This window comes from Mesorhizobium sp. M0601, from assembly GCF_040320845.1.
In the GTDB taxonomy this organism is placed as follows: Bacteria; Pseudomonadota; Alphaproteobacteria; order Rhizobiales; family Rhizobiaceae; genus Mesorhizobium.
In genome coordinates this window covers 56,448-112,124 of the sequence record NZ_JAMYQK010000015.1, presented here as the reverse complement: position 1 = coordinate 112,124, position 55,677 = coordinate 56,448, and the positions used below count along the sequence as shown (strand labels likewise).

Genomic DNA, 55,677 nt, shown 5'->3' with positions numbered 1-55,677 from the left:
GTTCCATGAAATGCTTCCTGTCGTTCTGGGAGCGCCACCACACGCTCCGCGGGAGAGGCACACTCGAACAATTCTGCCTAGAACTCGGACGGCCAGGACTTCGTCAACGCAAAGACCCCGGACCGGACCCCACCGCCCGGCGCATGACCCTGCTCCGAATCATGCAACAAATTCAGTCTATTGATCGGGAGTCGCGTGACCAGCCAAATTTTTCGCACTGCGTCATTCGCATGTGGAAAGGCGCTGTCACAAAGATTCACGCAGTACCGGTAAGCGATTCACGACAAAGCGCTTTTTGCGATCCGGCTTTGTGGAAAAGTTTAACGATTTATTTCTTTTTATTTTTTTGCACGCGGCTTTGACGCAGCCGCAGGCGCTGGTTGACCGGTCAATTCGGCAAGCCTGGCCTCGAGCGCCTCGATGCGAGCGGCGAGGCGGGTGTTTTCTTCCCTGGCCTTCGCCGCCATGTCGCGAGCGGCCTCGAATTCCTCGCGGTGCACCACGTCCATGGAGTTGAGTATGCGCTCGGCCTGGCCCCTGAAGGCGGTCTCCACCTCGCGCCGCACGCCTTGCGCGGCACCGGCTGCATCGGTCATCAGCTTGGCGAATTCATCGAGAATGCGGTTCGGTCCGGTCGCCATGGCAAATCCTCGCTTGGTCGAATTGACGTAGTGGCGCGCGATTCGGAATGCAAGCATATGCTTGCCTTGACCCCGCCAAAAGCCTGCCGCATGGTCCGCGCCCGAACCTGATTGGGAACCCGGAGACCCTGTTGAGCGAATATTTGCTGCCGCTGGCCGCCCTGCCCTTTCCCAACATCGACCCGGTCATCGTCCGGATCGGACCGCTGGCGGTGCATTGGTACGGCGTCGGCTACATCGTCGGCATTCTGTTCGCCTGGTGGTATGCCAAGCGCCTCGTCACCAACCCAAAACTGTGGCCCGACGGCACCCTGCCGATGAAGCCCGTCGACCTCGACGACTTCATCGTCTGGGCAGCCATCGGTGTGGTGCTCGGCGGACGCACCGGCTACGTGCTGTTCTACGACCTGCCGCGCTACATCGCCAATCCGCTCGATATCGTCGCCGTCTGGCAGGGCGGCATGTCGTTTCATGGCGGTCTGATCGGCGTCATTGTCGCAATGACGCTGTTTTCCCGGTCTCGCGGCATCCGCACATGGTCGCTGTTCGACGTGGTTGCCGCCGGCGTGCCGGTGGGGCTTGGCCTCGTTCGCCTGGCAAACTTCATCAATTCCGAACTATGGGGCCGGCCGACCGACGTTCCATGGGCATTCGAATTCCCCAATGGCGGTCCATTTGCACGCCATCCGAGCCAGATCTACGAGGCGCTGCTCGAAGGGCTGGTGTTGTTCCTTATCCTGCGCTTCCTCACCCATTCGCGGCTCAAGCTGAAGACGCCGCGCTTCGTCGGCGGCGCCTTCATCGCCGGCTATGGCGCCTCGCGCATCTTCGTCGAATTCTTTCGCGAGCCCGACCAGCAGCTTGGCTACCTCCTTGGCACGAGCTGGCTGACCATGGGAATGGTGCTGTCACTGCCGATGGTGCTGGCCGGCATCTGGGCGATGGCTACAGCCAAGCCGGTGACAAAACCGCAGCCGGCATGACGCGGCTGAAGACCCGCATCGCCGAGCTGATCGGTGCGGTGGGACCGATCCCCATCAGCGAATACATGGCGCTCTGCCTGTTCGATCCGCTGGACGGCTACTATACGACACGCGAGCCGTTCGGCGCCGCCGGCGACTTCGTCACCGCGCCGGAGATCAGCCAGATGTTTGGCGAACTGGTCGCCATCTGGCTCTACCAGGCGTGGCTGGCGATCGACCGGCCGACGCCGGTCGCCATCGCCGAAATAGGCCCCGGCCGCGGCACGCTGATGAGAGATATGCTGCGCACGCTTTCGCGGCTCGATCCGACGCTTACCGCCAGCGCATCGTTCGCCTTGATCGAGACCAGTCCGCGGTTGACCGAGGTCCAGAAACGAACGCTTGCCGGGACGTCGGCCACCGTCGCCTGGCATGAGGCCGTGGACACACTACCGCAGGCGCCGCTTCTGATTGTTGGTAATGAGCTGTTTGACGCGGTGCCCATCCGCCAGTTCGTCCGCGCCGGAGCCGGCTGGCGCGAGCGGATGATCGGTCTCGACGATGCGAACCGGCTGCGCTTTTTCGTCGGCGCCGGCTCGCTCGACCCGATGCTGCTGCCGGAGGGTGCCGAGAATGCGCCGGAAGGTGCGATCGTCGAGGTGGCGCCAGCCCGCGCCGCCCTGATGGCGGCCATCGCCGGGCGACTTGCCGGATTTGGCGGCGCCGGCCTGTTTCTCGACTACGGTCACCTCCAGCCCGGGATCGGCGACACCTTGCAGGCCTTGCGCAAGCACCGTCATGAGGACGTGCTGGCCAATCCGGGGCGGGCCGATCTCACAGCCCATGTCGATTTCGCTGCCCTCGCGGCAACCGTTCGGGCACACAGCCTCGATGCCCACCTCTCAACGCAAGGTGAATTCCTGCTCAAGATGGGGCTTCTCGAACGAGCTGGCCGGCTCGGCGCCAATGCCGATGAGGCAGCTCGCGAAAAGATCGCGGCCGACGTCGAGCGCCTCGCCGGCCCGCTGGCCATGGGCGAACTCTTCAAGGTGCTTGCCGTCCTCCCCGCCGGCATTGCCGTTCCGCCGTTTCCAAGCATGGATTGACTTTTCGCTGCCGCCTCTCCCACTCTCCCATCTCCGACTAGCGGCCGACATCAACTGCGCCAGCCTTAAACTGACCAGCCTTCAACTGCGCCCTTCAACTCGCTTGACGAAATCGCCCATACGGACAACAAAGCCGCCATGCTGAATCAGACCAAACCGGATCCCGTTCGGTCGCCCTTGCTGGAAACGGCGCAAGGCATCCGCCACGGCTACTTCACGCGCGTCGGCGGCATTTCCAGCGGCATCTACCGGGGCCTCAACATCGGCACCGGCTCGAACGACGACCAGACGCTGGTGCGCGAGAATCGCCGCCGGGTCGCCGAATGGATGGGCGTGCCTGCAAACCATCTGCTGACCGCTCACCAAGTTCATTCGCCGGACGTCGTCATTGCCAGGGAGCCTTTTGCCGGCGAGCGGCCCAAGGCCGACGCCATTGTCACCGACCGGCCGGGCATTGCCGTCGGTGCCTCGACCGCCGACTGCGGACCGGTCCTCTTCGCCGACGCCGAGGCGCGCATTATCGGCGCCGCCCATGCCGGCTGGAAAGGCGCTTTCACCGGAGTGCTGGAAAACACCATCGCGGCAATGGAAAGCCTCGGCGCCCGGCGCGACCGCATCGTCGCAGTGCTCGGTCCTTCGATCGGCCCACGGAATTACGAAGTCGGACCGGAATTCGTCGCCCGTTTCGTCGACGCCGATGCCGGCAGTGCCCGCTATTTCGCGCCCTCCGCAAATGCCGGACACGCGATGTTCGATCTCAACCGCTACACGGTCGACCGGCTGACCAGGGCTGGCGTCAATGCCGAAGGACTTGGCCGCTGCACCTATGCCGAGGAAGAGCTTTTCTACTCCTATCGGCGCAGCACGCATCGCAACGAGCCCGACTACGGGCGGCAGGTTTCGGCAATCGTTTTGGAGGCTGACTGATGGCGCTGCATTTCGAACGCTCGGAATTCGACGCGCGGCGCGATCGACTGATGATCGAGATCGCCGAAAAGAAGCTCGACGCCGTCCTGCTGTTTGCCCAGGAAAGCATGTATTGGCTAACCGGCTACGACACCTTCGGCTTCTGCTTTTTCCAGTGCCTGGTGGTCAAGGCCGACGGCTCGATGGTGCTGCTGACGCGTTCGGCCGACTTGCGCCAGGCGCGCCACACCTCGATCATCGACAACATCGTTTTGTGGACGGACCGCAACGGCGCCAATCCGGCGGTAGATCTGCGCAATCTGCTCAACGAGCTTGACCTGCTCGGCGCCCGGATCGGCGTCGAATACGACACCCACGGCCTGACCGCCTATAATGGCCGGCGCCTCGACGAGCAGTTGCAGACCTTCGGGCAGATCGCGGATGCCTCCGGCATTGTCAGCCGGCTACGGCTATTCAAGAGCCCGGCAGAAATCGCCAAGGCGGAAAAAGCCGCAAATCTGGCCGACGACGCGCTGGACGCAGCACTGCCGCTGATCAAGCAGGGTGGCGATGAGGCGCTGATCCTCGCCGCCATGCAAGGTGCGATCTTTGCCGGCGGCGGCGATTATCCGGCCAACGAGTTCATCATCGGCTCCGGAGTCGACGCCCTGCTTTGCCGCTACAAGGCCGGTCGCCGCAAGCTCACCAAGAACGACCAGCTGACGCTCGAATGGGCCGGTGTCTTCCACCACTACCATGCGGCAATGATGCGCACGGTGTTGACCGGCAAGGTATCGAAACGCCACCAGGAATTGTTCGATGCCGCCCGCGCCGCGCTACTTGCAGTCGAGAAGGCGATGACGCCCGGCAATACGTTCGGCGACGTGTTCGACGCCCATGCCCGCACCCTCGAAGCCCACAACTTGACCAAGCACCGGCTCAATGCCTGCGGCTATTCGCTCGGCGCCCGCTTCACCCCGTCCTGGATGGATATGCCGATGTTCTATCAGGGTAATCCCGAACCGATTGCGCCGAACATGACGCTGTTCGCCCATATGATCATCATGGACTCCGAAACCGAAACCGCGATGACGCTTGGCCGCACCTATCTGACCACCGAATCCCAGCCGAAGCCGCTGTCCCGCCATGATCTCGACTTGATCGTGCAGTGAATCCATAATGGAGAGAGTGTGAGGGGCGTTCGTCGCCAAGGAGTTTTCAGGCTAATGAGACGATCGCATGTGACGACCGTGTCATTGCTCGTGGCGCTGGCACTGGCGGCCTGCACCAATGCGAAGGACGTTCTCGAACCCTCGGCCATTGCCCCGCAATCGACGCAATCCCTCTCCGGAGCCGGAGGTGCCGCGACGCCCCCCGCAACTCCGGCTCAGCCTGCCGGCACCGCGCAAACTGCAGATACGGCGCAGCCTTCCGCTGCAGCAGCCGTGCCGCCCGCCAAAAGCGCGGCTGCCATTGCGCGGACCCGGCTGCAGGTGGCGCCGATCGTCGGCGCCTCGGTAGAAGCCGCGACACCGCTGACCGCCGAGCTTCAGACACGCGCCAGGCAGCGCGGCATCACCTTGGCCGGCAGCACCGACCAGACCCCAACACATGTGCTCAAGGGCTATTTCTCGACCATGACGGAAGGCAAGGACACTACCGTCATCTATGTCTGGGACATCTATGACCCGGCCGGCAACCGGCTGCATCGCATCAACGGCCAGCAGAAGGCGCCGTCTGTTGGCGGCGGCGAAGGCTGGACGGCGGTCGCGCCTGCGACCATGCAGGCAATTGCCGACCAGACAATCGACCAGTTCGCCACCTGGCTTGGCGGCGGCGCCGGCTGACCTGGAGCATAATTCCGAAAGTGAAATCCGGTTTTCGGAAAAGATCATACTCAGACTGAAAGATAGAGCTATGCCGATTCCGTCGGCGTCGAAGTGGACCTATCGCCGCATCGTCAAGCCGTAAGCGTTTATTGAGATTAGCCGGCGGATTCCCATTCACGACGCTTGCAATACCGGCGCGGGCCGCTAAAAGCCCGACTAAGAGGCTGGAGTGCTATCGGAGTCTCTCAATCCTTCGCCAGGAACGGTGCATGAAGCTCTTCGCGGGCAATTCCAACAGGGTGCTGGCCGAATCAGTCGCCCGCTACCTCAACATTCCGCTGGGCAAGGCCAGCGTCAGGCGCTTCGCCGACCAGGAAATCTTCGTCGAGATCCAGGAGAATGTGCGCGGCGAGGACGTCTTCATCCTGCAGTCCACCTCGTTCCCGACCAACGATCATTTGATGGAACTGCTCATCATGATCGACGCCTTCATGCGCTCTTCGGCCAAGCGCATCACTGCGGTTATTCCTTATTTCGGCTATGCCAGGCAGGATCGCCGTGCCTCGGGCCGCACACCGATCTCGGCCAAGCTGGTCGCCAACATGATCACCAGGGCGGGCGTCAACCGGGTGCTGACCCTGGATCTCCATGCCGGCCAGATTCAAGGCTTCTTCGACATCCCGACCGACAATCTGTTTTCCGTGCCGGTCATGGCCCGCGACGTAAAGGCGAAATACAAGCAGCTTGCCAATGTCATGGTGGTGTCGCCGGATGTCGGCGGCGTGGTCCGCGCCCGCGCGCTCGCCAAGCGCATCGACGCCCAGCTTGCCATCGTCGACAAGCGCCGCGAGCGCCCCGGCGAATCGGAAGTCATGAACGTCATCGGTGACGTGCGCGGCAAGGATTGCCTGTTGATCGACGACATCATCGATTCGGGCGGCACGCTGTGCAATGCGGCCGATGCGCTGCTTGCCGATGGCGCCACCAGTGTGACCGCCTATACTACCCATGGCGTTTTGTCCGGCGGCGCCATCGCCCGCATCGGCGCCTCGAAACTGCAGGAACTGGTCATCACCGATTCCATCCAGCCGACCCAGGCAGTGCTGGACGCCGCCAATATCCGCGTCATCTCCATCGCCGAACTGATGGGCGAGGCGATCTCGCGCACGGCGACCGAGGAATCGGTGTCGAGCCTGTTCGATTAATGCGTGTCGCGCAAAACTGTGCAGCGGTTTTGCGATAACGACATGCATACAACAAGAACCCAAAGCGCGTCGCATGAGGCCGGTCGAACGCGACGCCCTTCAGGGCTGCGCCTCAGGCCGAGCCGGACCACTTGTTCGTCGCACACCTTCGCCAGCATCACGGGCGCCCCGCATGTAACCGCGTGGCGAGGCTCCCAGCATGCGCTTGAACATGGTGATGAACGCCGGCACGCTGTCATAGCCGAGATCGAGCGCCACCCTCGTGATCGGCTCGCCGTCGGCCAGCCGTGGCAGCGCCGCGAACAGACAGGCCTGCTGACGCCAGGTCGACAGCGACAATCCGGTCTGGCGGTGGAACGCGCGGGTGAAAGAGCGGCGGCTCATGCCGACGATAGCAGCCCACTCGTCGATCGTCGCATGCGGTGACGGTGCCGACACGAAGCGCCGGCACAGCGTCGCCAACCTTGCATCGGACGGGAACGGAAGGCCGAGCGGCCGTTCCGGCAGGTTCGGGATTTCGTGCAGCAGGAGCTTCATGATCAGTCCACCCCGCCCCTTCAGCTCGGCGCCTTGCGGCAGCTTTTCCGATTCCACGATCAGGCTGTGCATCAGGTCGGTGATGCCGACGACACGCAACCCGTCCGGCAGGCCGGGAATGGCCTCCGGCATCACATAGACGGACCGCATGCTGACGTCGCCCAGCATCTCGACGGAATGTTCGGTGCCGGCGGGGATCCACATCGCGTGGTCCGGAGGCACCATCCAGCGCCCATGCCGCGTCTTCACCAGCACGACACCGACCAGCGCGTGCAGCAACTGGCTGCGGCTATGATGGTGCGGTGGCACATGGTAGCCGTCCGGATATTCGGTCGGCAGCGCCACTGCCGGCCCTACGGCCTGCTCCAGCCATTGCCAGCGACGCTCATGCAACAGCCCGAGATCGGTGTCGCCCGCTCTGAACATTTCCCTGCCATGCGGCATCAGCTATGGCCCACTTGCGAAACTATTGGACCAAACCACGAAAGAAGTCGCGTGACAAGCAACGTATAAGGCTGCGCCCTATAAGACCGCCTGCGGGAGCGCCCGCCAAAAAGACCACGGAGCCTGCCTTGACCGATACCACAGCAACCGCCGACGCCAAGCCGGCAGCGGCCAGCCACATTTCAGCTCAGGCGACGGCCTTCACCGTCATCCTGGCGGTGAGCTTCTGCCATTGCATCAACGATATCATGCAGTCGCTGCTGTCGGCGATCTATCCGCTGCTGAAGGACAATTACGGTCTCGATTTCTGGCAGATCGGCCTTTTGACTTTTACCTTCCAGGTGACGGCATCCTTGCTGCAGCCGGTGATCGGCATGATTACCGACAAGCGGCCGATGCCTTATTCGCTGCCCTACGGCATGGCTTCTTCGCTGATCGGGCTGGTCGTGCTGGCCTATGCCGGACATTACTCGCTGCTCCTCATCGGCGCCTCGCTGATCGGCATCGGCTCAGCGATCTTCCACCCGGAATCCTCACGCATCGCCCGCTTCGCCTCCGGTGGCCGGTTCGGTCTTGCGCAGTCGCTGTTCCAGGTCGGCGGCAATTTCGGCCAGGCGATGGGGCCGCTGCTGGCAGCATTCATCGTCGTGCCCTTCGGCCAGACCAGCATCGCCTGGTTTGCCGGCGGCTCGCTGATCGGCATCATCGTGCTGTGGCAGGTTGGCGGCTGGTACAGCCGCCTGCGCGCCGCACAGGGCACCCGCAAGGCGGCAGGCTTCGTTTCGCCTTTCCCGCGCCGCAAGGTCCTGGGCGCGCTGGCGGTGCTGACCTTGCTGGTATTGACCAAGAACGCCTACATCGCCAGCCTGTCCAGCTACTACACCTTCTATGCCATCCATAAATTCGGCGTTTCGGTGCAGATGTCGCAAGTCATGCTGTTCCTGTTCCTCGGCGCCTCGGCCCTTGGCATCCTGCTCGGCGGCCCGTTCGGCGACCGCTACGGGCAGAAGGCGATGATCTGGTTCTCGATCGTCGGCGTGCTGCCCTTCACGCTGGCCCTGCCCTATGCCAATTTCGAGTGGACGATGGTTCTCACCGTGCTGATCGGCCTGATCCTGTCCTCGGCCTTCTCGAACATCGTCGTCTTTGCCCAGGAACTGGTGCCCGGCCGCGTCGGCATGATCGCCGGCATCTTTTTCGGCTTCGCCTTCGGCATGGGCGGCATCGCGGCCGCCGTGCTTGGCGTCGTCGCCGACATGAAAGGCATCGATTTCGTCTTCCAGGTCTGCTCGTATTTGCCGCTACTCGGGCTGCTGACGGTTTTTCTTCCCAACATGAAGGAGGCGAGGAAGCTCAAGGCGGGGACCACGATCGGGTGAAGTTTGGGTTGGACTTCGGCTTCCCCGCCCACCGGGCAGCGCGAAATTCGGTTCTCGACATAGACTTCGAGCCGGTCAGGGCCGCCGCGTAGCGACATCGCGGCCATTGGCTGACACGCTCCGTCATCTGAACTTGAAAGCACGCGTCGCCCGCATCAGCCGGAATGCCTGCTCGGCAGCGTTCGCCAGCAGCGTGTCGGCGTCACGGATCGCGTCTTCGAGGGAACACGGTCGGCACAGAATGCTGAAGAAGGCATCGATGCCGATGTCGTGGGTCGCCTCTGCACCTGCTCCGATCGTTCCGGCCAAGGCGATGACAGGCAGATTGTGACGTTTCGCGCGCCGGGCAATCTCGGCTGGTATCTTTCCAAAGCTCGTCTGACCATCCAGGCCACCCTCGGCTGTCATGACGATGTCGGCGTTTGACAGCCGATGATCGAGATCCATATACCGCAGGATCAGGTCGAAGCGCGGATGCAGCCGGGCCCCAGCAAAGGCGTGAAGTCCGGCGCCGAGTCCCCCGGAAGCTCCTCCGCCGACAAGCGACGTCACGTCGACGCCGAGGTCGCGGCGAACGACGTGAGCGACATTTTCCATGCCTTGCTCGAGCAAAACCACCTGGTCAGGTGTTGCACCCTTTTGCGGGCCGAACACCCGGGCGACGCCTCTCTCGCCGAGCAGCATGTTGTAGGGATTTACCGCGACGTCGATACGAACATTCGAAAGGCGATGATCACGACTGGAAAGATCGACACGAGCTAGCGATGAGAGGGCCGAGCCGCTCCCCGAAATGGGACGGCCGCCGCCGTCGAGCAGACGCACGCCTAATGCTTGGGCCATGCCGGTTCCTGCATCGTTGACACCCGAGTCACCGCAGCCGATCAGAATTCTTTCCGCGCCAAGATCGAGCGCAAAACGAATCAACTCACCAACCCCATAACTTGTAGTGCGGGTCGGGTCACGCATGTCCGTGGGGACGAGCCGGAGCCCGGCAGCCGCCGCGATTTCCAGAACTGCTGTCCGTTTCTTTCTTCGCCCGAGAAAACCGACATTGGCCGCCACGGGTTGTCCCACCGGTCCCGTCACTGTGACGGAATGCAGCTCGCCATCAGACAATTCAACAAGGGTCCGCGTAAAATCCTCGCCGCCATCCACCATTGGAAGGCCCAGGATCTTTGCTGTCGGAACGGCATTGCGAACGCCGCGCGCCAATGCAGCGATGACATCACGAACGCCGAGGCTCTCCTTAAAGCCGGAGGGTGCGACCAATACTCGAAGCCGTCTTCGTTTCGTCAATCCTTTCTTTTTCGACATTCTACGGCTCTCCAACAAGTTGCAGATGGAGCGTGTTGAGCAGGGCTCCGGTGGCTGGCCACACGGCGACCGCGAACACGACGATGAGGATGAACTGCATCGGCAGCAGGATTGAGCTGAGCAAGGCGAGGTCTTTCGGGCCGTAGCCTTCCTCGTCGACCCCCGCGAAAAGCGCCACCGGTTTCGCGCAGATCGCGAGGGTTTGGCAAAAGCCGGTCGCCGAGACGAGGACAAACATTGCCAGGAGAGGGTCGAGCCGCGCTGTCGATGCGAGCATCAGCGCCGGGGGCAGCAGCACCGAGACACGCGCCGTGCGACTGTGGATCACGAGATGACTGAAAAGCCCAAGCAAGGCTAATAAGGAGATAAGCGCCAACGGGCCCAAGCCGGTGCCGCGCAGCGGATCGACAGTCGTCTCGATCAACCACCGATTGAGGTCTGATGCCGTCAGGCCGTCTGCCAAGCAGATCGTCGCCGCCAGAAACAAGAGCAGCTTCCACTCCGCACTCTTGATTGCATCGCCAAACGCCACGGAGCCTACTCTAGGAAGTGTGGCCAAGAGAGCGCCGCCAAGAGCGACAACGGTGGCATCAAGTCCGTGGACAGGTTCGGTCAGCCACGCGATGACAACCCCGCCGGCGATCCAGAGTATCGGCTGCCGTGCCAATCCGGCACCGCCACTAGTCACCGTCGTTGGCTGCAAAAGGGTCATCCGCCGTTCGACCGGCGACAGGAAAAGCCGGAGCAGGCATTCGACCGAAAGGAAGGTGCTTACGGCCGCAAACGGCAGGCCGAAAGCGATCCATTCCAGATAGCTTACTTTCACACCCGAGAGGCGGCCGACCATTTCGATCGCCAGCAGATGGGCACCGGCGCCGACGGGCGATGCAATGGCCGAGAGCAGGATAACAGTGGGGAACAGCAGCGCGAAGGCCCTTCGCAACCGGGCGCTTCCACAGCGTCCCGCGATCGCCTGAAAGGCGGGGATCATCAAAGCTGCGCGACCTGAGGTCGACGGAATGACGAAGGCTGTGGCGATCATGACGGCCGTCAAGGAATAGGCGATTGCGCGAACCGATCGCATGCGCCCCGTCACGAGGCCGAGAACGCGATCTGCGACCCCACTCGCCTTGAAGGTGGCCGCCAACATGAAGGAGGCAAGCAATAGCCAGATCAACTCATCGCCGAGCGCATGAAACAGCGCGCCTGGATCACGGTTGACCAGCAGCGCCATTGCCAGCCCGGCGGCGATCGCAACGAAGGTGTCGTCGAACGGCGTCAGGGTCCACCCGATGATCGCGACAAGCAGGATCTCGAGCGCTCGCCGGGCGTCGGACGGGAGCGCGGAGAGGCCGAATTCAATGATGGCCACACACAGGGATACACAGGTTCCGATCAGTGCGGCTCGCCATATCGGCCAGAGCACCGGCGGTGTCCTTTCCCGAAGGGTGGCGTCACTGTCGGTCCGAAAATCTACTTGTGCCAACCGAAACCTCGTCTAGTTCGCCGCCAACGTGGCGATGAGGGCGTCGCACACCCTCCGCTCGAACTTAGGAGGTTCCGATTAGACGCTTGGGAGGGCTCCGGTTAGAATTTGGTGAGAGGCATTATCCGATCGCCGGCAGGATTACCGCATGACCGTTCGAGGCCGCATCTTCCTATTTCAAATCGTCATTCTCGCCCTTGTCGGACTGATTTCAGGACTGGCATTCGCAACACTCCAGCTGACAGAGGAATTCGTCCGCCGAATCGACAGCGTCCACGGGCGGTTCGAGGCGCTCGCCGAACTCAATGGGCAAGCCAACAATTACACCGAGCAACTCGCTGAAGTCTTGCTGCTTGGGCCCGAGCAAATGCCGGATTTCGAAGCGGCGCGAGAAGCAGTGAAATCCGGATTCTACAAGCTGGAGGGCGCCACTCGCGAGGAACTCGGTGCTCTCGGATATTGGAGCGATAGACGCCAGGAGGAGGCTGAACTCAGATTCGTCGGTCGCGTCAAGGCGCTGTTTGAGGCGATCGATCGGGCCGCCCAGCGACTGTTCAGCCAGCGAACAAAGGGGGATCCAAAGGGCATCGTAGACGCCTTCCGCAACGATGTGGAGCACCGATTAGAGAACGATCTTGAAGAAATGATTGAAGCCGCTTTGCACGATGAGCGCAGGGAGGTTGGAGAGGAACTCGCCGGCGTCCGTGGCGCACAATGGCGGCTGCTGCTGCTGACCGGCGGCTTCGCTGCGTTGCTCATGCTGGGCAGTCTGGGGTTCGGCCTGGTCCTGCGACGATCAATCGCCACACCTGTGCGTGAACTGAACGAAAGCGCCAAAGCCATCGCTGCAGGCAAGCTCGACCATCGCGTTTCCGCGACCGGACGCGACGAGTTCGCTTCCCTCTCGCGAAGTTTCAACAGCATGGCCGAGGCTCTCGAGATCGAACGTGCTGCTCTGATTTCGGTACAGGACCGCTTGGAGGCGGAGGTTCAGTTGCGCACCCGTGAACTGCGGAAAGCCAATGAGCAACTGAGAGCGATCGATAGCCGACGCACACAATTTTTTGCGGAGGCAAGCCACGAACTCCGCACGCCGTTGACGATTCTCCGCGGAGAGGCCGACGTTGCCCTCCGCGGCCAACCGCGTGTTCGATCTTACCGCGAAGCTCTGAGCCGAATCCGCAATTGCGCTGAAGATATGGCTCGCAACCTGGGGGACCTTCTGGCATTCGCCCGCTCCGAAGCTGAAAATTTCAGGTTCTCCTTGCGCAACATCGACACCGGTGAGGTTGTGAAGGCGGCCGTTCAGGAGGCTTCCGTACTCGCAGGTCCCAAGCAGATATCCGTTGACCTGTCGCTCAACCCAGACCATTGCCTCATTCGGGGTGACGCCCAGCGCCTAAAGCAAGCGCTGCTGATCGGCTTCGACAACGCCATAAAGTACTCAAAGCCGTATCAGACAATAGCAGTCGAGATGGCTGAGCGTCATGGAATGCTTGAGATCGCCATCCGCGACAACGGTTCAGGGATCGATGCCAACGATCTCCCGTTCGTGTTTGACCGATATTATCGCGGGCGTGTCGGCGGGAGGTCCGCAGCCGACGGCCTTGGTGTTGGCCTCGCGATCGCCAAGGAGATTATAGACGGGCACAATGGCACAATCGGCCTTGAAGGAATTGAGCCTTCGGGAACCCTCCTCAGAATCAGACTGCCGCTGGTACATCGCACCCATGATTCGAATCCTGATCGTTGAAGACGACCGGCGTGTCTCCGACTTTCTCCGCCGGGGGTTGGAGGCCGAAGGCTTCCACGTGAGTGTCGCGGAGGACGGTCGCGAGGGACTAGCCATTATTCGTACGGATCCATTCGATCTCGTGATCCTGGACCGTCTGCTTCCCTACCTGGACGGCCTTGAGCTGTGCCGGATCGTGCGATTGGAGCAGTGGCCGGTTCTCATCCTGATGCTGACCGCGAAGGAGACAATTCAGGATCGCGTAGATGGGCTCAAGGGCGGTGCCGACGATTACCTGACGAAACCGTTTGCGTTTGATGAACTGGTGGCCAGGATTGACGCGCTGCGCCGACGCCGTCAGGGTGCAGTGGATCGACAATTGCTTCGAGTGAGCCGCCTCAATCTCGACACGAGCGCTCGTCGTTTTGCGGACGGCGACCGGGAAATCAGCCTTACCCGACGTGAATTCGACCTTCTGCATTTTCTCATGCTCAACGCGGGGAAAGTGGTTAGCCGCGAGCGCATCCTCAACAATGTCTGGTCATACAGCTTCGAACCCGGGACGAAGATCGTGGAGGTATACATTCGCTATCTGCGTGCGAAGCTCGGGCCGGATGCATCGGCCAGCATTCAGACAGTTCGTGGGATCGGCTACATGCTGGTCGAGCGGAAGCCATAGAAGGTAGAGCGAAACTCTTTATCGCACCGTTCTCGCCACTCGCTGGAAACCTCCTCTTTCCGCAACGCCGCTTCCACCGCTTGTTTCCGAATAGGTGTTCATCGGCTCCCTTCCATGCTGCCGGCGCGCGCCGTCCACCCGCCGTGGGCATTGCCCCGCCGCGGTTCCCCTTTCCACCCGCCGCGGTTCCCCTTTCCATTTGTGTTCGGGCTTGGGCGGCGACACCGATTTTGGCGGCCGTTAACCGCTTTCGTAATTCACGGCCTCTACCCCCAGGCCTGCAGCCACCCAGTCGGGGAAGCCGCCTTCGAACCGGCGCGGGGCCCAGCCTCGTGCCCTGAGGATTGCCAAGGCGTCGGGCGAAAGAACGCACTGGACTCCACGACAATAGGCGACAACGGGTGAAACAAGAGATGCCAAAATGTTGGAGTTCGTTGTTCGTGCGGCCGTCGTTGGAATCGGCGCGACAGCCCTGATGGACCTCTGGGGATGGTTTCTGAAGCGAATGTTCGCGATTCCACCGCTTGATTACGCCTGGGTCGGCCGCTGGATCGGGCACTTTCCACATGGACGTTTGCACATGCGAATATCGCACAAGCTGCCCGCGTTCGCGGCGAAACCGCCATTGGATACCGCCATTGGATGGAGTGCGCATTACGCGACCGGCATCGTATTTGCCGCAGCGCTGATTGGAGTGTGGGGCCTCGACTGGGCACGGCACCCGACAGTGCTTCCGGCCCTGTTGGTCGGCGTCTGCACCATCGTCGCCCGTTCTTCGTGATGCAACCGGCTTTTGGGATCGGCATCGCGGCTTCGAAAGTTCCCAACCCGCGCACTGCGCGCCTGCGCAGCCTTATGGCCCATCTGTCTTTCGGGGTTGGGCTGTACGTTGCAGCATCGCTTTCGGCATTGCTACTTCCGGCCTGACGGGCCGCCCGCTTGCACCTCGCGCCGCCTTCCGCTATAGAGCCGCCACCCGCGTAGACACCCTTGGAGGCAACGCGGCGGAAGGCCGCCTTCCCGCATGATCCCGAAAAGTGGATTCCGGTTTTCGGACCAGTCATGCGTTAGCTATATCGGCTTTCGACGTTTACGGCCCCGGCACGTTGCCGGCCGCGAACGCTCCAGAACAACGCGAAAGGAAATGCCATGAGCCACGATACTTACGAGCTCAAGGCCGAAGCGCGCGAACAGGTCGGTAAGGGGTCCGCCCGTGCAGTTCGCCGCAACGGTAAAGTGCCTGCAGTGATTTACGGCGACAAGCAGCCTCCCCTGGCGATTGCGCTGACCTACAAGGACATCTACTACAAGATCCATGGCGGCGGGTTTCTGACCACGGTCGCCACGATCGATGTCGACGGCAACAAGATCCAGGTTCTGCCCAAGGATTTTCAGCTCGACCCGGTCAAGGATTTCCCTGTCCATGTCGATTTCCTGCGCATCGGCAAGGATACCGAAGTCAACGTCGATGTGCCCGTGCACTTCATCAATGAAGACAAGTCGCCCGGCATCAAACGCGGCGGCGTGCTCAACATCGTGCGCCACGAGGTCGAGTTCCACTGCCCGGCCAATGCGATCCCGGATTTCATCACCGTCGATCTCACCGGTACCGATATCGGCGATTCGATCCACATTTCGGCCGTCACCTTGCCGGCCGGCGTCAAGCCGGTGATCTCCGACCGCGACTTCACCATCGCGACCATTGCCGGCTCCTCGGCGATGAAGCCGGAGGCCGCGGAAGAGACGACTGAAGCGGCTGCGCCCGAAGCGGCTCCTGCCGCCGAAGAGAAGTAACCCCTTCCCGCCCGGAGGCGACGATGCTTGTCTTTGCAGGCCTCGGCAATCCGGGCGCGAAATACGCCAACAACCGGCACAATGTCGGCTTCATGGCGGCGGACGCGATCGCCCGCCGCCATTCCTTTTCGCCCTGGTCGAAGAAATTCCAGGGTCTGATTGCCGAAGGCACGCTTGCCGGCGAAAAGGTGATCCTGATCAAGCCGCAGACCTTCATGAACCTGTCCGGCCAGGCGGTCGGCGAAGCCCTGCGCTTCTACAAGCTCGGCCCTTCGGCACTGACCGTCTTCTATGACGAGATCGACCTTGCCGCCGGCAAGGTGCGGGTCAAGGTCGGTGGCGGTTCCGGCGGCCACAACGGTATCCGCTCGCTCGACCAGCACGTCGGCAAGGATTTTCGCCGTGTGCGCATCGGCGTCGGCCACCCCGGCGTCAAGGAAATGGTGCATGGCCATGTGCTCGGCGATTTCGCCAAGGCCGATCGCGAATGGCTGGACGTGCTGCTCGACGCAATCGCCGATGGTGCCGGATTGCTTGCTAAGGGCGACGACAATTCCTTCATGAACCGCGTGACGCTGGCCTTGCGCGACAAGCTCACGCCGACGGGCGACGACGATCGCCCGCCGCCCAAGGCGCCAAGAGCACAAAGCCACGTCCGCCAGGCGCGGCCGCAACAGCCGGCGGCCAAGCTGCCCGAAACCGGCCCGATGGCGGCTATGCTGAAGAAGCTTTTTGGCGGCAAGGACTGAGCCATGGATATGGATGACGTTCAGGAACTGGTCCGTCTCATCAGACAGAAGTATGTTGATTATTTCGTCGCCGCTGCCGGCGAACTTGCTCGCAACGGCCAAGGGTCGCATGCAACCGAGATCAAGTTTTCGAACGTCGATTCCTTCTATCGAAATCTCATCGCGGTTGATTTCGTCGGCAATGACGGACAGCCAAATCCGCAATTCATCAACTGCGATTCCTATGTGAAATTCTCTCCGGATATTCACGCCGGGATGGGTGGAATGGATGTCCTCATCTCACCTTTCAGGTGGGATGAGATTCATTTTAAATTCCCTATAAATGAGCTCGACGGCGATCTCTTCGACGAATGGTTTCGCGGCTGGTTCGATATCGATGGCGAGCGTGAAACATCGGAGACCGTCGGAAACGTCATTCACAGTGCGCAATTGCTCGACGGGCAACTGACCATCGATTTCGGAACCGCTGAGGTCGACGCGTTCTGGCATCTTCTGCAAATACTGAACAGGTCCGGCGTTCATTCGTTGGCGATAGGCACCGATGACATCGCGCAGCGTCTGAATTGCGCCTTGACGATCATCGGCGCTTTCGCCCATAGCCCTGATCAAATTTCGATTTCCCGATAGGACCAGACAAAAATGGGTTTCAAATGCGGCATCGTTGGCTTGCCCAATGTCGGCAAGTCGACGCTCTTCAATGCGTTGACTAGGACGGCGGCGGCGCAGGCCGCCAATTATCCGTTCTGCACCATCGAACCGAATACCGGCGAGGTGGCGGTGCCCGACCCGCGCCTGCAGAAGATCGCCGCGATCGGCAAGTCGAAGGAGATCATCCCGACCCGCATCTCGTTCGTCGACATTGCCGGCCTGGTGCGTGGCGCCTCCAAAGGCGAAGGGCTTGGCAACCAATTCCTCGCCAACATCCGTGAGGTCGACGCCATCGTCCATGTGCTGCGCTGCTTCGAGGATGACGACGTCACCCATGTCGAGGGCCGCATCGATCCTGTCGCTGATGCCGAGACCGTCGAAACCGAATTGATGCTTGCCGACCTCGACAGCCTTGAGCGCCGCATCGTGCAGATCCGCAAGCGTGCCGCCGGCAAGGACAAGGAAGCAGCGACCGCACTTCCGATGATGGAAGCGGCGCTTGAACTGCTGCAGGCCGGCAAGCCCGCCCGCATCCTGCTCAACGGCATCTCGGCTGAGGATCTACGCATCCTGCAGGGGCTGAATCTCTTGACCTCACACCCGGTGCTTTACGTCTGCAACGTCGCGGAAGCCGATGCCGCCACCGGCAACGCGCATACCAGGGCGGTCGAGAAGATGGCCGCCGCGCAAGGTGCCCGCACCGTTGTGATTTCCGCGGCGATCGAGGCCGAGGTCGCCCAGCTCTCGGACGAAGAGGAAATGGAATTCCTGGCAACGCTCGGTCTGGACGAACCCGGCCTGAACAAGGTCATCCGCGCCGGCTACGAGCTGCTCCAGCTCATCACCTACTTCACCGTTGGCCCCAAGGAGACACGCGCCTGGACCGTGCACAAGGGCGCCAAGGCGCCGCAGGCGGCAGGCGTCATCCACACCGATTTCGAGCGCGGCTTCATCCGCGCCCAGACCATCGCCTATGAGGACTTCGTCAGGCTGGGCGGCGAAGTCGCGGCCAAGGAGGCCGGCAAGGCGCGCGACGAAGGCAAGGAGTATGTCGTCCAGGACGGCGACATCATGCTGTTCAAGTTCAACACCTGAGCCGGCGAGGGAGCCCAATGGTCACCATTGCCGTCGCTCGATGACAAACTTCAAAGCAGGGCGTCGCAGTGGCTCTTGCGCTGCTTGACGGGCCATCGTGCGGGGTCTAAGGGGCCTCTGCACCGGCCTCGCGCCTCGCCTGCCCGTGTCCGTGCGATGTGACTGACGCGCCCCCTCCAAACGAACGCTCTTTGGCAACAGCAAGGGAGACCCGGCGATGATCAAGGCCTTCGTCGTCGACAATGATCGCCTGCGCCTGGTCGACGATCTCGTGCAAAACAGCGACACTGTCGTCTGGGTCGACCTCTTCAACCCGACAAAGGAGGAAGAGACGACAATCGAGACCTGGCTCGGCATCGCCGTTCCGACGCGGGAAGAGATGGAGGAGATCGAGATCTCGAGCCGTCTCTACGTCGAGGACGGCGCCTACTTCATGACCGCCATTCTGCCTGCGCAGACCGAGGTGAACGATCCCTTGATGTCGCCGGTCACCTTCGTGCTCGCCGGAAGCAGGCTGATCACCGTGCGTTACCACGAGCCGAAGGCGTTCAAGACCTTTCCGCTGCGCGCCGAGAAGGTGGCGACCGGCTGCACCAGCGGCGACACCATCCTGATCGGACTGCTGGAGGCGATCGTCGACCGCCTCGCCGACATTCTGGAGCGCGCCGGCCGCGACGTGGAGGCGATCTCGCGCGACATCTTCGAGGCACGCTCGACCAAGGTTTCCAAGCGCAACCGCGACTTCCAGGAGCTGTTGAAAGGCATTGGCCGCAAGGAGGACCTCGCCTCCTCGATCCGCGACAGCCTGATCTCGCTGCAGCGCCTTGCCGGCTTTCTCGCCCATGCCTCCACGCAAAGCAGGATGAGCAAGGATACCCGCGCTCGCATCAAGACCTTGTCGCGCGACGTGCTGTCGCTCGCCGACCACGCCACGTTCCTGTCGCAGAAGATCAGCTTCCTGCTCGACGCGACGCTCGGCATGATCTCGATCGAGCAGAACGCCATCATCAAGATCTTCTCCGTCGCCGCTGTCATCTTCCTGCCGCCGACGCTTGTCGCTTCGATCTACGGCATGAATTTCGACATCATCCCTGAGCTCAAATGGCACTTTGGCTATCCCTTCGCCATCGGCATGATGGTGCTTTCGGCAATCCTGCCTTTCTGGTATTTCCGCCGCCGCGGCTGGCTATAGGGTCGTCAATACCGCGCTGCGGCTTGGTCGCAACGGGCTGGCGCAATAGAAATTGCTTGACCAAATGCCGCCCTGCCTGCATCCGGGACCCGGACCCGTAGCGATCGTACAATCCTGAACAGGATTTCCAGACCATGACCGCAAAGACCTGGGCTTATGAGGATTTTGTCGAGGGCGCTTCGCTCGACCTTGGCACCAAGTTGGTAAGCGCCGCCGAAATCATAGAATTCGCCAACGAGTTCGATGCCCAGCCGATGCATCTCGACGAGGCCGCGGGCAAGGCCAGCATCCTCGGCGGGCTGGCGGCTTCAGGCTGGCACACCTGCGCCGTGTTCATGCGCATGCTGTGCGATGCCTTCCTGCTCGACTCGACCTCCCAGGGCGCGCCGGGCGTCGACCAGGTCAAATGGAAACGGCCGGTCCTGGCCGGCGACCTGTTGACCGGCAGCACCACCGTCCTTGCCAAGCGACTGTCCAGATCGAAACCCCGCCTTGGCCTGGTGACCATGCGCAGCGAGTTGTTCAACCAGCGCGGCGAAGGTGTTTTCGAGCTCGAAAACACCGTCATGTTCCTCACCCGCGAGGGCAGTGCGTGAGCCTCGACGAATTCTTCTGCATCGGTATCACCGTCACGCTCGGTTCACATCGATTCGAACCGGAGGCGATCAAGGCGTTCGCCCGCAAATACGACCCGCAGATATTCCATATCGACGAAGAGGCGGCGAGGAACAGCATATTCGGCGGGCTCTGCGCCTCGGGCTGGCACACCGCCGCCACCTGGATGAAATTGAACCTCCAGGCTGGCATAGAGGCAGAGGTCGCCCGCTGGCCCGGTCCCGGGCCGGTGCCGGAATTCGGCCCCTCGCCCGGCTTCAAGAACCTCAAATGGCCCAAACCTGTCTATGCCGGGGAAACCGTGACTTTCACCCGCACCGCGCTGGCCCATCGCCCCATCGCCTCGCGACCGGGCTGGCGGCTGCTGACGCTCCGCTCGGAGGCCTTCGATTCGACCGGCGACAAGGTCATCGAATTCGAAAGTGCCGTGCTGGTGAAGGTGGAGTGACCGGAGTTCTTCCCTACTCCACAAGAAGGGGAGAAGGAAGAAACGCTCAATGCCCCTCAAACCCGATCAGCGTCCTCACCGGTACGCCGAGCGCCTCTAACCTCTCGCGGCCGCCAAGGTCCGGCAGGTCGATGACGAAGCAGGCGGCGAGGATGTCGGCGCCGATCTGCCGCAATAGCTTGACGGCCGCCTCGGCCGTGCCGCCGGTGGCGATCAAATCGTCGACGAGGATTACCTTCTCGCCTGGAGAAACACCGTCTTTGTGCATCTCCATCTCGTCCAGCCCGTATTCCAGGCTGTAGGCGACGCGCACCGTCTCGGAAGGCAACTTGCCCTTCTTGCGGATCGGCACGAAGCCGGCCGAGAGCTGGTGGGCGATGGCGCCGCCGAGGATGAAGCCGCGCGCCTCGATGCCGGCGATCTTGTCGATCTTGAGGCCGGCATAGGGATGCACCAGTTCGTCGATGGCGCGGCGGAAGGCCCGCGCATTGCCGAGCAGCGTGGTGATGTCGCGAAACAGGATGCCCGGCTTGGGATAATCCGGAATGGTGCGGATCGCGGCAAGCAGCGTCTCTTCGAGCGAGGATTTCATCAAGCGGCTCTCCGGGCCTTTCAGATTCGGCTGAAGACGTGAAGGGAATGGGCCAATCGTAACCCGGTGCAGCTAAGTCCGGCTACCGCCATGTGAGCCTGACGGAAAATTGTCCGGCAAAGGGGCCACTCTGCGCCGGCAGCGATGAATCGACATGCCTGCAATGAGAAGGGCGTCTTTCGACGCCCTCGCATTCTCGTAGATCGCAGGGCTCAGTGCGCCACGCCGGCCCACACCTTGCGTTTGGTCAGGTAGACCAGTGCGCCGAACAGCAGCAGGAAGACCAGTACGCGAAAGCCGGTCTTCTTGCGGTCCTCGAGGTGTGGCTCGGCCGCCCACATCAGGAAGGCGGACACGTCACGCGAATACTGGTCGACCGTCTGCGGCGCGCCGTCATCATAGGTTACCTGGCCGTCAGAGAGCGGCTTCGGCATCTTCAGCGACACGCCGGACAGGAAGTACGGATTGTAGTACGTGCCTTCTGGTATGACCATGCCCGCCGGCGGCTGCTGATCGTAGCCGGTCAGCAGCGAGCGGATGTAGTCGGGGCCGCCCTGGGCATACTGGGTAAAGATATCGAAGACGAAGCGCGGGAAGCCGCGTTCGACCCCGCGCGCCTTTGCCAGCAGCGACATGTCGGGCGGTGCTGCGCCGCCATTTGCCGCTGCCGCCGCCTCCACATTGGGGAACGGCGCCGGGAAATGGTCGGACGGCTTGCCGGGACGATCGAACATGTCGCCGGCATCGTTCGGTCCGTCATGGATCGTATATTCGGCCGCCAGCGTCTTGATCTGCGCATCCGAATAGCCAAGGCCCTCCAGTGTACGGAACGCCACCAAATTCATCGAATGGCAGGCCGAGCAGACTTCCTTGTAGACCTTCAGCCCGCGCTGCAGCTGGGCCTTGTCGTAGGTGCCGAATGGCCCGGCGAAGCTCCAATCCATTTCCTCCGGTTCGTGTATCGGGAAATGCGTCGGCGCCGCCTCATTGTGCGCCTCTTCCTGGGCGCTGGCTCCAGTGCTTGCGGCACCCATGCCCGCGGCCAAAAGGCCAAGCAGCGCCAGCGAGGAGAGAATCTTCTTCATGCCAAATCCCCTTGAGATTCTCTGACGCGCCGTCACCGTCTCGAGCATGACCTTGTCCGAGTACCGGTTTCCACTTTTCGGAATCATGCTCAGCCCTTGGTTTCCGGCGCGGTCGTGGCGCCGGCAGGATGTCCACCGCCGCCCTTGTTCTTCTCGAGCACCGCCTCGGTGATCGAGTTCGGCAGCCGCCGCGGCTTTTCGATCAGCCCGAGCACCGGCAGCGCTACCAGGAAGAAGGCGAAGTAGAACAGCGTCGCCATCTGCGCCATGAATACATAGCTGCCCTCGGCCGGCTGCGAGCCCAGCCAGCCGAGCAGGATGGCGTCGGCCACGAACAGCCAGAAGAACAGCTTGTACCAGGGCCGGTAGACTGCCGAGCGCACCTTCGAGGTGTCGAGCCACGGCACTAGGAACAGCATGACAATCGCGCCGAACATGCAGAGCACGCCGCCGAGCTTGGAGTTGATGGGCCCGATATTGAAGGTGATAGCGCGCAGGATCGCGTAGAACGGCAGGAAGTACCATTCCGGCACAATGTGGGCCGGCGTCTTCAGGGGGTTGGCAACGGTGTAATTGTCCGGATGGCCGAGATAGTTCGGCAGATAAAAGACGAAATAGGCGAAGACGAACAGGAACACGATCATGCCGAACCCGTCCTTTATGGTCGCGTAAGGCGTGAAGGCGAGCGTGTCGGTCTTCGATTTGACCTCTATGCCGGTCGGATTGTTCTGGCCGACGACGTGAAGCGCCCAGATGTGCAGCACGACAACGCCGGCGATCATGAACGGCAGCAGGTAATGCAGCGCAAAGAAGCGGTTCAGCGTCGGATTGTCGACCGCGAAGCCGCCGAGCAAAAGCTGCTGGATCCAGTCGCCGACCAACGGGATGGCGGTGAAGAAGCCGGTGATGACAGTAGCGCCCCAGAAGCTCATCTGGCCCCAGGGCAGCACGTAGCCCATGAACCCGGTCGCCATCATCAAGAGGTAGATGATGCAGCCGAGTATCCACAGCAACTCGCGCGGTGCCTTGTAGGAGCCGTAGTAGAGCCCGCGGAAGATATGGATGTAGACGGCGACGAAGAAGAACGACGCGCCGTTCGAATGCAGGTAGCGCAGCAGCCAGCCCGAATTCACGTCGCGCATGATCTTCTCGACCGAATCGAAGGCGAGAGTGCTGTCGGCCGCATAGTGCATGGCCAGCACGATACCGGTCAGGATCTGCGCCGCCAGCATGAGCGCAAGGATGCCGCCGAAGGTCCAGGCATAGTTCAGGTTGCGCGGCACCGGATAGGCGATGAAGCTGTCATAGACCAGCCGCGGCAGCGGCATGCGCGAATCGAACCAGCGTCCGATGCCGGTCTTGGGCGTATAGGTCGAGTGTCCCTCGCTCATCGAAATATCCCTTGCCTCAGCCGATACGGATCTTGGTGTCGGAAACGAATTGAAACACCGGCACCGCCATGTTCTCGGGCGCCGGTCCCTTCCGGATGCGGCCGGCCGTATCGTATTGCGAACCGTGGCATGGGCAGAACCAGCCGCCGAAATCGCCTTCCTGGCCGAGCGGGATGCAGCCAAGATGGGTGCAGACCTGGACCATCACCATCCAGGCTTCCTTGCCCGGCGTGGTCCGGTTGGCGTCGGTTGCCGGCGCGTCGGCCGGCAGGTTGGCGTTGCGGGCAATTGGATCCTTGAGTTCGGCGAGATTGACCGCCTCGGCGTCCCTCATCTCTTTTTCGGTGCGGTTGCGCACGACAACCGGCTTGCCGCGCCACTTCACGACGAGCGACATTCCCGGCGTCAGCGAGGAGACGTCGACCTCGACCGAGGCGAGCGCCAGCGTCGAGGCATCCGGTCGCATCTGGTCGATGAATGGCCAGGCAACGGCGCCCGCGCCGACCACTGCGGCCATGCCGGTGGCGACGTAGAGAAAATCACGACGGTTGGGATCCTGGGTGTCGGTTGCGCTCACGGGTGCCTGATCCTTTCGCCTCTTCCGTGCCGGCGGCCGAGCCTTGTTCCCCGCTCAATCGCGCCGGCCCGACAGCGCATGGCGAACAGGCTAGCGAATTCCTCCGGCATTTGGGACTTGGGTTTATGCGTGAAGCCTGTTTTTGTCCAGACGGGTGAAGGCACAAGGGCAGATTGTCGCGGGGGCGTAATTCGCACGGCGGAACGATTGGAAAACAGCAGCAAAACCAAATGGCTGCGTTCGCCTCGACATCTGGCGCTCGCCCGGTTTATCCTCGGCCTATGGCGCATGTCATAGACCGCGGCAAATGGGCCGAAGCGCCCGACCGCTGGCCCGACCACTGGCAGGGCGAGCTGCAAGGCGGAGCTTACGGCTCCCGCAGCTGCCTGATCTTCAACTACCTGCCTGACATCGGCGGCGGCCCCAGGCTGCACAGCCATCCCTATTGCGAGATTTTTATCATCCGGACCGGCACCGGCCTGTTCACCATCGGCGACCGGCAGATCGAGGCCACCGCCGGCCAGATCCTGGTCGTACCGCCGAACACGCCGCACAAATTCACCAATCTCGGGCCAGGCCCGCTGGAAACTACCGACATACACGAGAACGGCAGCTTCATCACCGAGTGGCTGGAATAACGCTTCCCAAACCAGTTCCGGTTCGGATCATGCGCTGGCGCCGAGCCTGGCCAGCACGGCCTTGGGAATGTTGTATTCCCGGATCACCGCGTCGTGCTTGCGCAGGCCGCAGAGTTCGCGCTGGATGAAATACCCGTGCACCGCTTCGGCTGCATCCCTGAGCAGCCGGGCGCGGTCGACATCGTCGCAATTCTCGCGCAGCCTCGTCAATGTTTCCTCGACGCGCCGGCCGGCGCGGCCGAGCGCGGCCGCCTTCTCGCCGAGGATTTCATGGCCAAGCAGGTCCAACGCGCTCTCCTGCGCGCCGGACCGTCCGAAATTCGATGGCATTCTCACCATCATGGTCTACTCCGGTCTTTAGAAACTACTCCGCCGGCCGGGTCTCGGCCAGCGCGCTCTCCTCGTTGAACAGGAAACCGCCGGACTGCCGCTTCCACAGCCTGGCATAGAGCCCGTCGAGCCCGACCAGCTCGTCATGCGTGCCTTGCTCGACGATGCGGCCCTCGTCGAGCACCACCAGCCGGTCGAGTGCCGCAATGGTCGACAGCCGATGCGCGATGGCGATGACCGTCTTGCCTTCCATCAGCCTTGCCAGATTTTCCTGGATCGCCGCCTCGATGTCGGAATCGAGCGCCGAGGTCGCCTCATCGAGCACCAGTATCGGTGCATCCTTGAGGAAGACGCGGGCGATCGCCACGCGCTGGCGCTGGCCGCCGGAGAGCTTGACGCCGCGCTCGCCGACATAGGCCTCGTAGCCGATACGATCGCGATTGTCGCGCAGACCGAGGATGAACTCGTGCGCCTCGGCCTTCTTCGCTGCCGCGACCACCTCGGCGTCGGTCGCTTCCGGCATGCCGAGCTTGATGTTGTCGCGCAGCGAGCGGTGGAAAAGTGCCGTATCCTGGCTGACGACGCCGATATTGGCGCGCAGCGAATTCTGCGTGACCCTGGAGACGTCCTGCCCGTCAATGGTGATCTTGCCGCTCTCGAGGTCGTAGAGGCGCAGGATCAGATTGACCAAGGTCGTCTTGCCGGCGCCGGACGGGCCGACCAGGCCGACCTTTTCGCCCGGCCGCACGACGAGGTCGATGCCGTTGAGCACGCCGGACCCCTTGCCGTAGTGGAACTCGACATTGTTGACGTTGATACGCCCGCCGCCGACGACAAGCTCTTTCGCGTCCGGCGCATCGGTCAGGCCGAGCGGCTGTGAGATCAGCGCCTTGGAATTCTCCAGCACGCCGAGGTTCCGCAAGATGCCGTTGAGCTGCATCATCAGCCGGCCGAGCAGCATGTTCAGCCGCAGCACCAAAGACAGCGTGAAAGCCACGGCGCCGACTGTGATCGCACCCTCGACCCAGAGATAAACGGCAAAGCAGGCGATCGCCGTGATCATAATGCCCGACAGCATCGTCAGCGCCATGCGCACGCCGGTCAGCCTGCGGGTGAACGGGCGCAGCGCGTCGAGATAGATGTCGAAGCCGTTCCTGATGTAGCGGTCGTCGCCATCGGCCGAGAACAGTTTCAACGTCTGCACGTTCGAATAGGAATCGACAAGGCGGCCGGTGATCATCGAGCCGGCTTCGGCGGTGGCTTCGGCATGTTTGCGGATTGCCGGCAAATAGCGCCTGGCCAGAAAGCCGAAGGCGGTAATCCAGATCACCACCAGCACCGCCAGCCGGAGATCGAGCCCGGCGACCAGCGCCAGCGTCGTCACCGTATAGACGACCATGAACCAGACCACCTCGATGAAGCTTTCCATCAGATCGCCGGTCGCCTGTCCCGCCTGCCAGACCTTGGTCGCGATACGCCCGGCAAAGTCGTTCTGGAAGAAGGCGTAGGATTGGCGCGAGACATGGCGATGCGCCTGCCAGCGCACCAGATTATAGAAACCCGGCGTGATCGTCTGCTCGTCGACCAGCGCCGACAGGCCGACGACAATGGTGCGGATGACCAGCACCACCGCGATCATGAAGACAAGTTCCGGGCCGGCGGCAGTCCACAGAGCGTGCCAGCTGCGTTCACCGGGAAGCTGGTCGAGGATGTCGACCAGCCGCCCGACGAAATAGAACAGTCCGGCTTCGACCAGCGGCGCGATGCCGCCGATCACCAGCATGGCGAAGAAGGCGATCTTCGCCTGCCCGACATAATGCCAGAGGAAACCCCTGACGCCGGCAGGTGGCCGAAGGTCCGCAGGCTCGCGGAATGGATAGACCCAGTTCTCGAACCAGCGGTAGATGGCAGTCATCATTCGGCGGCTTCACCCTTGGCGATTGCATCGTTGGCGGCTGCATCGTTGGCGGAGGGGCCGTCGTCGAGCAGGAAGCCGCCCGACTGGCGCTGCCAGAGCTGGGCGTAGAGCCCGCCGCTGGCAACCAGTTCCTCATGCGAACCTTCCTCGATGACGCGGCCCTTGTCCATGACGACGAGCCGGTCCATGGCGGCGATCGTCGACAGCCGGTGCGCAATGGCGATGACGGTCTTGCCTTGCATCAGTCTGTAGAGGTTCTCCTGGATGGCCGCCTCGGCCTCGGAATCGAGGGCGGAGGTCGCTTCGTCGAGGATAAGGATTGGTGCGTCCTTCAGCATGACACGGGCTATGGCGATGCGTTGCCGCTGGCCGCCGGACAATTTGACGCCGCGATCACCGACATGCGCGTCGAAACCCTTTCGACCGTTAGAATCCGACAATCCGGCGATGAAATCCAGCGCCTCGGCGCGCCGCGCCGCCTCGATCAGCATCTGGTCGCTGGCGTCCGGCCGGCCATAGAGGATATTCTCGCGCACCGAGCGATGCAGCAGCGAGGTGTCCTGCGTGACCATGCCGATCTGGGCGCGCAGCGAGTCCTGCGTCACCGCCGCAATGTCCTGGCCGTCGATCAGGACCTTGCCGCTTTCGAGGTCATAGAAGCGCAACAGAAGATTGACCAGCGTCGACTTGCCGGCACCCGAACGGCCGACGATGCCGACCTTCTCGCCCGGCTTCACCGTCAGCGACAGGCTTTCGATCACGCCCTTCTGCTTGCCATAGTGGAAGCGGATGTCCTCAAAACGGATCTCCCCCTTGGTCACGGCAATATCCTTGGCGCCAGGCCGGTCTTCGACGAGGCGCGGCAGCGAGATCGAGGCGATGCCGTCCTGCACCGTGCCGATATTCTCGAACAGCGTGGACATCTCCCACATGATCCATTGCGACATGCCCCAGAGCCGAAGCACGAGGCCGATGACCAGGGCGACGGCGCCGATCGTCACGGCTTGGCCGAGCCACAGCCATAGCGAGATTGCAGTGACCGAAAACAACAGCAGCGAATTCAGGACGTAGAGCAGGCCGTAGAGCTGCGTCACCAACCGCATCGACCGGTAAACGGTGTCGAGAAAGCCGGCCATACCGTCCTTGGCGAAGGATGCCTCGCGCCGCGCATGCGAGAACAGCTTGACCGTCTGGATGTTGGAGTAGCTGTCGACGACACGGCCGGTCATGGTTGAGCGCGCATTAGCCTGCTCCTCGCCGACCTTGCCCAGCCGCGGGATGAAATAGCGCAACAGCAGGACATATCCGGCAAGCCAGACGGCAAGCGGCGCAGCCAGCCGCCAGTCTGCCGAGCCGACAATGAACAGCATGCCGAGAAAATAGACGACGATATAGTTGAGCACATCGATGAGCTTGATGACGCACTCGCGCACCGCGAGCGCGGTCTGCATCAGCTTGGTCGCGATGCGCCCGGCAAACTCGTCCTGATAGAAGCTCATCGACTGCTTGAGCAGGTAACGATGCACCTGCCAGCGGATACGCATCGGATAATTACCCATCAGCGTCTGCTGGTTGAGCAGCGAATGGAACCAGACCGTCGCCGGCAGCGCGAAAACCACGATGAAGGCCATGCCGGCCAGCTTCAAGCCTTCGGTCTGCAGGAACGTCTCGCGATTCTGTCCGGAGAGCCAGTCGACGATCCGGCCCATGAAGCCGAACATCCACACCTCGGCAAGGGCGATGGCCGTCACCAGTACCGCATCGAGTGCGATGTAGGGCCACGCGCCGCGCGTATAATGCACGCAGAAGGCGATCAGTGTCCGCGGCGGCTCGACCGGCTCCTTGGCAGGGAACGGATCGAGCCTTTTTTCAAACCAGCTAAACATAGAGATGCTCATAATACCTGTTTCCGCTCACGCGGCACGCGAACGGACGGGGTGCCCAGACCGCATGGCGTCAAGGACCGGCGATACGGAATCGTCCGCCTCGCCGGTCCTGCTTCGCGCTATATAGGTTGTCGCGGGCCTTTCGCCGACAGTCTCGTTTGACGATGCTGACGACGTTTTGACGATCCGGATTTTCGCGCTGGTTTTTGCACCAGGCCGGATCAGCCTGATGATCCGGCGCACCAGCGACGGCCGGCTATAGTCCGGAACGGCGCGCGAGAAATCGACGTCCGGCAGCATACCGCGATGCGGACGCCGGCGGGTCTCGGCGTGAACCGCCGACGAGTAGGTCTCGCCGATCAAAAGCGCCCAGGTCGCAGTCTTCCGCTCGTGCAGGCTTCTTGAGCCGGGTATTCTACAGGGATCGAACATCGGTCCGTCCTCCAGTTGAAGATGCAGGTAGAAGGGTGAACCAACCCAGGCCGCGGGCACGCGCGGCGCGGCAAAGGTGGCATCGGTCGAAGCGTGTTCAGGTGGGGCGTTCAGCCCCTTCCACAGCTTGAAAAACATCGCAGGATTCCTTCAAAGGCCGAAAAAGATTTCGGCGGGAATCGGTGCGATTGAAGTCTAGAAGGTCAGGAGAATCGTCGTACCGAAACCGCCGTCGGGCTGGTAAGCCCACGAGAGGGGTGGTGGATGTGCATGGCCATCATGAATTACCCCTCCGTCGGTTCGGGTTGACAATGCTGGCCGTATAACCGACTTCGCAGAAAATGACCACCCGCCAGTCCAGGAATTTCCAAAACCGCGAGAGCTCTGTGGCTGATCTGCCACTTATTAGAAAGACGCGGAAATGAACGACCGTCTCCGCATCGCGCTCTACCAGCCTGATATCGCCGGCAACACCGGGACAATCCTGCGCTTCGCCGCTTGCCTCGGTCTCGGCGTCGACATCATCGAACCGGCGGGCTTCCCGCTCGGTGACCGGGCGCTGAAACGGGCCGGCATGGACTACCTCGAAATGGCGGCGCTCACCCGGCACGTCGACTGGCACGCCTTCGAGGACTGGCGCAAGCTTGCCAAGCGGCGGCTGGTGCTGCTGTCGACCAAAGCCACGACCCCTTACACCAGCTTCGCCTTCGGCGATGACGACATTCTTCTGTTCGGCCGCGAATCCGCAGGCGTTCCGGATCTTGTCCATCAAGCGGCGGATGCCCAATTGACCATTCCCATGCAAGACGCTGCGCGCAGCATCAACGTCGCGCTTTCCGTCGCCATGGTGGCGGGTGAAGCCATCCGGCAACTCGGATAACGGCACTCCGTCTCCCGTCATCCTGGCCCAGGCGCACATCACCATCTCCTTGGTTTGCAGATCCCGGGTTTCTTCGCTACAAGCTCAACTTAACTTTAGGTCAAGCGAAAAAATCGGAACGGAAAAAGAGGGATGGCACCGGTAACGGAATTGACGGTCGGCCAAGTGGCCATGCGCAGCGGTGTGGCGGTGTCGGCGCTACATTTCTATGAGGCCCGCGGGCTGATCCGCAGCCACCGGACGTCAGGCAACCAGCGGCGCTACGGCCGCGACGTGCTGCGCCGTGTCGCGATCATCAAGGTAGCGCAGGAGGTCGGTATCTCACTGGCCGAGATCGGCACGGCCCTTGCGTCACTGCCCGAGGGCCGCACGCCGACGCGCGATGACTGGAACCTGCTATCGACCGCTTGGCGCGACGGGCTCGACCACAAGATCGCCCAGCTGAAGAAACTGCGCGACGGGCTGACCGACTGCATCGGCTGCGGCTGCATGTCGATCGACAAGTGCCCGTTGAGGAACAAGGGCGACCGGCTGGCAAGGGAGGGGACCGGGGCGCGGCGGCTGATTGTTGCATCCTAAATGGAAGCAGTGCGATTATGGTGCGATACGGAAGGGAACCTCAGTGCTGGGACATCTAATCCAAGCAGAAGAAGAGACACAGCTCATCGTGATCTATCGGATCGATTCCGGCGGCATGCCAACGCCCTATACGTCCTTGAGCTTCGATGAGGCGCAGAAAATGGGCTTCGAAAAATTCGGCAAGCTACTTTGTGAGAACCTAATTCTAGATTCTCCAAAATTGCGCGATCTATTTTTGTCGTGACATCCCTTAATCTGCTGCCGGCAACCGTCGTATCGTGAACTCGATGACGTCGCCCGGCCGCTCGAACCAGCTTTCGATCTCGGTCCAATAGGCCTGCTTGGGAAAGCGCTCGAACCATTCCTTCGCCTTGAGACGAGCGTCGGAGCGCGGCAGCACGAAGGTCTCGCGCAGGAAGCCGTCGCGCGGCATGCGCGCGTTCTCGGCGCGCGAACGGTCGAGCCTCTTCTTCAGGCCATCCAGCGGCGGTCTTGCCGGGGTGCGCACGAAATAACTCCATTCACACTTGACCCTTGCACCCAAGAGATTAGGGATCGCGGCCGGAAAAGACGAGTCATTTGTCGGGCGCGCCCGCAACCGGAGACAGGATTTGCAACGACCCGAGATACCGGCGGGGCTGCCAGCCGACATCGAACAGAAGAAGACGAAGGCACGGCTGTGGTTCGAGACGTTGCGCGAGCGCATCTGTGCCAGCTTCGAGCAGATCGAGCAGGACCTGCAGGGGCCGCAGGCTAGCTGGTCGCCCGGCCGCTTCGAAAAGACGCCGTGGCAACGCGATGCCGGCAAGGGCGGCGGCGGTATCATGTCGATGATGCACGGCCGCGTCTTCGAGAAGGTCGGCGTCCACACCTCGACCGTCCACGGCGAGTTCTCGCCCGAATTCAGGAAGCAAATGCCGGGCGCCGAAGAGGACCCCTCCTTCTGGGCAAGCGGCATTTCGCTGATCGCCCATCCGTGGAACCCCAACGTGCCGGCCGTGCATATGAACACGCGCATGGTCGTCACCTCGCGCCAGTGGTTCGGCGGCGGCGCCGACCTGACACCGGTGCTCGACCGCCGCCGCAGCCAGGACGACCCCGACACGATCGCCTTCCACAGAGCGATGCAATTTGCCTGCGAGAAGAACGCGGCGATCGCCGACTACGTGAAATTCAAAGCCTGGTGCGACGAGTACTTCTACCTGCCGCACCGCGACGAGCCACGCGGTACCGGCGGTATCTTCTTCGACTGGCTGCATTCGGATGAGGGCAAAGGCGGCTGGGACGCCGATTTCAACTTCGTCCAGGACGTCGGGCGATCTTTTCTCGTCGTCTACGGACATCTGGTGCGCGCCAACTTCAATGACAACTGGACCGATGGCGACCGTGACGAGCAGCTCATCCGCCGCGGCCGTTATGTCGAATTCAACTTGCTTCACGATCGCGGCACCATCTTCGGGCTGAAGACCGGCGGCAATGTCGCCTCGATCCTGTCCAGCCTGCCGCCAGAAGCGAAATGGCCGTAAAATCTCGGTGAGCACGACGTGAGCCGCAATCGGGTCCAAATCCCCAGAATTTGACGGCGAATGTGGCGCAAGGCGCGCCAGAAAATATCTTTTTCGTCTAATATATCATTGTAAAGATTGGGCTATTTGTCGCGTCGGGCCGGGAAACGCCGGCGGTTCTTTACTCCCGAGAGCCGCGACCCGACGTGACCGGACGGCCCATGATTGAATGGGGCACCTTTCCCAAGCGGTGCCCGCATTTTCCAGGAGAGCATGCCATGCGCAAGCTTATTATGACCGCAGCCGCCGCTGCCGTTCTCGCCTCTGGTACTGCCGCATTCGCTGCGGTCAAGCACACCACCGGCACGATCAAAAGCTTTGATGGAACGGCGATGAGCCTAGTTCTGGATAACGGAGCCACTTTTACGTTGCCCCAGACCTTCAAGGATCCTGGCCTGAAGGTCGGCGAAAAGGTCCGCGTCACGTGGGATATGAGCGGCAAGGATAAAATTGCTGAGGCAGTCAAGATCGTGAAGTGATGTCCGGCCCGCTGGAGCAAGACGAGGTCTTACTCCTGGGTGGCGTAAGAGGGCGGAGCAGCGATGCTCCGCCTTTTCGCAACCCGATCACTAGAGGGCCGCGTGTCGGCTTGGACGCACGGCACTCTAAGGCAACCAAAACGGTTCGATCGTGTTATGCTTAGCTGGCCAGCGTGTAGCCCGGATTCCGTACGCGGTTTCCGGATCGCGCAATCAAAGGTCTGGAGCTTCCGTGTCAGTGCGCTGTGCGGCGCTCCAAGGAGGAGATGAGGAGAAGCCGATGAAGGAATTCCATTGCGGGTCGCTCGTACCCGGCTGCGAGTGGCACACACGCGCCGAGGAGGAGGCTGAGGTCATGCGCCGTGCCGTCGAGCATCTGCGCCAGACGCACGGCGAGACGGTGATCCGCGAGACGATGATCGAGGCGATCCGCTCGCGCATCGAAAAGGTCCGCGACGCAGCGTGACAGTCAGGATTCGAGTGCCTCCGCGGCGCGCTTGAGCAGCGCGCCGCGATCAAGCGCAAAACCGGACTCGACCCATTCCTTTTCGAGATTCTTCAACGTTGCACCAAGCTTCGGCCCCGGTGATGCGCCAAGCGTCGTCAGATCGGCGCCCTTGACCGGAAAAACAGGGTTTTGCCATTTTGCAGCAAAGGCAAGCAGGCGCGAGAAGCCGCCGGCTTCGAGCAGTGCGTCATTGTCTTCGACCGCGCGGGATCGAGCGGAAGCGAGCAACAGCCGCAACCGGTCGACAAAGCCTTGGCGGTCGCCAAAATAAAGCCTTTTCGCCAACTCTCCTTCAGTCGTTTTCGGATCGACGGCAGCCGTGATCGCCCAATTCCGCAGCCGGCTTGCTTCGCTCACGGAAAGCCTCAATCTCTCGGCAAGCGTTTTCATGCGCGCGGCATCCGGCGGCACGATGGATTCCAGCCTGAGCAGCGGGTCCGGCGCCCAGGCCAGGTCCTTCTCGGTCTTGGTCAGCCCGTGGATGGCATCGATGCCCCATTTCTCGCTTTCCGGCAAAACGGCGGTCAGAACGCCGGCCTGGCGCATCCACAGCAGCGCCCGCGACGGATCTGGCGCCGACAGCAATTTCTTCAATTCCCACCAGACGCGCTCGACCGAAAGCTGGTCGAGCCCCTGCTTCAGCCGAGCACAAGCCTTCAACCCTTCGGCATCCGGCCTGCCGTCGCCATACCATGCGAAGAAACGGAAGAAACGCAGGATGCGCAGATAATCCTCGCGGATACGGGCTTCCGGATCGCCGATGAATCGCAGCCTCCGCGCTTCGATATCGGCGATACCGCCGACCAGATCGACGACCGTTCCATCGGCCTCGGCATAGAGTGCATTGATGGTGAAATCACGCCGCTCAGCGTCGGCTTTCCAGTCGCGGCCGAACGACACTTTGGCGCGCCGGCCGTCGGTTTCGATATCGGCACGCAGCGTGGTGACCTCATAGGCCTTGCCGTGGCCGACCGCGGTGACTGTGCCATGCTCGATGCCGGTCGGTACCGTCTTGAAGCCTGCCGCCTCGGCGCGCCGGATGGTTTCCTCGGGCACCGTGGTGGTGGCGATGTCGATGTCGGCGACCGGCTGGCCGATGAGCGCGTTGCGCACCGCACCGCCGGCGACACGCGCCTCCTCGCCGCCATCAGTCAGCGCCGCGAGCAGGCGCTGCAGGTGGCGTTCGCCGAGCCACCCGGCCTTGCCCGCGATCGACACTGGATCGCTCACGAATAGAGCCTTTCATAAAGCGTACGGATGATGCCCGCGGTGACGCCCCAGATGCGCTGGCCGCCATAGGGCATCTCGTAATAGAACCATTCGAGGTCGTTCCACATGCGACTGTCTCTGGTGTGGTTGGCGGGGTCCATCAGAAAGCCCAGCGGCACCTCGAAGACGGCATGGACTTCGTCGGAATTCAGCGTCAGGCTGAAACCGGGCCGCACAATCCCGAGCACCGGGGCGATGCGATAGCCGCTGCCGGAAACGTAGTCCGGCAGACGGCCGACGATCTCGATGTAATCCCTATCGAGACCGATCTCCTCGAATGTCTCGCGCAACGCCGCCGCTTCCGGGCTCGCATCGGTTTGATCGATGGTACCACCGGGGAAAGCCACCTGCCCCGAATGGTTGCGCAGCTTTTCCGCCCGCCTGGTCAAAAGGACCGTGGCTTCATGGCCATGATCGACCACCGGGATCAGCACGGCGGCATCGCGCAGCGCCTTGGCCAGCTTCAGCCTGGGATGGCCCGGATTGAAGCGGTGGTCGCCAAAATCGTCGCCGGCATGCGCCAGCGGCTGCGCCGCGACGCGCTGGCGAAACCCGGCAACGGAAAACGGCAACGGCATCACCTGATCCATCATAGGCGGTCCATCATGCGCTCAGCCGTTTCAGTTTCTCAGCCGGCATGATTGGATAGACCTCGCCTTTGGAACGGACGGCAAACATCCTCTTGCCACCGATGTCGATCTCTTCGCCGTGCTCGACCAGCTCGTACATCACCGGCCGTGCCACCAGCGCCTCCAGCCGCCCGCGCACCAGCACATAAGGCTTCAGGCCACCTGTCTCGTCCTCATCGACGAAGCGCAGCGGGTGTCCCGCCCCAGCCTCGACCACGTCGCCGACATTGGTGCGAAAGGTGATGATTTGTCCGTCGCCGGCGCCCGACACGTCCATCTCGACGGCAATGAAGGGCGCGTCGGCGACGCGGATGCCGACCTTTTCCACCGGCGTCACCAGGTAAGTCCTGCCGTCCACGTCCTTGCGCAGCACTGAGGAAAAAAGCTGCACCAGCGGCATCCGGCCGATCGGCGTTCCCAGATAGAACCAGGTGCCGTCCTGCTTGATTTCCATGTCGAGATCGCCGCAAAATGCCGGATTCCAGCGTTCCACCGGCGCCGGCCCCTTACCGGCGCGCGTCGCGCGCGAGACCAGCGCTTCCAGCCCGCGCGCCTCGGTCGCGGCCGTCAGGCTCTCTTCACGATGGTCGGCGGCTTCCGTCATGGTCACGAAATAGTCACTGTTGTTCCGCTTGTCAGCCTAAGTCTGTGATTTAAGTTCATTGCAGGCGCATGCGAAGCCGAATCGCGGCATTCTCTGCGGCACCAAGGTGCCAAGCGGTGTTTCCAACAGAAGGATCGATGCTGCATGAGCGTTATGATCAAGGAAAGCCCAATCAGCGAAAAGGACATGGTGGCGCAGGCCGAGAAAGCGCTGGCCGACATTTCGAGGGTCCGTGACGGCGTCGGCCGGGTCATTTTCGGCCAGGAAAGCGTCGTCGAGCGCACGCTCGTCGCATTGCTGGCCGGCGGCCATGCACTGCTGGTCGGCGTGCCCGGCCTCGCCAAGACCAAGCTGGTCGAAACGCTGGGCATCGTGCTCGGCCTCGATTCGCGCCGCATCCAGTTCACGCCTGACCTGATGCCATCCGACATTCTCGGCTCCGAAGTGATGGAGCAGGATGAATTCGGCAAGCGCTCCTTCCGCTTCATTTCCGGGCCGATCTTTGCGCAACTGCTGATGGCCGACGAGATCAACCGCGCCTCGCCACGCACCCAGTCGGCGCTGCTGCAGTCGATGCAGGAATACCACGTCACCATTGCCGGCGTGCGCCATGATCTGCCGTCACCGTTCCACGTTCTGGCGACGCAGAACCCGCTGGAGCAGGAAGGCACCTATCCGCTGCCGGAAGCGCAGCTCGACCGCTTCCTGATGCAGGTCGATATCCTCTACCCCGAGATCGAGGCGGAGCGCCGCATCCTGCTTGAGACCACCGGTATCGAGGATGCCAAGGCTGAAAACGTGCTGCAGCCGGCGCGGCTGAAGGACATCCAGACGCTCATCCGCCGTATGCCGGTGCCGGAAAGCGTCGTCGAGGCGATCCTCAAGCTGGTGCGCTCAGCACGCCCCGGCCAGGGCAACGCCGATACCGACAAGCACGTCGCCTGGGGCCCAGGCCCGCGCGCCAGTCAGGCGCTGACGCTGTGCACCCGCGCCCGCGCCCTCTATGATGGCCGGCTGGCGCCGTCGGTCGACGACGTCCGCGCGCTCGCCGAGCCGGTGCTGCAGCACCGCATGGCGCTGACCTTCGCCGCCCGCGCCGAGGGCACCACGGTTCGCGATGTTGTGGCGAAGCTCGCGAAAGGGATTTGATGGCGCGCATCGGTGAAGCGCAGGCACCGGCAGCGACGCGCGATGCGCTCGCCAGAGGCCGGTTGCGGGCTTCGTTGGTGCCGGATCTGCTGGTCGAGGCGCGCCGCATCGTCAATACGGTAATTGCCGGCTGGCATGGCCGCCGCAAGCGCGGTATCGGCGAGAATTTCTGGCAGTTCCGGCCCTATGTCGAAGGCGATTCCTCGCGCATTGACTGGCGCCGTTCCGCCCGCGACGACCACACCTATGTCCGCGACCGTGAATGGGAGGCCGCCCACACGGTGTGGCTTTGGGCCGATCCCTCGCCTTCCATGCTCTACAAATCGACCGGGGCCAGCGTTTCCAAGGAATCGCGCGCCCTGGTGCTGGCGCTGGCCATGGCCGAGCTTTTGTCGCGCAGCGGCGAGCGCATTGCCTGGCCGGGCCTGACCGACCCGTTCACCGCCCGCAATGGCGCCGAGCGCATCGCGGCGCAACTAATGCACGCCGGCGACCTGCCGGCAAAGCCCGACCTATCCGGCATTCGTCGGTTCTGCGACATCGTCCTCGTCAGCGATTTCCTCGACCCCGTCGAGGACACTATTGCGTGGCTGGACGTTCCCGCCCGCCACGGCGTGCGCGCCCATCTTGTCGAGGTCGCCGATCCGGCCGAGGAAAGCTTCCCCTATGCCGGGCGCACCGAATTCACCGATCCTGAGACCGGCGACAAGCTGACCGCCGGCCGCGCCGAAATGCTGGGCGAGGAATATCGCCTGCTTTATGCCGCCCGCCGCCAGGAATTGGCCGCGTGGTGCAAACGGCTTGGCTGGAGCTTTACCGTCAATCATACCGATCGCCTTGCCTCCGAGGCGCTGGTGCGCATCCACATGGCGATGACCGGCGAAGGCAGCTTTGCCGGGAGGGCCCGCGCATGAGTTGGCTGCCGCTCTCCTTCGGGGCGCCGATGGTGCTGTGGGGCCTGCTGGCGCTGCCGGTGATCTGGTGGCTTCTGCGGCTGACCCCGCCAAGGCCGCAAACCGAGGTGTTTCCGCCGCTCAGGATTCTCGCCCGCGTGCTGAGGCGCGAAGAAACGCCGCAGCAAAGCCCTTGGTGGCTGACGCTGCTTAGGCTGCTGATGGCCGCGCTTGTCGTGGCAGCACTTGCCGAACCGGTCTTCAATCCGCGCGAAAAGCTGCCGGCCGAGGGCGCTGCCCTGGCGCTGGTGATCGACAATGACTGGGCAAGTGCCGCCGACTGGGGCAAGCGGGTCGCCACCGCCGAGCGGCTGATCGCCGATGCCAATTCGAACGGCGTGCCGGTGCTCATCGCTTTCACCGCCGAGAAGCCGAATGCCGAGATCGGTCCCTTCGATGCCGCTGCCGCGCTCGACCGGCTGCGCGCGGCAAAGCCGCGGCCGATCCCGACCGACCGCCCCGCCGTCTACGCCCGCGTCGCGTCAGCCCTGGAGTCGCTGCCGGGCGCAAGCGTCGCAGTGCTCGCCGATGGCTTGGCGGCGCAAGGCGACGAAGCCGCCTTCAACACGTTGTTGTCAAAGAACGCGGCACGTGTTGTCTGGGCCGTCTCCGACCGCCTGTCGCTGACCGGCCTGACCGGCGCCGACAACCAGGTCGACGGCTTCGCCCTGACCGCCATCCGCGCACCGGGCGATCCGGCACCTGCACAGGTGACGGCCGGCGCGTTCGATGACAAGGGGCGCCGCATTGCCGACGCGACGCTGACCTTTGCCCCGGGCGGAACCACCGCAACCGGCACGATGGCGGTGCCGTTCGAACTGCGCAACGACTTCGCCTACATCGCGCTCGATGGCGAGCGCCAGGCCGGTGCCGTCCGCGTGCTCGATGAGAGCTCAAAACGCCGCCGCGTCGGGCTGCTGTCGCAGTCCGAGGCTGATCAGGCGCAACCGCTGCTGTCGCCGCTCTACTACATTCGCCGCGCCCTGCAGCCCTTCGCCGATCTCGTCGAGCCGTCGAGCGTCGATCTCGCCGACGCCATCCCGCAACTGCTCGACCAGAAGCCGGCGATGATCGTCATGGCCGATGTCGGCACCATTCCGGAACAGGCGCGGCAAAGGCTGGTCGACTGGGTCGACAAGGGCGGCACGCTGGTGCGTTTTGCCGGTTCGCGGCTGGCCGCTGCCGGCAATGACGACGACCTGCTGCCGGTCCGGCTGCGCACCGGCGAGCGATCGCTTGGCGGCGCGCTATCATGGACGGCGCCGCAGCCGGTCACCGAATTCCCGAAAACCGGTCCCTTCGCCGACCTCGCGCCGCCCACCGAGGTCACCGTCACCAGGCAGGTGCTGGCCGAACCGACGCCCGACATCGTCGAGCGCACCTGGGCCACGCTTGCCGACGGTACACCACTGGTGACCGGGATGAAGAAGGACAAGGGCACCCTCGTACTGTTCCACGTCACCCCCGAGGCGACGTGGTCCAACCTGCCGATCTCCGGCAGCTTCGTCGAGATGCTGCGGCGCATCGTGCAATTGTCGCGCAACCAGGGCGCGGCTGTCGCCAATGCCGAGGCCGCCGCCACGTCGCTGGCACCCTATCGCATGATCGCCGCCGACGGCACGCTGGTGCCGCCGACGCCGGATGCCAGGCCGCTGGTGCCCGGCGCCGGCCCGCTGCCGGTGACGCTGGAAAACCCGCCCGGCCTCTACGGCTCGGAGACGGGAGTGTTCGCTCACAATCTGCTCGGTGGCGACAGCGCATTCACGCCGCTGGCCCGGCCTGAAATCACGGTGCCGGTCACCACCATCCAGTATGCCTTCGACGAGCAGCGCAACCTCAAAGGTCCGCTTGTCACGGCCGCCCTGGTGCTGATGGTGCTCGACACGCTTGCCGTATTCTGGATGGGCGGCCTGTTGTCGCGCCGGCCGCGCCGTGCCGGCGCGGCGGCGACGGCAGCCGTCCTGCTGATTGCGCTCGGCGCCTTGATTGGCCACGCGGACGTCGCGCGCGCCGACGACGCCAAACCGGGAGATACGGAGGCGATCGGGGACATTTCAAAGACCCGGATCGCCTATGTGCTGACCGGCGAGCCGGGTGTCGATTCGATCAGCCGCGCCGGGCTCGAAGGCCTGACCCGCTTTCTTATCGAAAAAACCGCGCTCGAACCCGGAGCACCGGCCGGCGTCGACATCTCGAGGGACGAACTTTCCTTCTATCCGCTGATCTACTGGCCGATCGATCCCTTGGCCCCGATGCCCAGCGAGGCCGCCATCGCCCGCATCGACGCCTACATGCAGCAGGGCGGAACGGTCTTGTTCGACACCCGCGACCAGTTCGCCAATGGCATTGGTGCGGATTCGACCAGCCCGGCGACGGAGCGGCTGCGCGACATCCTCGGCAACCTCAACGTGCCACCGCTTGAACCGGTGCCGTCGGATCACGTGCTGACCAAATCCTTCTACATTCTTCCGGAGTTTCCCGGCCGTTTTGCCGGCAGCCCGCTTTGGGTCGAGGCATCGCTCGAAGCCAGCAACACCGAGAACCGCCCGGTGCGCACCGGCGACGGCGTTTCGCCAATCATGATCACCGCCAATGATTTCGCCGGCGCTTGGGCCGTCGACGAGAATGGCGACCCGCTATTGCCGACGGTGCCTTCGGATCCGATGCAGCGCATCTATGCGCTGCGTGCCGGCGTCAACATCATGATGTACATGCTGACCGGCAACTACAAATCCGATCAGGTGCACGTCCCGGTGCTGCTCGAACGGCTGGGGCAGTAGACTATGAACTGGTCGCTCTCCTTCGAACCGCTCATCACCTGGCCACTGCTCGCAGTGGTTCTGGTGCCGCTGCTGCTGCTGGCGCTGGTCGGCCTTTGGTTTCGCCAGCGCGGCGCGGTCTTCCGCCTGGCAGCCCTGATTGCCCTGGCGGCGGCGCTGCTCAATCCGGTGTTCCTCGACGAAGAACGTGAGCCGCTGAAAAGCATTGTCGCCGTCGTCGTCGATCGCAGTCAGAGCCAGGATATCGGCGACCGCACCAAGCAGACTGACGCGGCGTTGGCCGGGCTTCAGCAGCGTCTCGGCCGCTTCAAGCAGTTCGACGTTCGTGTCGTCGAGGCCGGCAAGTCCGAAGCCGCTGACGAGCGCACCGAGACGCGGTTGTTTTCCTCGCTCGAAAATGCTTTCCGCGACGTGCCGCCATCGCGCATCGGCGGCGCCATAATGATCACCGATGGCGAGGTGCATGACGCGCCGTCCGGCGCACCCGATTTCAATGCCCCGCTGCACGCGCTGATTACCGGCAACGAGCATGAAAAGGACCGTCGCATTCGCTTCGAGAATGCGCCGCGCTTCGGCCTCGTCGGCAAGCCGCTCGACATGACCTATCGCGTCATCGCCACCAACAACGAAACCGGCCCGGTCGATGTCCGCGTGTCGGTCAATGGCGAGCAGGTATCGGTCGAGCACGCCAACATCGGCCAGGCGATGCCGCTGCAGGTGACCATTCCCAGCGCCGGGCGCAACATTGTCGAACTCGCCATCAACCACGAGCCGGGCGAACTCACCGACACCAACAACCGCGCCATCGCGCTGATCGACGGCATTCGCGAAAATCTGCGCGTATTGCTCGTTTCCGGCGAACCGCATGCGGGCGAGCGCACCTGGCGCAATTTGCTGAAATCCGACGCTTCGGTGGACCTCGTGCACTTCACCATCCTGCGCCCGCCGGAAAAGCAGGACGGCACGCCGATAAACGAATTGTCGCTGATCGCCTTCCCGACGCGCGAGCTGTTCGTCGAGAAGATCAAGGATTTCGACCTGATCATCTTCGACCGCTATCAGCACCGCGACGTACTGCCGATCCTCTATTACGACTATATCTCCGAATATGTCGAAAAGGGCGGCGCGCTGCTGATCGCGGCAGGCCCCGAATATGCCGGCGAAAGCTCGATCGCCCGCACGCCGCTGATGTCGGCGCTGCCGGCAATGCCGACCGGCGAGGTCATCGACAAGGCCTTCTATCCGCGCCTCACCGATACCGGCCAGCGTCATCCGGTAACGCGCGGGCTCGACGGCTCCGCGACCGAGCCGCCGCACTGGAGCCGCTGGTTCCGCACCATCGGCGTCGAGAACCCCGAGGGCGAGGTGGTGATGAAGGGCGCCGACAACCGGCCGCTGCTGCTGCTCGACCGCAAGGGCGAAGGCCGCGTCGGCATGCTTCTGTCCGACCAAGGCTGGCTGTGGGCGCGCGGCTTCGAGGGCGGCGGCCCCCATGTCCAGCTCTACCGGCGCATCGCCCACTGGCTGATGAAGGAGCCCGAACTCGAGGAAGAGCGGCTGACCGCCGACGGCCGCGGCATGGTGCTTGAAATCCGCCGCCAGACGATGAGCGACGACCCAGGCCCGGCGCAAGTCATCACGCCGTCCGGCAAGGCACTGATCGTCAGGCTCGAGAAATCCGAACCAGGCGTCTTCCTCGGCAGCGTCGAGACCAACGAAATCGGTCTCTATCAGGTCGGCAATGGCGACCTGACGGCATTGGCCCATGTCGGGCCGGTCAACGCCCCGGAATTCACCGACGTCGTCTCCACCGAGAACCGGCTGAAACCACCGGCTGAGGCAACCGGCGGCAGCGTTCGCCGGCTGGCGCCGGCCTCAGCACTTGGCACTCTCACCAGCACCGTCGCGCTGCCATCCGTAGTCCCGGTCCGTTCCTCGGGCGCTGCCTCCGGCGATGACTGGATCGGCCTGCGCACCACCGACGACAGCGTACTCAAGGCCGTCTCGCGCGTGCCGCTGTTCGGCGGCTTCCTCGGCCTCGGCCTGCTGCTTCTGGCGATGGGCTCGATGTGGTACCGCGAAGGGCGGTAACGCGGTTTATCCTTCTCCCCTTGTGGGAGAAGGTGGATTGGCGCGCAGCGCCAAGACGGTTGAGGGGTGCTGGACGGAGTGCCGTCCTTGCCAAGCTGGAACACCCCTCATCCGACCGAGCTTCGCTCGGCCACCTTCTCCCACAAGAGGAGAAGGAAGAAAGCGAACCGCCCTACTCCTCCGGCTCCGTCGTGAACATCAGCGGGTAGCCCTTGGCCTTGCCGGCATCGGTTGCCCGCGCCGCCTTGGTCTCGGCGACATCCCTGGTGAAGACGGCGACAACGCAGACGCCGCGCCGGTGCGCGGTGATCATTATCCTATGCGCCTGGTCTTCGCTGAGCTTGAACTCGGACTTCAGCACCGTCACGACGAACTCGCGCGGCGTGAAATCGTCATTGACCAGGATGACCTTGTAGAGCTTCGGCCGTTCGACCTTCGGCTTCGTGCTGGTACGGGGTTTTGTCGTGATTTCAGGCATTGGACCGGCAATTGCGTACGACAGCTTTGCGGTCATTTTGACATGGGCAAAAGCGGTCGTCCATTCAACCGCGCGCGATCGGCTTGCCGGCGAGCGCAGTTCACAAATCCGTGCCTATGTGGGAACTGCCGGCTGGCGTTCACCTGGGCGGTGTGGGCCGGGACTGGCCCTATTGTATGCACGCAACAAAAAGACGACCGCTCCAGGCAAATCGCAACTGGAGCGGTCTTCTCATAGGGTAGAAAGATGTCGCTTGATCAGGCCTTCGGAGCTGCCTTGACCGCGTGCTTCTTGTGCTTCTTGACGGTCTTCTTGGCAGCGACCTTCTTCACGGCCTTGGCCGGCGCAGCGGTCGTCGTTGTCGTCGCAGCCGGGGTGGTGGTCGCGGCATTGGCGCTGCTGGCGCCGAGAACCGGCATCGAGACGGCCAGCGCGATGGCGAGACCGAGGGCGGAGAGGAGGGACTTTTTCATGGCTTCACTTCCTTTTTGTGCAGATCGGATTGAGTGTCACTGAACGGGATCGATCGGTGTCACTCCAAGCAGCTTCAAAGCGTTCGCGAGCATCCGGATTCCCTGTGCCTGTTTCTTGTTGGCGCAGAACCGGTTTCCCTTTCTTTGAAGTGCTTTCGCCGCGGTGACCTGCGTTGCCGCGGCATGGGTTTCGAGGGCTTCGTCAAACTGGCGGTTCAGATCGATGCAACGCTCGCTGCGGGTGGTCGCCACCTTTGCATCGGCCGCCTTTGCATTGGCCACCTTCGCATCGGCCAGTTTTGCATCGGCCAGTTTTGCATCGGCATGTTCGACCGCGACCGTGACGAGCGAAATGGAAAGCAACGCACCCATCAGACTGATCGAGAACCTTTGCATTGGTCTGTCCGTAATCCCGTAACGCGTGTCGCAGCCGATGACCTGACCGCCACGGCACCACTTATGCCTTTGATTTTTTTCGGCAGTTTTTCCGGATTGTAGAATTTTGTTTCTGGATTGTTTCTGGGCAGCCCGGATCGGGCCGCCGATCTCCACTGGCCAACTTATGGCCTGAATTCTATCGTCTGGCTGACAGCCGAAGCAGCGCTTGGGCGATCCACAAATGACAGGTTCCCTGTGAAATCCGACCCCCACATCCTGATCGTCGACGACGACAAGGGCATTCGCGACCTGCTTCAGGAATTTTTCCAGAAGCGAGGGCTGCATACATCGGTCGCCGCCGACGGCACCGAGATGGAGACCATCCTACGCCGCGCCCAGGTCGACCTGATCGTCCTGGACGTCATGCTGCCCGGCAAGAGCGGGCTGGAGCTCTGCCGCGAGTTGCGCGCCAATTATTCGACGCCGATCATCATGCTGACCGCGGTTACCGAAACTACCGACCGCGTGGTTGGGCTGGAGATGGGCGCGGACGACTACGTACCGAAACCCTTCGATCCGCGCGAGCTGCTCGCACGTATTCGTGCCGTCTTGAGACGCCATGGCGCCGCCGAACCGCGACGCGCCGCCTCGCGGCAGATCTACCATTTCGCCGGCTGGACGATGGACTGTTCGCGCCGCCGGCTGATGGCGCCCGGCGACGTCAGGATCGAGCTGACGATGGCCGAATTCAATCTACTGCAGACCTTCGTCAAGAGCGCGCAACGCGTACTGAGCCGCGAGCAGCTGATCGAGCTGTCCGGCGGCGACAGCGGCTACAGCTTCGACCGCAGCGTCGACATTCTGGTCAGCCGGCTGCGGCGCAAGATGGAGGATGACCCGAAAACGCCGAAGCTGATCTTGACTGTGCGCAGCGGCGGCTACCAGTTCCTGCCTGAGACAACCGCCGAATGAGACGCATTCTGCCGCAAACGCTGCCGGTCTGGGTGCTGCTCATCGTCATCGCCGGCCTGCTGATCAGCCAGATCGCGACGCTCTACATCGTTTCGCGGGACCGTGCCGCCGCCAATGACGTCGTCGATCTCTATCGGCTGAACGACCGCGCCTTCTCGCTGGTACAGCTGATGCATGACGCCACCCCCGAACAGCGCAAGGCGACGGCCTCCGGCCTGTTCAACGCCACTTATGCGCTCACCGTTTCCAACACGCCCGCCGTTACTTCCTCGATAGCCGGCGACGACGAGCTGGCCGAATTGGAGGACATATTGGTCGGCCGGCTATCGAAGTTCGGCATCACCGACGCGCGGGTCCGCCGCGACCCGGCAACGCACGAAGCCGACGCTCCCGGCGGGACGGTCGCCGGTCCCGATATTGGCCAGGTCGAGCGCGACCTGCTGGTGCTGGCGGCCGATTTCGCCCAGAGCGACAAGCTGACCGCTTCGCTTCGCTTTGCCGACGGCCAATGGCTGAACTTCACCGAGCCGAACACGCCGGCCGGGCCGATACTGAGCTTCGATAGCCTGCCACTCTATGCCTTGATCGCCGGGCTGGTGGTGGCTTCCTCGATCTGGTCGCTGCGCCGGCTGACGGCGCCTTACCGGATGATGGAGACCGCGGTGAAGCGGATCGGCGAGGACCTGAAGAGCCCGCCGATCGCCGAGAGCGGCAGCCGCGAGGTGCGTACCGCGGCAAAGGCGGTCAATGCCATGCAGGCAAGACTGCGCGCCTACGTCGAGGACCGCGAGCATCTTGCCGCCGCACTGGCGCACGACCTGCGCACGCCGCTGACCAGGATGCGGCTGCGCCTCGAACTGCTGAGGAATTCGTCCGTGCGCGCCGCACTGGCGCACGACCTCGCCGACATCGAAGGCATTGCCAGCTCGGTTATCGACTTCGCCACTTTCGAGGTGACCGAGGAGAAGAGCGAGAGGATCGATTTCTGGTCGCTGGTAGAATCGATCGCCGACGGCTTCGACGAGGTCTCCTTCGACAATGAGGACGCGCGCTCGCGCGGCCTGATCTGCGTCGCGCAGCCGGTCGCGCTACGGCGCTGTGTCACCAACCTCGTCCAGAACGCGGTGAACTATGGCAAGAGGGCGCATCTCAGCCTGCGTCAATCAGGCAAGACAATCACGCTGGCGATCCATGACGAGGGTCCGGGCATCCCGCAAGCCGAGCTCGACGCCGTGTTCGGCTCGTTCGTGCGCCTGGAACAGTCGCGCAACCGTCAGACCGGCGGCCTCGGCCTCGGCTTGACCATCGCCCGCAACATCGCCCGTAGCGCCGGCGGCGAAGTCAGCCTGTCCAACCATCCCGATGGCGGCCTGATGACGGAGCTGCGCCTGCCGCTGGCGGTTTAGCTTGCGTATCGGGCTAAGCCGGCGTTCCTTCGCGCCCCCTCTGTTCTGCTGGACACCTCCTCCACAGGTGGGGAGATTGGCCGTCATCGCCGATTTCGCCAATTACAAACGTTGGAATGTGAGAGCCGTCCGCGAAGCCGCCGATCTCCCCCCAAGTGGGAGAGATGTCCGACAGGACAGAGGGGGGCGCGACAGAACTCGGCGTTTGGTCTTGGTTCTCTCCCCAAGGAGAAAAACTATCTTCGCAGCACCGCGCTCAACACATCCCTGACGCCGATGGCGCCGACGAAGCGCGACTGCTCGTCGAATAGCGCGACGGGTGCGGTCTGCGAGCGATGCATGGCCAGCATCACGGTCTTCAGCGAGGTGCCGGGATTGGCCCAGAATACCTGAGCCGTCTCCTCCGGCTGGGCTTCGACATCGGCGCAGGACACCCAGACCGCCGGCTTGCCGTCGCGCTCGGCCGCCGCCACCAGCCCATGCTCGTCGATCTTGAAACGCGTCGTCTTGCGCCGGTCGAGCCACACCCAGCCGTTCTCGCCATGTTCGAGGTCGCGTCGGTCGCGCATGACGTTCCACGCGGTCAGCACCGAGAGCGGGTTCACATTGGCGATGAAGTCGCGGACATAGTCGTTGGCGGGCCGCAGCACGATGTCTTCCGGCGCGCCTGTTTGCACGATGCGCCCGCCTTCCATGATGGTGATATGGGTGCCGATCTTCAGCGCCTCCTCGAGGTCGTGGCTGACGAAGATGATGGTCTTCTTCAGCTCGGCCTGGAGCTGCAGCAACTCGTCCTGCAGCTTGGTCCGGATCAGCGGATCGAGCGCCGAGAACGGCTCGTCCATGAGCAGGATCGGCGCCTCGGTGGCAAAGGCGCGCGCCAGGCCGACGCGCTGCTGCATGCCGCCGGACAGCTCATGCGCATATTTCTTCGACCACTGGTCGAGATGAACCAGCTTCAGTTGCCTGTTCACCCGCTCCTTGCGCTCGGCTTCGGGTACGCCGGCGAGCTCGAGGCCAAGGCCGACATTCTCCTCCACCGTGCGCCACGGCAGCAGGCCGAACTGCTGGAACACCATCGCCACCTGTTTCTGCCGCAGCCGCCGAAGCGTCGCCTCGTCGCAGGTGACGACGTCGACCGTGCCGTCGCCATCCTTGACCAGCACCTGGCCGCGCGAGACGACGTTCAGCCGGTTGACGGCTCTGAGCAGCGTCGATTTGCCGGAGCCGGAAAGCCCCATCAGCACCGAGATCTCGCCCTCGTTCACGGTGAGGCTGGCGCCGGCGCAGCCCAGTACGTTGCCGGTTTTTTCGAGGATCTCGGCTCGGGTGGCACCACTGTCGATCAGCGCCAGCGAGCCTGCCTGGTCGGCGCCGAAGACGATGTCGACATTCCTGAAATCGACGGCGACGGTCATTTCTTGCCTCCCACGCCGATGCGCGTCATCCGGTCGAGCACGATGGCGAGCACGACGATGGCGAGCCCTGCCTCAAGCCCGAGGTCGATCCTGCGCGAACCGAGCGCCCGGTTGATTTCCGTACCGAGGCCGCCGGCGCCGATCAGGGCGGCGAACACCACCATCGACAGCGACAGCATGATCGACTGGGTCAGCCCAGCCATGATGGTCGGCAGCGCTGAAGGCAGCTCGACCTTCCACAGCAGCTGGCGCTTGGTGGCGCCGAATGCCTCGCCCGCCTCGACGATCGATTTCGGCACCGAGGTGACGCCGAGATGGGTGAGCCGAACCGAGGTCGGGATGACGAAGATGATGGTGACGATCAGGCCGGGCGCGTTGCCGAGGCCGAACAGGGTCAGCACCGGGATCAGGTAGACGAAGGTCGGCAATGTCTGCATCAGGTCGAGCACCGGCAGCATGACGCGATACACCTTCGGCTTGTGCGCGGCCCAGATGCCGAGCGGCACGCCGATGGCCATCGACACGGCGGCGGCGGCGACCACCAGCACCAGCGTCTCCACCGTCTGCTTCCACAGGTTCTGGTTGAGGATGAACAGCAATCCGATGAATACCGCCAAAGCCAGGCCTTTCGAGCGCTGCAGGAAATAGGCGAGCAGAGCGATCAGCGCGATCAGCAGAACCGGCGGCAGCAACAGCAGCCCGTCGACGATGCCGTCGAGCAGGAAGTTGAGGCTGTTGGAAAAGGCCCTGAAGATGGTGTCGAAATTGTCGGTGAGAAAGCCGAAAAACGCCTTCCCCCATGCCCCGATGGGAATCTTGTAACTGACCAGGAATTTGGAGATCGGATCCATCTAGCCCCTCTTCTGCCGGCGCCGTCCTTCGCCGGACGGTCATCTTGTCACAGGATATGAAAAAGGGCAGCCATTTCTACCGTGGCTGCCCCTTGTCTCGTCATGCCAGATGGTCGGGTCAGCTTCCGAGCGCCGTTTTCACCGCAGCCGCCGCATCGCCGCCGTCGAAGGTGGTGACGCCGGCGATCCAGGGAGCGACCGCGTCCGGGTGCTTCTTCAGCCAGTCGGTCGCGACCGTATTGGCATCGCCGCCCTTCAGGATCGCGTCCATCATCTCGCCTTCCATGTCGAGGTTGAACTTCAGATTGGCGATGAACTTGCCGGCGTTCGGGCATTCGCTCATGTAGCCCTTGCGTACATTGGTATGCACGGTGGCAGCACCAAAGCCGCTATCTCCCATCCCCTCGAGGTAGGTGATCTTCATGGCGCCCATCACCGGATGCGGCGTCCAGCCGAGGAAGGCGATCCATTCATTGTTCTTCATCGACTGCTCGGCCTGGGTGAGCATGCCGGCCTCGGAAGATTCGACCAGTTCGAAGCCTTCGAGATTGGTCTTCGGATCCTTGATCATGTCGAGGATGATGCGGTTGCCGTCATTGCCGGCCTCGATGCCGTAGATCTTGCCGTCGAACTTGTCCTTGAACTTGCCGAGATCGGTCAGCGTCTTGACACCGGCATCGGCGACATAGGTCGGAACGACGATGCCGTAGCCGGCACCGCTGAGATTTTCGCTGACGGTCTCGACCGAGCCTTCGGCGGCATAGTCCTTGATGTCGTTGGTCATCGACGGCATCCAGTTTCCGAGGAACACGTCGAGGTCTTTGTTCTTCAGCGACGCATAGGTCACCGGCACCGAAAGCTGGATCACCTGCGGCTCGTAGCCGAGCGCCGTGAGCAGCACCGAAGCGACGCCGGTGGTCGCCTGGATGTCGGTCCAGCCGACATCGGACAGCCGCATCGTCTTGCAGCTTTCCGGATCGCCGGCGAAGGCCCCAGTCGTGGATAGAAAAGCCGCCAGGCCGAGGCCGGCGACGAATGAACTCATACGCGACATGAAAATTCTCCCATTTCAGTTCTCGGTGAAGCGAAGCGACGGTTTATCTCCGCCTTTGTTCCGTCAGCCAAACATCATTCTGCTGCGGTTTCAAGCACTAAGGCAATCACGAACAACGGCGCAGGCTGGCCGATCAGCGACACGCCCGCCGCTTTCCGGATGGAAGTCGTCTTTTCCCGGTGGAATGTAGGCGCTCCCCCTCCCCGCTTTGTTGCAACTCGGCTTAAAAGGACGGCATGGCCAAGCTGTACTTCCATTATGCGACGATGAATGCCGGCAAGACGACGATGCTGTTGCAGGCCTCGTACAATTACCGCGAGCGCGGCATGACGACGATGCTGTTCATCGCCGGCCACTACCGCAAGGGCGATACCGGGCTGATCTCGTCGCGCATCGGCCTGGAGAGGGAAGCCGAGATTTTCCGCGACGGCGACGATCTGTTTGCCCGGGTCGCCGAGCATCACGACCACGCCACGGTCCATTGCGTCTTCATCGATGAGGCCCAGTTCCTCGAAGAGGAGCAAGTCTGGCAACTCGCCCGCATCGCCGACCGGCTGAACATCCCGGTCATGTGCTACGGCCTGCGCACCGATTTCCAGGGCAAGCTGTTTTCCGGATCGCGCACCCTGCTGGCAATCGCCGACGACCTGCGCGAGGTGCGCACCATCTGCCGTTGCGGCCGCAAGGCGACGATGGTGGTGCGCCTCGGCGCCGACGGCAAGGTGGCGAAACAGGGCGAACAGGTGGCGATCGGCAAGGATGTCTATGTCTCGCTCTGCCGCCGCCATTGGGAAGAAGAAATGGGCCGCGCCGTGCCCGACGATTTCATCGGCTTCACCAAAACCTGACCAGCGCTATTGCTTTCATCCGACCTCCCGGCCGACATTCGTTCGCCAATCGCGCCATCGTGCGGCGCTTGTTTAAGGCCTGCTTCCTATTTCAGAACCTCTCAGCCAGAGCCGTCGGGGAGTTCCCATGCTTCGAGCCATTTCGTCTGCCGCTGCTTTCCTCATCGCCGGCGCTCTTGCCGCGCATGCCGACGGCGATGCCGCTCTCGGCAAGAAAGTCTTCAACAGATGCATGGCCTGTCATGAGGCAACGAGCGACCACGACAAGGTCGGCCCGCATCTGCTGGGTGTCGTCGGCCGCACCGCCGGCACCGCGGACAGTTATCTCAGCCGCTACTCGCAGGGGATGAAGGACGCCGGCGCCGCCGGCCTGGTCTGGGACGAAGCAAACCTCGCCGAATACCTGCGCGCGCCGCGGCAGAAGGTCCCTGGCAACAAAATGGCCTTCTCCGGCCTGACCAGCGACGACGACATCGCCAATGTCATCGCCTACCTCAAGGCCGATCCCAAGCCCTGAGCGTCGCTCCCCGACCTAAAGTCCAGCCGCGGTTGAAGCGGTGTCTGACCGGACGGCAGTTACACCGTAATCATTGCCTGACTATCCTGCGGTCGGCCTCCTGAAATTCTTTTGTTTTCCTGTAATCCCATGTCTTCCGTCTTTCATTCGCCAAACCCGGCACATATATTCGCGGCGGTTTGCGAAACGAAACCGATGCCGAAGCGGGAGGCCCCAATGGCGACATTGCAGAATTTCGACGCCGAGATTGCCAAGACCAAGCAGGTCGTTGAGGACATGCGCACCAAGATCGAGCAGTCCGGTACTGTGCTCGACACGCTCGCCACCGCCGACAAGAAGATCGGCGACGCCAATTTCGACATCGAGAATGCCCGCATCGAGGACGTGCTGAAGCAGCAGAAGGTGATGGAAGGCAATATCGCCGACCTGATTATCGGCCTCGAGGACGCCACCAACGTCTTCGGCGCCGAATTCGAGAGCATGAAGAACTACACCGGCTGGGAAAATTTCGTCGGTGTCTTCTCCAGCCAGCGCAAGCAGCGCCTGCGCACCGACCGCGTCCGCAACATGTCGCTGGCCGGCAATCTGCAGGAGCTGCTGGCGAAATCCGACACCATCGTCGGCATCCTCAAGGCGCAGAAGCAGGTTCTCGACACGCGCTACAAGACCTCCGAGGCCAGCCTGTCGCAGGTGATCGAGCGCCGCAAGACCACCATGTCCAATCTCGAGACCGTGCAGAAACGCATCGAAGAACTCAACCCGATGCTGCTCGACATCGAGAACAAGATCGCCGCCTCGACCAGCCAGAAGGAGCGCACGCAGCTTGAAGGCGAACGCTCGAAACTGGCCACGGAATACAACGAAAAGCAGGCCAAGGAGCAGGAATTGCTGGCCGAAAGCCAGACGCTGGAGCGCTACACCTCGATGTTCCAGACCTTCGTTGATTCGCTCAACAACCAGATCGCGGCGCAATCGACGCTGATCAACAAGCTGACCATCGATACCGAGCAGCGCATCGTGCTGTACAAGGCGCTGGAAGATTCGCTGAAGACCGCCGCCCAACAGGATGTCGCCCACAAGATCAACACGCTGGGCAGCCAGGTCGACAACACCGCCGAAGAGACCATGGCCGGCATTGGTGCCGCCTCGCAAAAGCACATCGGCGATCTGCTTGAAATGCACGAGAAAAACATGGTCGCCACCGCCGACATCCAGCGCCGCAAGAAGCTCGCCGACGATGCCTTCGCCCGCCGCTTCGACGATGTGATGAAGAAGCACAATTCGGCAAATTACGTGCAGTCGTAATTGCTGCACGTGCACTGCTCCCGAGGGCTGGCAGCATGACCCCCGAAAACGAAGCTGCGGCGCGCTATTTCTCGGCGATCGCGGCGGCACTTGGCGGCCTCGAAGTGTTCATGCGCGACGATCGCTCGCCGCTCTACCGGCACGGCATCGTCGCCAAGGTCGTCGCCGAATATATTGCGCGGCTCGACAAGTCGTTCTCGTGCTGGCGCAACCGGCTGGGCTTCACCGAGACGTTCCGCATCTCGCGCGCCGAAAGCGGTTTCCCGGTCTTCCAGAACCTGCTCGAACTGGAAAACGACCGGCTCCAGGCCGATGCGCGACTCGCCGTCATCCCTTCGGCCAGCGAGCTGCGCGAGGAAATGGCCGACTTCATCCTGCGCCACAAGGAATGTCCCGAAGCGCTGCAGAAGTCGATGGCCGAGCGGCTTTACCTCGAGGACGTCAAGAGCGAGACTACCTTCGGCCCGTTCACGCTGGCCCAGACGGTCAAGGTGTCGGTCAATCCGAAGACGTTGCGCCCCTATTATCTGGTCCACTGGGCCTGCTTCGACGGCAGCGCCAACCTGCCGCTTGTCTATATGGTGACGGTCGAGGATTCCTCGGACGACATGATCCGGCAGCTTGTCGACTCCAGCGGCAAACTTAATGAGAGGATCGACATTCCGCTGCCGGTCGACGGCTTGCTCAATCCCGAGCTTGCCCACCGTTTCGACGATTTCACCGAAAAGAATTCCGCCTACGCGCTGTCGCCGGCGACCATCGCGGTCAACCTCGACAAGGATTTCGAGCCGCTGCATCCCAAGCAACTGCGTCGCGTCGTGCTCGGCCCGTTCTATTCTGCAGGGATAACCGACAACAATTCGACGGTGAGCGAAGTGCTGGCCAAGGTGCGCAAGCCGGAAAACGCCTGGCTGCTGACCTGGACCATCCAGGAGGTCTTTTCCAAGGCCGAAAAGCCAGGCCGCAAGGGGCTGTTTTCGAGCGAAAAGACGACACAGGAATTCTTCATCAATACCGACGATCTCGAGGCCGCGCGGCAAGGCGTGTCCAACTACGAGAACCATGCGCTGATTCCGCACGAGGCCTATCAGGCGCTCTATGCCGCCGGCGAGGCGCAGAAGATCTTTTCGGGCTACAAGGTCCACATCCTGTCCAAAGGGCAGGTCATCAGCGACGTCTGACCGTCAAATCGCGGAGCATCCTCCATGGACACCGGCCTGACCACCATCCCGGAAGCGGCAATTGAAAAGCACCGTGCCACTGCGCAAAGTTTCATCACCCGCATCGTCGTGCTGGAGGACCCATCGCGCGAGTCCGGCACCGCGCTTGCCGGCACCAACCGCCGCTTCGTCTCTACCGTCTCGGTCGGCTCGGTGCGCCGCACGCGCGAGGTCGAGCTCTCCAAAACCGTCGCCGCCGTCCATTCCGACGACCAGTTGCTGACCATCCCGCAGCACACGCTGTTGTTTCGCGCCCGGCGCGGCACAGCGATAGCGCTGGCCATATCGGATGTCTTCGCCGAGGGCTCGGACCTCGAAAGTCTGCAGGCGAAAAACGCCCGCTCGCCGCTCGAAGGCGATGAAGCTGCCACCTTCAAGAAGCTGCTGTCGGCCTCTGCCTACATCTCCGCCTTCAGCCTTGCCTCCTATTTGTTCCAGCTGATCGACAGCGACGGCGAGGCGCCGAACGACACGCCCGAGCCGGACTTTCTGTTCGACACGCCACAGGATGCGGTGAAGTCGATCGTGGCCGGGCTCGACAGGGCGATAGCAGGTTCGAAGGACGATGCCGACCTGATGACCCGCGCCCGCGCCTTTGCCCGCGTCGCGATCGACGGGCTGTTGGCGCGAAAGGGCCGCTTCGACGGCATCGGTCCGTTCGAGAACGCGCATATCCGCATCGACGTCGACGATTTTACCCTTGACGGCTTCGACGTCGCGCCGGGTAAGCGGGCAAAGCCGCTGGTGATGACCTTCAAAAAACCGGAAGAGGTCGTCGGCAACCACATCGCCAAATACCAGTCGGTCAAGCTTGCCAAGATGCTGATGGCCTACGATTTCGAGCGTGAGCTGAACCCATTCGTCGAACTCGGCGGCTTCCTGTTCACCTTTATCGGCGATGGCGCGCCCGGCACCGGCAAGACAACCTTGATCCAGATGATCGCTGGTCTTCTCAATGGTTATTGCCAGGTCGCCGGCTATCCCTTCGCCTACGAGAATTTCGGCGTCGACCAGATCTCCTCCTACCAGGGCAAGTCGGGCCAGAACTGCCGCCAGTTCATCAACAATGTGCTGAACCCGCGCGTCATCGGCTTTGGCACCATCGACGATATCGACCAGGTGGCGGCACGCCGGTCCGACGACCGCGCCTCGGCCGGCCAGCAGGAAATCACCGGCGTCCTGATGGACGCCTTTGGAGGTGCGGCGACCGTGGTGCGCGGCAACTGCTCGTTCGGCATGTTTTCCAACTATCCCGAGAACGTCGACGACGCATTGCGCCAGCGCGCCGGCGCGCGCTGGCTGGTCGATGGCCCGCAGAGCCGCGACGACTACATCGACATCTTCGTTCTGCTCGCCGGCAAGAACCACAAGATCCCGCTCGGCGAGCACAAGCTCTACGCTGCCCAGGAAATCCAGCGCGCGGTGATGGAAGCCTACGAGGAGCATGAAAAGCCGCAGGAAGACGGGCTGATGAAGGTCTATGAGCGCTACATGAAGGAGAATGGCGCGCCGAAGACGATGGCTGACATCGGCACCTATCTGCACTTGATCAAGGATGCCGAGCCGCGCTTTACCGGCCGCGCCATCAAGAACGTTACCGATGCCATCAAGATGCGCGCCATGGACATCGAATTGCCGGACGAGTGGTTCGAAAAGCCGGA

57 protein-coding genes and 1 pseudogene (2 of these 58 running past the window's edge) are annotated in these 55,677 nt (G+C 62.6%); 35 read left to right on the top strand and 23 right to left on the bottom strand.

The window, feature by feature from the left end; all coding sequences use genetic code 11:
- A protein-coding gene (locus tag NKI41_RS16275; protein WP_023678420.1) for a type III secretion system chaperone family protein crosses the window boundary here: on the bottom strand, window positions 1-7 show its 5' portion. The gene continues 494 nt to the left of window position 1, outside the view; only the first 7 of its 501 coding nucleotides appear in the window; the start codon lies at window positions 5-7; the stop codon falls past the left edge of the window.
- A gap of 331 nt (window positions 8-338) precedes the next feature.
- Window positions 339-641, bottom strand: a complete 303-nt coding sequence (locus NKI41_RS16270; protein WP_352683971.1) for an accessory factor UbiK family protein — start codon at window positions 639-641, stop codon at window positions 339-341.
- Window positions 642-772: 131 nt separating this feature from the next.
- Between NKI41_RS16270 and lgt the strand changes: the two genes are divergently transcribed.
- The 6 genes from lgt to NKI41_RS16240 all read left to right on the top strand — a co-directional run bounded on the left by lgt (window position 773) and on the right by NKI41_RS16240 (window position 6,649).
- A complete protein-coding gene (lgt, locus tag NKI41_RS16265; RefSeq protein ID WP_352541017.1) occupies window positions 773-1,624 on the top strand; it encodes a prolipoprotein diacylglyceryl transferase in 852 nt (283 codons plus the stop codon).
- Entirely contained in the window at window positions 1,621-2,709 is a 1,089-nt protein-coding gene (locus NKI41_RS16260) for a class I SAM-dependent methyltransferase (protein WP_352541016.1), read from the top strand. Before lgt ends, NKI41_RS16260 begins: the two co-directional genes overlap by 4 nt.
- A 138-nt stretch (window positions 2,710-2,847) precedes the next feature.
- Window positions 2,848-3,636, top strand: coding sequence for a peptidoglycan editing factor PgeF (gene pgeF, locus NKI41_RS16255; protein WP_352683930.1), 789 nt, complete (start codon window positions 2,848-2,850; stop codon window positions 3,634-3,636).
- Window positions 3,636-4,787 (top strand): M24 family metallopeptidase, encoded by a 1,152-nt coding sequence (locus tag NKI41_RS16250; protein ID WP_023678425.1) that lies wholly within the window; start codon window positions 3,636-3,638, stop codon window positions 4,785-4,787. Before pgeF ends, NKI41_RS16250 begins: the two co-directional genes overlap by 1 nt.
- A gap of 54 nt (window positions 4,788-4,841) precedes the next feature.
- Window positions 4,842-5,462 carry a hypothetical protein gene (locus NKI41_RS16245; RefSeq protein WP_023678426.1) on the top strand — a complete coding sequence of 207 codons (621 nt, stop codon included), beginning with the start codon at window positions 4,842-4,844 and terminating at the stop codon, window positions 5,460-5,462.
- Between the two features lie 251 nt (window positions 5,463-5,713).
- Window positions 5,714-6,649, top strand: coding sequence for a ribose-phosphate pyrophosphokinase (locus NKI41_RS16240; RefSeq protein WP_023678427.1), 936 nt, complete (start codon window positions 5,714-5,716; stop codon window positions 6,647-6,649).
- 99 nt (window positions 6,650-6,748) lie between these two features.
- On the opposite strand, the gene NKI41_RS16235 is transcribed toward NKI41_RS16240, so the two are convergent.
- Window positions 6,749-7,630, bottom strand: coding sequence for an AraC family transcriptional regulator (locus NKI41_RS16235; protein ID WP_352469749.1), 882 nt, complete (start codon window positions 7,628-7,630; stop codon window positions 6,749-6,751).
- Window positions 7,631-7,758: 128 nt separating this feature from the next.
- Here NKI41_RS16235 and NKI41_RS16230 point away from each other — a divergent pair, with 128 nt between their 5' ends.
- Window positions 7,759-9,009 carry an MFS transporter gene (locus NKI41_RS16230; protein WP_352469748.1) on the top strand — a complete coding sequence of 417 codons (1,251 nt, stop codon included), beginning with the start codon at window positions 7,759-7,761 and terminating at the stop codon, window positions 9,007-9,009.
- Between the two features lie 123 nt (window positions 9,010-9,132).
- Here the strand turns inward: NKI41_RS16230 and NKI41_RS16225 are convergent, their stop codons facing one another.
- Window positions 9,133-10,323 carry a glycerate kinase family protein gene (locus NKI41_RS16225; RefSeq protein WP_352469747.1) on the bottom strand — a complete coding sequence of 397 codons (1,191 nt, stop codon included), beginning with the start codon at window positions 10,321-10,323 and terminating at the stop codon, window positions 9,133-9,135.
- Window position 10,324: 1 nt separating this feature from the next.
- Window positions 10,325-11,695, bottom strand: coding sequence for an SLC13 family permease (locus NKI41_RS16220; RefSeq protein WP_352683928.1), 1,371 nt, complete (start codon window positions 11,693-11,695; stop codon window positions 10,325-10,327).
- 262 nt (window positions 11,696-11,957) lie between these two features.
- On the opposite strand from NKI41_RS16220, the gene NKI41_RS16215 reads away from it, so the two are divergent.
- The 10 genes and pseudogenes from NKI41_RS16215 to NKI41_RS16170 all read left to right on the top strand — a co-directional run bounded on the left by NKI41_RS16215 (window position 11,958) and on the right by NKI41_RS16170 (window position 20,761).
- A complete protein-coding gene (locus tag NKI41_RS16215) occupies window positions 11,958-13,562 on the top strand; it encodes a sensor histidine kinase (protein ID WP_352469745.1) in 1,605 nt (534 codons plus the stop codon).
- Complete coding sequence (locus NKI41_RS16210) at window positions 13,540-14,220, top strand: response regulator transcription factor (protein WP_352450507.1); 681 nt, start codon at window positions 13,540-13,542, stop codon at window positions 14,218-14,220. The genes NKI41_RS16215 and NKI41_RS16210 overlap by 23 nt, the downstream gene beginning before the upstream one ends.
- Window positions 14,221-14,641: 421 nt before the next feature.
- A pseudogene (locus NKI41_RS16205) lies at window positions 14,642-15,147 on the top strand (DUF2938 domain-containing protein).
- 222 nt (window positions 15,148-15,369) lie between these two features.
- The gene (locus NKI41_RS16200) at window positions 15,370-16,014 is read left to right on the top strand and encodes a 50S ribosomal protein L25/general stress protein Ctc (RefSeq protein WP_352469743.1); all 645 of its coding nucleotides are present in this window, start codon (window positions 15,370-15,372) and stop codon (window positions 16,012-16,014) included.
- A 23-nt stretch (window positions 16,015-16,037) separates the two neighbouring features.
- Window positions 16,038-16,763 carry an aminoacyl-tRNA hydrolase gene (gene pth, locus NKI41_RS16195; protein ID WP_352469742.1) on the top strand — a complete coding sequence of 242 codons (726 nt, stop codon included), beginning with the start codon at window positions 16,038-16,040 and terminating at the stop codon, window positions 16,761-16,763.
- Window positions 16,764-16,766: 3 nt separating this feature from the next.
- Window positions 16,767-17,390 (top strand): hypothetical protein, encoded by a 624-nt coding sequence (locus NKI41_RS16190; protein WP_352683926.1) that lies wholly within the window; start codon window positions 16,767-16,769, stop codon window positions 17,388-17,390.
- A 12-nt stretch (window positions 17,391-17,402) separates the two neighbouring features.
- Complete coding sequence (gene ychF / locus NKI41_RS16185) at window positions 17,403-18,506, top strand: redox-regulated ATPase YchF (RefSeq protein WP_352469740.1); 1,104 nt, start codon at window positions 17,403-17,405, stop codon at window positions 18,504-18,506.
- A gap of 217 nt (window positions 18,507-18,723) precedes the next feature.
- Entirely contained in the window at window positions 18,724-19,698 is a 975-nt protein-coding gene (gene corA / locus NKI41_RS16180; protein ID WP_352469737.1) for a magnesium/cobalt transporter CorA, read from the top strand.
- A gap of 134 nt (window positions 19,699-19,832) precedes the next feature.
- Window positions 19,833-20,294 carry a MaoC family dehydratase gene (locus tag NKI41_RS16175; RefSeq protein WP_352469736.1) on the top strand — a complete coding sequence of 154 codons (462 nt, stop codon included), beginning with the start codon at window positions 19,833-19,835 and terminating at the stop codon, window positions 20,292-20,294.
- Window positions 20,291-20,761: a MaoC family dehydratase gene (locus NKI41_RS16170; protein WP_352541010.1), complete on the top strand. Its 471-nt coding sequence runs from the start codon at window positions 20,291-20,293 to the stop codon at window positions 20,759-20,761. Before NKI41_RS16175 ends, NKI41_RS16170 begins: the two co-directional genes overlap by 4 nt.
- Before the next feature lie 46 nt (window positions 20,762-20,807).
- Here the strand turns inward: NKI41_RS16170 and NKI41_RS16165 are convergent, their stop codons facing one another.
- The 4 genes from NKI41_RS16165 to petA form a co-directional block, all read right to left on the bottom strand.
- The gene (locus tag NKI41_RS16165; RefSeq protein ID WP_352469734.1) at window positions 20,808-21,353 is read right to left on the bottom strand and encodes an adenine phosphoribosyltransferase; all 546 of its coding nucleotides are present in this window, start codon (window positions 21,351-21,353) and stop codon (window positions 20,808-20,810) included.
- Window positions 21,354-21,565: 212 nt separating this feature from the next.
- Window positions 21,566-22,438, bottom strand: a complete 873-nt coding sequence (locus tag NKI41_RS16160) for a cytochrome c1 (protein WP_352683925.1) — start codon at window positions 22,436-22,438, stop codon at window positions 21,566-21,568.
- An 89-nt stretch (window positions 22,439-22,527) separates the two neighbouring features.
- Complete coding sequence (locus NKI41_RS16155; RefSeq protein ID WP_352541008.1) at window positions 22,528-23,829, bottom strand: cytochrome b; 1,302 nt, start codon at window positions 23,827-23,829, stop codon at window positions 22,528-22,530.
- 16 nt (window positions 23,830-23,845) lie between these two features.
- Window positions 23,846-24,406 (bottom strand): ubiquinol-cytochrome c reductase iron-sulfur subunit, encoded by a 561-nt coding sequence (gene petA, locus NKI41_RS16150; RefSeq protein ID WP_352469731.1) that lies wholly within the window; start codon window positions 24,404-24,406, stop codon window positions 23,846-23,848.
- Window positions 24,407-24,687: 281 nt separating this feature from the next.
- Here petA and NKI41_RS16145 point away from each other — a divergent pair, with 281 nt between their 5' ends.
- Window positions 24,688-25,044 (top strand): cupin domain-containing protein, encoded by a 357-nt coding sequence (locus NKI41_RS16145; RefSeq protein WP_352469828.1) that lies wholly within the window; start codon window positions 24,688-24,690, stop codon window positions 25,042-25,044.
- Window positions 25,045-25,071: 27 nt separating this feature from the next.
- Here NKI41_RS16145 and NKI41_RS16140 read toward each other — a convergent pair whose 3' ends face one another.
- The 4 genes from NKI41_RS16140 to NKI41_RS16125 are packed head-to-tail and all read right to left on the bottom strand — an operon-like array spanning window position 25,072 to window position 29,748.
- Entirely contained in the window at window positions 25,072-25,386 is a 315-nt protein-coding gene (locus NKI41_RS16140) for a DUF6665 family protein (protein ID WP_352683924.1), read from the bottom strand.
- A 22-nt stretch (window positions 25,387-25,408) separates the two neighbouring features.
- Window positions 25,409-27,292, bottom strand: a complete 1,884-nt coding sequence (locus tag NKI41_RS16135; RefSeq protein WP_352683923.1) for an ABC transporter ATP-binding protein — start codon at window positions 27,290-27,292, stop codon at window positions 25,409-25,411.
- Window positions 27,289-29,178 carry an ABC transporter ATP-binding protein gene (locus tag NKI41_RS16130; protein ID WP_352541005.1) on the bottom strand — a complete coding sequence of 630 codons (1,890 nt, stop codon included), beginning with the start codon at window positions 29,176-29,178 and terminating at the stop codon, window positions 27,289-27,291. Before NKI41_RS16130 ends, NKI41_RS16135 begins: the two co-directional genes overlap by 4 nt.
- A 27-nt stretch (window positions 29,179-29,205) precedes the next feature.
- A complete protein-coding gene (locus tag NKI41_RS16125) occupies window positions 29,206-29,748 on the bottom strand; it encodes a hypothetical protein (protein ID WP_352469727.1) in 543 nt (180 codons plus the stop codon).
- Window positions 29,749-30,031: 283 nt separating this feature from the next.
- Here NKI41_RS16125 and NKI41_RS16120 point away from each other — a divergent pair, with 283 nt between their 5' ends.
- From NKI41_RS16120 to NKI41_RS16110, 3 genes are all read left to right on the top strand, one after another.
- A complete protein-coding gene (locus NKI41_RS16120) occupies window positions 30,032-30,490 on the top strand; it encodes a tRNA (cytidine(34)-2'-O)-methyltransferase (protein ID WP_352683922.1) in 459 nt (152 codons plus the stop codon).
- Window positions 30,491-30,622: 132 nt separating this feature from the next.
- On the top strand, window positions 30,623-31,069 hold the full coding sequence (gene soxR / locus NKI41_RS16115; protein WP_352683921.1) for a redox-sensitive transcriptional activator SoxR: 447 nt from the start codon (window positions 30,623-30,625) through the stop codon (window positions 31,067-31,069).
- A 43-nt stretch (window positions 31,070-31,112) separates the two neighbouring features.
- Window positions 31,113-31,313, top strand: a complete 201-nt coding sequence (locus NKI41_RS16110) for a hypothetical protein (protein ID WP_352683920.1) — start codon at window positions 31,113-31,115, stop codon at window positions 31,311-31,313.
- A 6-nt stretch (window positions 31,314-31,319) separates the two neighbouring features.
- Here NKI41_RS16110 and NKI41_RS16105 read toward each other — a convergent pair whose 3' ends face one another.
- The gene (locus NKI41_RS16105; protein ID WP_023679487.1) at window positions 31,320-31,577 is read right to left on the bottom strand and encodes a hypothetical protein; all 258 of its coding nucleotides are present in this window, start codon (window positions 31,575-31,577) and stop codon (window positions 31,320-31,322) included.
- Window positions 31,578-31,680: 103 nt separating this feature from the next.
- Between NKI41_RS16105 and hemF the strand changes: the two genes are divergently transcribed.
- The 3 genes from hemF (at window position 31,681) to NKI41_RS16090 (ending at window position 33,579) form a co-directional block, all read left to right on the top strand.
- A complete protein-coding gene (gene hemF, locus NKI41_RS16100; protein WP_352683919.1) occupies window positions 31,681-32,595 on the top strand; it encodes an oxygen-dependent coproporphyrinogen oxidase in 915 nt (304 codons plus the stop codon).
- A 257-nt stretch (window positions 32,596-32,852) separates the two neighbouring features.
- The gene (locus tag NKI41_RS16095) at window positions 32,853-33,113 is read left to right on the top strand and encodes a DUF1344 domain-containing protein (RefSeq protein WP_023679489.1); all 261 of its coding nucleotides are present in this window, start codon (window positions 32,853-32,855) and stop codon (window positions 33,111-33,113) included.
- A gap of 280 nt (window positions 33,114-33,393) precedes the next feature.
- Window positions 33,394-33,579, top strand: coding sequence for a DUF1059 domain-containing protein (locus tag NKI41_RS16090; protein ID WP_352683918.1), 186 nt, complete (start codon window positions 33,394-33,396; stop codon window positions 33,577-33,579).
- Between the two features lie 3 nt (window positions 33,580-33,582).
- Here the strand turns inward: NKI41_RS16090 and NKI41_RS16085 are convergent, their stop codons facing one another.
- Genes NKI41_RS16085 through NKI41_RS16075 form a run of 3 tightly spaced genes read right to left on the bottom strand, consistent with a single transcriptional unit; the run spans window position 33,583 to window position 36,123 of the window.
- Window positions 33,583-34,851, bottom strand: coding sequence for a CCA tRNA nucleotidyltransferase (locus tag NKI41_RS16085; protein WP_352683917.1), 1,269 nt, complete (start codon window positions 34,849-34,851; stop codon window positions 33,583-33,585).
- A complete protein-coding gene (locus NKI41_RS16080) occupies window positions 34,848-35,480 on the bottom strand; it encodes a CoA pyrophosphatase (protein ID WP_352541101.1) in 633 nt (210 codons plus the stop codon). The genes NKI41_RS16085 and NKI41_RS16080 overlap by 4 nt, the downstream gene beginning before the upstream one ends.
- Before the next feature lie 13 nt (window positions 35,481-35,493).
- A complete protein-coding gene (locus tag NKI41_RS16075) occupies window positions 35,494-36,123 on the bottom strand; it encodes a DUF1285 domain-containing protein (protein ID WP_352683969.1) in 630 nt (209 codons plus the stop codon).
- A 144-nt stretch (window positions 36,124-36,267) separates the two neighbouring features.
- Here NKI41_RS16075 and NKI41_RS16070 point away from each other — a divergent pair, with 144 nt between their 5' ends.
- Genes NKI41_RS16070 through NKI41_RS16055 form a run of 4 tightly spaced genes read left to right on the top strand, consistent with a single transcriptional unit; the run spans window position 36,268 to window position 43,096 of the window.
- Complete coding sequence (locus NKI41_RS16070; RefSeq protein WP_352450525.1) at window positions 36,268-37,272, top strand: AAA family ATPase; 1,005 nt, start codon at window positions 36,268-36,270, stop codon at window positions 37,270-37,272.
- On the top strand, window positions 37,272-38,186 hold the full coding sequence (locus tag NKI41_RS16065; protein WP_352683916.1) for a DUF58 domain-containing protein: 915 nt from the start codon (window positions 37,272-37,274) through the stop codon (window positions 38,184-38,186). Before NKI41_RS16070 ends, NKI41_RS16065 begins: the two co-directional genes overlap by 1 nt.
- Entirely contained in the window at window positions 38,183-41,005 is a 2,823-nt protein-coding gene (locus tag NKI41_RS16060; protein ID WP_352683915.1) for a DUF4159 domain-containing protein, read from the top strand. Before NKI41_RS16065 ends, NKI41_RS16060 begins: the two co-directional genes overlap by 4 nt.
- A gap of 3 nt (window positions 41,006-41,008) precedes the next feature.
- Complete coding sequence (locus NKI41_RS16055; RefSeq protein WP_352683913.1) at window positions 41,009-43,096, top strand: hypothetical protein; 2,088 nt, start codon at window positions 41,009-41,011, stop codon at window positions 43,094-43,096.
- A 172-nt stretch (window positions 43,097-43,268) separates the two neighbouring features.
- Here NKI41_RS16055 and clpS read toward each other — a convergent pair whose 3' ends face one another.
- The 3 genes from clpS to NKI41_RS16040 form a co-directional block, all read right to left on the bottom strand.
- Window positions 43,269-43,574: an ATP-dependent Clp protease adapter ClpS gene (gene clpS, locus NKI41_RS16050; protein ID WP_352540995.1), complete on the bottom strand. Its 306-nt coding sequence runs from the start codon at window positions 43,572-43,574 to the stop codon at window positions 43,269-43,271.
- A gap of 257 nt (window positions 43,575-43,831) precedes the next feature.
- Window positions 43,832-44,047, bottom strand: a complete 216-nt coding sequence (locus NKI41_RS16045) for a hypothetical protein (protein ID WP_352450529.1) — start codon at window positions 44,045-44,047, stop codon at window positions 43,832-43,834.
- A 36-nt stretch (window positions 44,048-44,083) separates the two neighbouring features.
- Complete coding sequence (locus NKI41_RS16040; protein ID WP_352683967.1) at window positions 44,084-44,443, bottom strand: hypothetical protein; 360 nt, start codon at window positions 44,441-44,443, stop codon at window positions 44,084-44,086.
- Window positions 44,444-44,680: 237 nt separating this feature from the next.
- Between NKI41_RS16040 and NKI41_RS16035 the strand changes: the two genes are divergently transcribed.
- Together NKI41_RS16035 and NKI41_RS16030 are read left to right on the top strand one after the other, a co-directional pair.
- Window positions 44,681-45,397 (top strand): response regulator, encoded by a 717-nt coding sequence (locus NKI41_RS16035; protein WP_352683911.1) that lies wholly within the window; start codon window positions 44,681-44,683, stop codon window positions 45,395-45,397.
- A complete protein-coding gene (locus NKI41_RS16030; protein ID WP_352683909.1) occupies window positions 45,394-46,803 on the top strand; it encodes an ATP-binding protein in 1,410 nt (469 codons plus the stop codon). Before NKI41_RS16035 ends, NKI41_RS16030 begins: the two co-directional genes overlap by 4 nt.
- 236 nt (window positions 46,804-47,039) lie before the next feature.
- On the opposite strand, the gene choV is transcribed toward NKI41_RS16030, so the two are convergent.
- The 3 genes from choV to NKI41_RS16015 form a co-directional block, all read right to left on the bottom strand.
- A complete protein-coding gene (gene choV, locus NKI41_RS16025; protein ID WP_352683907.1) occupies window positions 47,040-48,221 on the bottom strand; it encodes a choline ABC transporter ATP-binding protein in 1,182 nt (393 codons plus the stop codon).
- Window positions 48,218-49,072 carry a choline ABC transporter permease subunit gene (gene choW, locus NKI41_RS16020; RefSeq protein ID WP_254819158.1) on the bottom strand — a complete coding sequence of 285 codons (855 nt, stop codon included), beginning with the start codon at window positions 49,070-49,072 and terminating at the stop codon, window positions 48,218-48,220. Before choW ends, choV begins: the two co-directional genes overlap by 4 nt.
- 118 nt (window positions 49,073-49,190) lie before the next feature.
- Window positions 49,191-50,126 carry a choline ABC transporter substrate-binding protein gene (locus NKI41_RS16015; protein WP_352683905.1) on the bottom strand — a complete coding sequence of 312 codons (936 nt, stop codon included), beginning with the start codon at window positions 50,124-50,126 and terminating at the stop codon, window positions 49,191-49,193.
- Between the two features lie 236 nt (window positions 50,127-50,362).
- Here NKI41_RS16015 and NKI41_RS16010 point away from each other — a divergent pair, with 236 nt between their 5' ends.
- The 5 genes from NKI41_RS16010 to NKI41_RS15990 form a co-directional block, all read left to right on the top strand.
- Complete coding sequence (locus NKI41_RS16010) at window positions 50,363-50,974, top strand: thymidine kinase (protein WP_352683903.1); 612 nt, start codon at window positions 50,363-50,365, stop codon at window positions 50,972-50,974.
- Between the two features lie 127 nt (window positions 50,975-51,101).
- Window positions 51,102-51,491, top strand: a complete 390-nt coding sequence (locus NKI41_RS16005; RefSeq protein WP_023679507.1) for a c-type cytochrome — start codon at window positions 51,102-51,104, stop codon at window positions 51,489-51,491.
- Window positions 51,492-51,707: 216 nt separating this feature from the next.
- Window positions 51,708-52,796 (top strand): hypothetical protein, encoded by a 1,089-nt coding sequence (locus NKI41_RS16000; RefSeq protein WP_352450536.1) that lies wholly within the window; start codon window positions 51,708-51,710, stop codon window positions 52,794-52,796.
- Between the two features lie 35 nt (window positions 52,797-52,831).
- Entirely contained in the window at window positions 52,832-53,977 is a 1,146-nt protein-coding gene (locus NKI41_RS15995) for a hypothetical protein (RefSeq protein WP_352540989.1), read from the top strand.
- A gap of 24 nt (window positions 53,978-54,001) precedes the next feature.
- On the top strand, window positions 54,002-55,677 hold the 5' portion of the coding sequence (locus NKI41_RS15990; protein ID WP_352683900.1) for an AAA family ATPase. 235 nt of this gene lie beyond the right edge of the window; the window shows 1,676 of its 1,911 coding nt (coding positions 1-1,676); it begins with the start codon at window positions 54,002-54,004; its stop codon lies off the right edge, out of view.

Bases quoted from the DNA above. Each gene is read 5' to 3' on its own strand.
- NKI41_RS16120 (WP_352683922.1), top strand. From the start codon at position 30,032: ATGAACGACCGTCTCCGCATCGCGCTCTACCAGCCTGATATCGCCGGC.
- NKI41_RS16080 (WP_352541101.1), bottom strand. From the start codon at position 35,480: ATGGATCAGGTGATGCCGTTGCCGTTTTCCGTTGCCGGGTTTCGCCAG.
- NKI41_RS16215 (WP_352469745.1), top strand. From the start codon at position 11,958: ATGACCGTTCGAGGCCGCATCTTCCTATTTCAAATCGTCATTCTCGCC.
- NKI41_RS15995 (WP_352540989.1), top strand. From the start codon at position 52,832: ATGACCCCCGAAAACGAAGCTGCGGCGCGCTATTTCTCGGCGATCGCG.
- NKI41_RS16160 (WP_352683925.1), bottom strand. From the start codon at position 22,438: ATGAAGAAGATTCTCTCCTCGCTGGCGCTGCTTGGCCTTTTGGCCGCG.
- pth (WP_352469742.1), top strand. From the start codon at position 16,038: ATGCTTGTCTTTGCAGGCCTCGGCAATCCGGGCGCGAAATACGCCAAC.
- NKI41_RS16010 (WP_352683903.1), top strand. From the start codon at position 50,363: ATGGCCAAGCTGTACTTCCATTATGCGACGATGAATGCCGGCAAGACG.
- pgeF (WP_352683930.1), top strand. From the start codon at position 2,848: ATGCTGAATCAGACCAAACCGGATCCCGTTCGGTCGCCCTTGCTGGAA.
- NKI41_RS16030 (WP_352683909.1), top strand. From the start codon at position 45,394: ATGAGACGCATTCTGCCGCAAACGCTGCCGGTCTGGGTGCTGCTCATC.
- NKI41_RS16140 (WP_352683924.1), bottom strand. From the start codon at position 25,386: ATGATGGTGAGAATGCCATCGAATTTCGGACGGTCCGGCGCGCAGGAG.
- NKI41_RS16075 (WP_352683969.1), bottom strand. From the start codon at position 36,123: ATGACGGAAGCCGCCGACCATCGTGAAGAGAGCCTGACGGCCGCGACC.
- NKI41_RS16070 (WP_352450525.1), top strand. From the start codon at position 36,268: ATGAGCGTTATGATCAAGGAAAGCCCAATCAGCGAAAAGGACATGGTG.
- ychF (WP_352469740.1), top strand. From the start codon at position 17,403: ATGGGTTTCAAATGCGGCATCGTTGGCTTGCCCAATGTCGGCAAGTCG.
- NKI41_RS16200 (WP_352469743.1), top strand. From the start codon at position 15,370: ATGAGCCACGATACTTACGAGCTCAAGGCCGAAGCGCGCGAACAGGTC.
- NKI41_RS16095 (WP_023679489.1), top strand. From the start codon at position 32,853: ATGCGCAAGCTTATTATGACCGCAGCCGCCGCTGCCGTTCTCGCCTCT.
- NKI41_RS16235 (WP_352469749.1), bottom strand. From the start codon at position 7,630: ATGCCGCATGGCAGGGAAATGTTCAGAGCGGGCGACACCGATCTCGGG.
- NKI41_RS16190 (WP_352683926.1), top strand. From the start codon at position 16,767: ATGGATATGGATGACGTTCAGGAACTGGTCCGTCTCATCAGACAGAAG.
- NKI41_RS16135 (WP_352683923.1), bottom strand. From the start codon at position 27,292: ATGATGACTGCCATCTACCGCTGGTTCGAGAACTGGGTCTATCCATTC.
- NKI41_RS16240 (WP_023678427.1), top strand. From the start codon at position 5,714: ATGAAGCTCTTCGCGGGCAATTCCAACAGGGTGCTGGCCGAATCAGTC.
- NKI41_RS16045 (WP_352450529.1), bottom strand. From the start codon at position 44,047: ATGAAAAAGTCCCTCCTCTCCGCCCTCGGTCTCGCCATCGCGCTGGCC.
- NKI41_RS16130 (WP_352541005.1), bottom strand. From the start codon at position 29,178: ATGTTTAGCTGGTTTGAAAAAAGGCTCGATCCGTTCCCTGCCAAGGAG.
- NKI41_RS16165 (WP_352469734.1), bottom strand. From the start codon at position 21,353: ATGAAATCCTCGCTCGAAGAGACGCTGCTTGCCGCGATCCGCACCATT.
- NKI41_RS16015 (WP_352683905.1), bottom strand. From the start codon at position 50,126: ATGTCGCGTATGAGTTCATTCGTCGCCGGCCTCGGCCTGGCGGCTTTT.
- clpS (WP_352540995.1), bottom strand. From the start codon at position 43,574: ATGCCTGAAATCACGACAAAACCCCGTACCAGCACGAAGCCGAAGGTC.
- soxR (WP_352683921.1), top strand. From the start codon at position 30,623: ATGGCACCGGTAACGGAATTGACGGTCGGCCAAGTGGCCATGCGCAGC.
- NKI41_RS16270 (WP_352683971.1), bottom strand. From the start codon at position 641: ATGGCGACCGGACCGAACCGCATTCTCGATGAATTCGCCAAGCTGATG.
- NKI41_RS16005 (WP_023679507.1), top strand. From the start codon at position 51,102: ATGCTTCGAGCCATTTCGTCTGCCGCTGCTTTCCTCATCGCCGGCGCT.
- NKI41_RS16155 (WP_352541008.1), bottom strand. From the start codon at position 23,829: ATGAGCGAGGGACACTCGACCTATACGCCCAAGACCGGCATCGGACGC.
- NKI41_RS16245 (WP_023678426.1), top strand. From the start codon at position 4,842: ATGAGACGATCGCATGTGACGACCGTGTCATTGCTCGTGGCGCTGGCA.
- NKI41_RS16125 (WP_352469727.1), bottom strand. From the start codon at position 29,748: ATGTTTTTCAAGCTGTGGAAGGGGCTGAACGCCCCACCTGAACACGCT.
- NKI41_RS16225 (WP_352469747.1), bottom strand. From the start codon at position 10,323: ATGTCGAAAAAGAAAGGATTGACGAAACGAAGACGGCTTCGAGTATTG.
- NKI41_RS16210 (WP_352450507.1), top strand. From the start codon at position 13,540: ATGATTCGAATCCTGATCGTTGAAGACGACCGGCGTGTCTCCGACTTT.
- NKI41_RS16055 (WP_352683913.1), top strand. From the start codon at position 41,009: ATGAACTGGTCGCTCTCCTTCGAACCGCTCATCACCTGGCCACTGCTC.
- NKI41_RS16065 (WP_352683916.1), top strand. From the start codon at position 37,272: ATGGCGCGCATCGGTGAAGCGCAGGCACCGGCAGCGACGCGCGATGCG.
- NKI41_RS16175 (WP_352469736.1), top strand. From the start codon at position 19,833: ATGACCGCAAAGACCTGGGCTTATGAGGATTTTGTCGAGGGCGCTTCG.
- NKI41_RS16060 (WP_352683915.1), top strand. From the start codon at position 38,183: ATGAGTTGGCTGCCGCTCTCCTTCGGGGCGCCGATGGTGCTGTGGGGC.
- NKI41_RS16090 (WP_352683918.1), top strand. From the start codon at position 33,394: ATGAAGGAATTCCATTGCGGGTCGCTCGTACCCGGCTGCGAGTGGCAC.
- NKI41_RS16040 (WP_352683967.1), bottom strand. From the start codon at position 44,443: ATGCAAAGGTTCTCGATCAGTCTGATGGGTGCGTTGCTTTCCATTTCG.
- NKI41_RS16260 (WP_352541016.1), top strand. From the start codon at position 1,621: ATGACGCGGCTGAAGACCCGCATCGCCGAGCTGATCGGTGCGGTGGGA.
- NKI41_RS16250 (WP_023678425.1), top strand. From the start codon at position 3,636: ATGGCGCTGCATTTCGAACGCTCGGAATTCGACGCGCGGCGCGATCGA.
- choW (WP_254819158.1), bottom strand. From the start codon at position 49,072: ATGGATCCGATCTCCAAATTCCTGGTCAGTTACAAGATTCCCATCGGG.
- NKI41_RS16145 (WP_352469828.1), top strand. From the start codon at position 24,688: ATGGCGCATGTCATAGACCGCGGCAAATGGGCCGAAGCGCCCGACCGC.
- choV (WP_352683907.1), bottom strand. From the start codon at position 48,221: ATGACCGTCGCCGTCGATTTCAGGAATGTCGACATCGTCTTCGGCGCC.
- NKI41_RS16000 (WP_352450536.1), top strand. From the start codon at position 51,708: ATGGCGACATTGCAGAATTTCGACGCCGAGATTGCCAAGACCAAGCAG.
- corA (WP_352469737.1), top strand. From the start codon at position 18,724: ATGATCAAGGCCTTCGTCGTCGACAATGATCGCCTGCGCCTGGTCGAC.